This window comes from Microbispora sp. NPDC004025 (assembly GCF_053604425.1).
On the sequence record NZ_JBSGHN010000006.1, the window covers coordinates 55,976 to 103,768 of the forward strand.

Annotated in this window: 37 protein-coding genes (1 of these 37 running past the window's edge); 18 read left to right on the plus strand and 19 right to left on the minus strand. The window is 72.3% G+C overall.

All coding sequences use genetic code 11. The features are described 5' to 3' along the window. The 7 genes from iolD to ACWEQG_RS17705 form a co-directional block, all read right to left on the minus strand. On the minus strand, positions 1-1,264 hold the 5' portion of the coding sequence (iolD, locus tag ACWEQG_RS17675) for a 3D-(3,5/4)-trihydroxycyclohexane-1,2-dione acylhydrolase (decyclizing) (RefSeq protein WP_452285859.1). 599 nt of this gene lie to the left of the window's left edge; only the first 1,264 of its 1,863 coding nucleotides appear in the window; its start codon is at positions 1,262-1,264; its stop codon lies beyond the left edge, outside the window. Continuing rightward, positions 1,261-2,073: a 5-deoxy-glucuronate isomerase gene (gene iolB, locus ACWEQG_RS17680; protein ID WP_452285861.1), complete on the minus strand. Its 813-nt coding sequence runs from the start codon at positions 2,071-2,073 to the stop codon at positions 1,261-1,263. The genes iolD and iolB overlap by 4 nt, the downstream gene beginning before the upstream one ends. Further along, on the minus strand, positions 2,070-2,945 hold the full coding sequence (locus tag ACWEQG_RS17685) for a Cgl0159 family (beta/alpha)8-fold protein (protein WP_346224510.1): 876 nt from the start codon (positions 2,943-2,945) through the stop codon (positions 2,070-2,072). The genes iolB and ACWEQG_RS17685 overlap by 4 nt, the downstream gene beginning before the upstream one ends. Next, positions 2,938-3,945, minus strand: a complete 1,008-nt coding sequence (gene iolC, locus ACWEQG_RS17690; protein WP_452286314.1) for a 5-dehydro-2-deoxygluconokinase — start codon at positions 3,943-3,945, stop codon at positions 2,938-2,940. The genes ACWEQG_RS17685 and iolC overlap by 8 nt, the downstream gene beginning before the upstream one ends. Before the next feature lie 35 nt (positions 3,946-3,980). After that, positions 3,981-4,832 carry a sugar phosphate isomerase/epimerase family protein gene (locus ACWEQG_RS17695; RefSeq protein WP_452285863.1) on the minus strand — a complete coding sequence of 284 codons (852 nt, stop codon included), beginning with the start codon at positions 4,830-4,832 and terminating at the stop codon, positions 3,981-3,983. Further along, positions 4,829-5,800 (minus strand): Gfo/Idh/MocA family protein, encoded by a 972-nt coding sequence (locus ACWEQG_RS17700; RefSeq protein WP_452285866.1) that lies wholly within the window; start codon positions 5,798-5,800, stop codon positions 4,829-4,831. Before ACWEQG_RS17700 ends, ACWEQG_RS17695 begins: the two co-directional genes overlap by 4 nt. A gap of 110 nt (positions 5,801-5,910) precedes the next feature. Next, entirely contained in the window at positions 5,911-6,654 is a 744-nt protein-coding gene (locus tag ACWEQG_RS17705; protein ID WP_346224513.1) for a GntR family transcriptional regulator, read from the minus strand. Between the two features lie 201 nt (positions 6,655-6,855). Here ACWEQG_RS17705 and ACWEQG_RS17710 point away from each other — a divergent pair, with 201 nt between their 5' ends. Further along, positions 6,856-8,028 (plus strand): ABC transporter substrate-binding protein, encoded by a 1,173-nt coding sequence (locus tag ACWEQG_RS17710; protein ID WP_452285868.1) that lies wholly within the window; start codon positions 6,856-6,858, stop codon positions 8,026-8,028. 56 nt (positions 8,029-8,084) lie between these two features. Here ACWEQG_RS17710 and ACWEQG_RS17715 read toward each other — a convergent pair whose 3' ends face one another. Next, positions 8,085-9,359 carry a phytase gene (locus tag ACWEQG_RS17715; protein WP_452285870.1) on the minus strand — a complete coding sequence of 425 codons (1,275 nt, stop codon included), beginning with the start codon at positions 9,357-9,359 and terminating at the stop codon, positions 8,085-8,087. Positions 9,360-9,554: 195 nt separating this feature from the next. Between ACWEQG_RS17715 and ACWEQG_RS17720 the strand changes: the two genes are divergently transcribed. Next, on the plus strand, positions 9,555-10,013 hold the full coding sequence (locus ACWEQG_RS17720; protein WP_452286316.1) for a flavin reductase family protein: 459 nt from the start codon (positions 9,555-9,557) through the stop codon (positions 10,011-10,013). Here the strand turns inward: ACWEQG_RS17720 and sppA are convergent. Continuing rightward, entirely contained in the window at positions 10,006-11,697 is a 1,692-nt protein-coding gene (gene sppA, locus ACWEQG_RS17725) for a signal peptide peptidase SppA (RefSeq protein WP_452285872.1), read from the minus strand. The two genes, ACWEQG_RS17720 and sppA, sit on opposite strands and share 8 nt — an antisense overlap. Positions 11,698-11,800: 103 nt before the next feature. Beyond that, positions 11,801-13,318 carry a glycosyl hydrolase family 18 protein gene (locus tag ACWEQG_RS17730; protein ID WP_452285874.1) on the minus strand — a complete coding sequence of 506 codons (1,518 nt, stop codon included), beginning with the start codon at positions 13,316-13,318 and terminating at the stop codon, positions 11,801-11,803. Between the two features lie 219 nt (positions 13,319-13,537). Here ACWEQG_RS17730 and ACWEQG_RS17735 point away from each other — a divergent pair, with 219 nt between their 5' ends. Both ACWEQG_RS17735 and ACWEQG_RS17740 read left to right on the plus strand, forming a co-directional pair. Continuing rightward, positions 13,538-14,680, plus strand: a complete 1,143-nt coding sequence (locus ACWEQG_RS17735) for a sensor histidine kinase (protein ID WP_452285875.1) — start codon at positions 13,538-13,540, stop codon at positions 14,678-14,680. A gap of 91 nt (positions 14,681-14,771) precedes the next feature. Continuing rightward, the gene (locus ACWEQG_RS17740; RefSeq protein WP_452285877.1) at positions 14,772-15,428 is read left to right on the plus strand and encodes a response regulator; all 657 of its coding nucleotides are present in this window, start codon (positions 14,772-14,774) and stop codon (positions 15,426-15,428) included. Positions 15,429-15,446: 18 nt separating this feature from the next. Here the strand turns inward: ACWEQG_RS17740 and ACWEQG_RS17745 are convergent, their stop codons facing one another. Continuing rightward, positions 15,447-16,382 (minus strand): LysR family transcriptional regulator, encoded by a 936-nt coding sequence (locus ACWEQG_RS17745; RefSeq protein ID WP_452285879.1) that lies wholly within the window; start codon positions 16,380-16,382, stop codon positions 15,447-15,449. Positions 16,383-16,516: 134 nt separating this feature from the next. Between ACWEQG_RS17745 and ACWEQG_RS17750 the strand changes: the two genes are divergently transcribed. Next, entirely contained in the window at positions 16,517-17,800 is a 1,284-nt protein-coding gene (locus tag ACWEQG_RS17750; protein ID WP_452285881.1) for an MFS transporter, read from the plus strand. Between the two features lie 52 nt (positions 17,801-17,852). Further along, positions 17,853-18,482 (plus strand): cysteine hydrolase family protein, encoded by a 630-nt coding sequence (locus ACWEQG_RS17755; RefSeq protein WP_452285883.1) that lies wholly within the window; start codon positions 17,853-17,855, stop codon positions 18,480-18,482. Between the two features lie 14 nt (positions 18,483-18,496). Here the strand turns inward: ACWEQG_RS17755 and ACWEQG_RS17760 are convergent, their stop codons facing one another. Further along, positions 18,497-19,201 carry a DUF2306 domain-containing protein gene (locus ACWEQG_RS17760; RefSeq protein WP_452285885.1) on the minus strand — a complete coding sequence of 235 codons (705 nt, stop codon included), beginning with the start codon at positions 19,199-19,201 and terminating at the stop codon, positions 18,497-18,499. Between the two features lie 163 nt (positions 19,202-19,364). Here ACWEQG_RS17760 and ACWEQG_RS17765 point away from each other — a divergent pair, with 163 nt between their 5' ends. Continuing rightward, positions 19,365-20,348, plus strand: a complete 984-nt coding sequence (locus ACWEQG_RS17765; protein WP_452285887.1) for an NAD(P)-dependent alcohol dehydrogenase — start codon at positions 19,365-19,367, stop codon at positions 20,346-20,348. A 17-nt stretch (positions 20,349-20,365) separates the two neighbouring features. Here ACWEQG_RS17765 and ACWEQG_RS17770 read toward each other — a convergent pair whose 3' ends face one another. Continuing rightward, the gene (locus ACWEQG_RS17770; RefSeq protein WP_452285889.1) at positions 20,366-21,331 is read right to left on the minus strand and encodes a helix-turn-helix transcriptional regulator; all 966 of its coding nucleotides are present in this window, start codon (positions 21,329-21,331) and stop codon (positions 20,366-20,368) included. Positions 21,332-21,393: 62 nt separating this feature from the next. On the opposite strand from ACWEQG_RS17770, the gene ACWEQG_RS17775 reads away from it, so the two are divergent. Beyond that, entirely contained in the window at positions 21,394-22,548 is a 1,155-nt protein-coding gene (locus ACWEQG_RS17775) for an epoxide hydrolase family protein (protein ID WP_452285891.1), read from the plus strand. Between the two features lie 49 nt (positions 22,549-22,597). On the opposite strand, the gene glgB is transcribed toward ACWEQG_RS17775, so the two are convergent. From glgB to ACWEQG_RS17795, 4 genes are read right to left on the minus strand one after another with little or no spacing between them, the layout of a single operon-like run. After that, positions 22,598-24,826 (minus strand): 1,4-alpha-glucan branching protein GlgB, encoded by a 2,229-nt coding sequence (gene glgB / locus ACWEQG_RS17780; RefSeq protein ID WP_452285893.1) that lies wholly within the window; start codon positions 24,824-24,826, stop codon positions 22,598-22,600. 46 nt (positions 24,827-24,872) lie between these two features. Beyond that, positions 24,873-26,222, minus strand: coding sequence for a maltokinase N-terminal cap-like domain-containing protein (locus ACWEQG_RS17785; protein ID WP_452285895.1), 1,350 nt, complete (start codon positions 26,220-26,222; stop codon positions 24,873-24,875). Then, positions 26,219-27,955, minus strand: a complete 1,737-nt coding sequence (treS, locus tag ACWEQG_RS17790; RefSeq protein WP_363463733.1) for a maltose alpha-D-glucosyltransferase — start codon at positions 27,953-27,955, stop codon at positions 26,219-26,221. The genes ACWEQG_RS17785 and treS overlap by 4 nt, the downstream gene beginning before the upstream one ends. Before the next feature lie 31 nt (positions 27,956-27,986). Continuing rightward, complete coding sequence (locus ACWEQG_RS17795; protein ID WP_452285897.1) at positions 27,987-30,035, minus strand: maltotransferase domain-containing protein; 2,049 nt, start codon at positions 30,033-30,035, stop codon at positions 27,987-27,989. A 381-nt stretch (positions 30,036-30,416) separates the two neighbouring features. Between ACWEQG_RS17795 and glgP the strand changes: the two genes are divergently transcribed. From glgP to ACWEQG_RS17810, 3 genes are read left to right on the plus strand one after another with little or no spacing between them, the layout of a single operon-like run. After that, positions 30,417-33,014: an alpha-glucan family phosphorylase gene (gene glgP, locus ACWEQG_RS17800; RefSeq protein ID WP_363463737.1), complete on the plus strand. Its 2,598-nt coding sequence runs from the start codon at positions 30,417-30,419 to the stop codon at positions 33,012-33,014. A gap of 55 nt (positions 33,015-33,069) precedes the next feature. Continuing rightward, positions 33,070-34,128: a glycosyltransferase family 4 protein gene (locus tag ACWEQG_RS17805; RefSeq protein ID WP_452285899.1), complete on the plus strand. Its 1,059-nt coding sequence runs from the start codon at positions 33,070-33,072 to the stop codon at positions 34,126-34,128. A 22-nt stretch (positions 34,129-34,150) separates the two neighbouring features. Beyond that, positions 34,151-34,924, plus strand: coding sequence for an enoyl-CoA hydratase/isomerase family protein (locus ACWEQG_RS17810; protein ID WP_452285901.1), 774 nt, complete (start codon positions 34,151-34,153; stop codon positions 34,922-34,924). A gap of 5 nt (positions 34,925-34,929) precedes the next feature. On the opposite strand, the gene ACWEQG_RS17815 is transcribed toward ACWEQG_RS17810, so the two are convergent. Together ACWEQG_RS17815 and ACWEQG_RS17820 are read right to left on the minus strand one after the other, a co-directional pair. Then, entirely contained in the window at positions 34,930-35,805 is an 876-nt protein-coding gene (locus ACWEQG_RS17815) for an alpha/beta fold hydrolase (protein WP_452285903.1), read from the minus strand. Next, positions 35,786-38,512, minus strand: coding sequence for an AAA family ATPase (locus ACWEQG_RS17820; protein ID WP_452285905.1), 2,727 nt, complete (start codon positions 38,510-38,512; stop codon positions 35,786-35,788). Before ACWEQG_RS17820 ends, ACWEQG_RS17815 begins: the two co-directional genes overlap by 20 nt. A 109-nt stretch (positions 38,513-38,621) precedes the next feature. On the opposite strand from ACWEQG_RS17820, the gene ACWEQG_RS17825 reads away from it, so the two are divergent. The 7 genes from ACWEQG_RS17825 (at position 38,622) to ACWEQG_RS17855 (ending at position 47,555) form a co-directional block, all read left to right on the plus strand. Beyond that, positions 38,622-38,990: a hypothetical protein gene (locus ACWEQG_RS17825; RefSeq protein WP_452285907.1), complete on the plus strand. Its 369-nt coding sequence runs from the start codon at positions 38,622-38,624 to the stop codon at positions 38,988-38,990. Positions 38,991-39,002: 12 nt separating this feature from the next. After that, entirely contained in the window at positions 39,003-40,223 is a 1,221-nt protein-coding gene (locus ACWEQG_RS17830) for a DUF6395 domain-containing protein (RefSeq protein ID WP_452285909.1), read from the plus strand. Then, complete coding sequence (locus tag ACWEQG_RS17835; RefSeq protein ID WP_452285911.1) at positions 40,220-41,062, plus strand: M55 family metallopeptidase; 843 nt, start codon at positions 40,220-40,222, stop codon at positions 41,060-41,062. The genes ACWEQG_RS17830 and ACWEQG_RS17835 overlap by 4 nt, the downstream gene beginning before the upstream one ends. 49 nt (positions 41,063-41,111) lie before the next feature. Beyond that, positions 41,112-42,692, plus strand: coding sequence for a flavin monoamine oxidase family protein (locus ACWEQG_RS17840; RefSeq protein ID WP_452285913.1), 1,581 nt, complete (start codon positions 41,112-41,114; stop codon positions 42,690-42,692). Further along, positions 42,693-43,208: a YbaK/EbsC family protein gene (locus ACWEQG_RS17845; RefSeq protein WP_452285915.1), complete on the plus strand. Its 516-nt coding sequence runs from the start codon at positions 42,693-42,695 to the stop codon at positions 43,206-43,208. It begins immediately after the preceding gene. Between the two features lie 106 nt (positions 43,209-43,314). After that, entirely contained in the window at positions 43,315-45,633 is a 2,319-nt protein-coding gene (locus ACWEQG_RS17850) for a protein kinase domain-containing protein (protein ID WP_452285917.1), read from the plus strand. An 11-nt stretch (positions 45,634-45,644) separates the two neighbouring features. Continuing rightward, on the plus strand, positions 45,645-47,555 hold the full coding sequence (locus tag ACWEQG_RS17855; RefSeq protein ID WP_452285919.1) for a serine/threonine-protein kinase: 1,911 nt from the start codon (positions 45,645-45,647) through the stop codon (positions 47,553-47,555). The last annotated feature ends 238 nt before the right edge of the window (positions 47,556-47,793 follow it).

Sequence of the window (47,793 nt, forward strand, 5' to 3'; positions counted from 1 at the left end):
CCGGCATCGACCCGGCCGCGTTGACCACCACGCCGCCCGCGGCGACCTCGTTGAGGACGCCCAGCACCACCGGCTGGGTCAGCTCGGTCCCGCCGTAGAACCGGTCGGTCTCGGCCTGCCACGCGGCGGCCAGCTCGGTCGCCCGGCTCGTCCAGCCGGGGTCGGCCCGCCAGTCCACGCGGTCAAGAGCCGTGTCGAGCGACTTCAGCGCCTCGCGGGCGTCGGCGACGAGCATCTCGGCGGCGTGCTTGGCCGCGTCGAACGCCGCCACGTTGACGTTCAGGAACCGGGCCTGCGCGAACAGCGTCCGGGAGGCGGTGGTGAAGTCGGTGTACCTGGTCCCGATCCCGATGACCAGGTCGGCCTCGCGGGCCAGCGCGTCGGCGGCCGGGGTCCCGGTGTGCCCGATCGCGCCCACCGCGCACGGATGGTCGTACGGCAACGCGCCCTTGCCTGCCTGGGTCTCGGCCACCGGCACGCCGTGACGTTCGGCGAATCGGGCCAGCGCGGCGCAGGCGCCGCTGTACTTGACCCCGCCCCCGGCGACGATCAGCGGGCGGCGCGAGCCGCGCAGCAGCTCGGCGGCCCTGGCCAGGGCGGCGGGTTCGGGGACCGGCCGGGCCACGTGCCAGACCCTGCGCGCGAACAGTTCCTCGGGCCAGTCGTACGCCTCGGCCTGCACGTCCTGCGGCAGCGCCAGCGTCACCGCGCCGGTCTCGGCGGGGTCGGTGAGCACCCGCATGGCCCCGAGCAGCGCCGCCGGCAGCTGCTCGGGCCGGTTGACCCGGTCCCAGAAACGGCTGACGGGCTTGAGGCAGTCGTTGACGCTGACGTCGTACGACCGGGGGTCCTCCAGCTCCTGCAGCACCGGCGAGGCGACCCGGGTGGCGAACAGGTCGCCGGGCAGCAGCAGCACCGGCAGCCGGTTGATCGTGGCCAGAGCGGCCCCGGTGACCATGTTGGTCGCGCCCGGCCCGATCGAACTGGTGCAGGCGAGCGTGGACAGCCGATCGGACTGCCGGGCGTAGCCGACGGCCGTGTGCACCATGGCCTGCTCGTTGCGGGCCAGGTAGTAGGGCAGCGGGTCGTGGATGCCCGCGCCCTGCTCGGCCAGGGCCTGGCCGACGCCGGCGACGTTGCCGTGCCCGAAGATGCCTGCGCACCCCGCGATCAGCCGGTGCTCCACGCCGTCGCGCTCGGTCCACTGCCGCGAGAGGAACCGCACCAGCGCCTGCGCCACCGTAAGCCTCGTCGTGTTCCTCATGACGCACCTCCGAGCCGGGGATCGACGGGCTGATCGGCCCACGAGTCGCGGATCCACGCATGCCTCGGATCGTCGGAGAAGGCCATGGACCGCTTGTCCGCCGGGCCGGCCAGGACGTTCAGGTAGTAGAGGTCGTAGCCGGGCGCGGCCATCGACGGGCCGTGGTAGCCGTGCGGGACGAGCACCACGTCGCCCGCCGACACCTCGGCCAGCGTCTCGTGGGTGCCGTACACCCGCTGGTAGCCGGGGCCGCCCTCGAAGTAGTAGATCTCCTCCAGCACCGCCTCGTGCTCCGACGGCGTGTCGTGCTTGTGCGGCGGATAGGACGACCAGTTGCCGCCCGGTGTGATCACCTCGACCGCCATCAGCTTGTCGCAGTCGAACGCCTCGGGGGAGCAGAAGTTGTCGACCCGCCGGGTCGCCTGCCCCGCGCCCCTGATCTCCACCGGCACGGCGTCGGCCGGGCCGTATCTGATGGGGAAGCGGCGGGTGGCCCGGGCGGCAGGGAGCGCGATCCTGCCCCTGCCGGTGATCGTGACCCGGGCGTCGATCGGCAGGTACGCGAAGTCGGTCGGCCCGGAGAACACCGAGGGGCGTCCGGTGAGCGACAGCCGCAGGCCGTCGGCGACGACGTCGCACGCGCCCGCCAGCGGCAGGACGAGCATCTCCTCCTCGCCGGTGGACAGCTCCACCGGCCGGTCCGTCAGGTCCACGACCCGCAGCCCGGCGTACGTCCAGCCCGCGGCCTCGGGAGTGATCTCGACGTCCCAGGGGCCGGAGGCGGCCGTGCCGTGGGGAATGTAGGTCATGTGGTCTCCAGCAGGTTGACCGCGGCGTCCACGGCCGCCACGACGTCGTCGTCCGGTGGATAGAGCAGCGCCCGACCGGCGACCAGGCCGCGCACGCCGGGAAGGCGGAGGGCCTTGCTCCAGGAGTCCCAGATCTCGTCGGAACCGGGCTCGCCGCCGAGCAGCAGCACGGGCAGCGTCGTGGCATCCAGGACGCGTTCCATGTCCTCGGTCACCGGGAGCTTGAGCCAGGTGTGGGCGGAGGTCGCCCCCAGCCCCTGGCCGACGCTGATGGCGCGGATCATCGCCTCAGGCGACAGGTCGTGCCGCACCACGCCCCCGACGCGCCGGGACCAGAACGGCTCGATCATCGCCATCAGGCCGTGCCGCGCGAGCTGGGTGACGGCCTGCCCGCAGCTCGCCAGCGTGGCGGCGGTGGCGTGGTCCTCCACCCCGATACGGCAGAGCATCTTGCCGCCGTCGAAGCCCATCGCCGCGAGCGAGTCGGCGTCGTAGGCGGTGAAGCGGTCGTCGAACTCGAACGCCGCGCCCTGGACGCCGCCCCGGTTCATCGAACCGATCACGATCTTGTCGTCGAGGGCGCCGAGCAGCAGCAGGTCCTCCACGATGTCGGGGGTGGCGAGCAGCCCGTCCACGCCGGGCCGGGCCAGGGCGGTCGTCAGCCGGTCGAGCAGGCTGATCCTGCTCTCCATCGCCATCGGGCGTCCGGCCACGCCGAGCGCGCCCCGGGCCGGGTGGTCGGCCGCGATGATCAGCAGTCGGCCGCGCCCGCTCAGCAACGGCCTGCGCCTGCGGACCGCGGCCGCCTGGACCACCCGCTCGGGGTGCCAGGCCCGGTCGTCCAGCAGGCGGTGGTAGTCCTCCTCACGCATGCCTGGCGTCCCCCCTTCCTGCTCGCCCATGAGGGACGTCCTCCTGGATGAGGTTCCCCGGGTCCGGGGAAAGCCCCCGCGCGGAACCCCGTGTCACGACGGTCTCGATCTCGCGGAGGGTCGGCATCGCCGGAGCGCAGGCCAGCCGGCCGGCGACGATCGCGCCCGCGGCGTTGGCGAACCGCAGCGTCCGCTCCAGGGGCCAGCCCGCGAGCAGCGCGTGGCACAGCGCTCCGCCGAAGGCGTCCCCGGCGCCCAGCCCGTTGACGACCTCGACGTCGACGGGCGGCACCACCGCCGTCTCGCCGGCCGTCATGCCCAGCACCCCGGCCGATCCTTGCTTGACGATCGCGAGTTCGGCCCCGGCGTCGAGCAGGGCCCGGCCGGCTGCCTCGGGATCGCGCAGGCCGGTGGCCACCTCGGCCTCGTCGAGGTTGCCGACCGCGACCGTCACGTGTTCGAGCGCATCGCGCACATGCCGCCGGGCCGTACGCGGGTCGGGCCAGAACATCGGCCGGTAGTCGAGGTCGAGCACGGTGTGCGGGGCGCGTCCCCGGGCCTTCAGCGCCGTCAGGTGCGCGCCGCGCGACGGCTCGTCCGAGAGGCCGGTGACGGTCGTCCACAGCAGCGCGGCGCCGGTGACGGCGGCCAGGTCGAGCTCGGCGGGGAGGATCTCCAGGTCGGGCGCCTTGGGCCAGCGGTAGAAGAACAGGGGGAAGTCCTCCGGCGGCCGGATCTCGCAGAACGTCACGGGGGTCGGCAGGCCGGGCACCGCGGTGACGTAGCGGTCGTCCACGCCGTACTCGCGCAGCGCGTCGTGCACGAACCACCCGAACGGGTCCGCGCCGGTGCGGGTGATCACGGCGCTGCGGCGGCCCAGGCGGGCGGCGGCCACGGCCACGTTGGTCGGGCTGCCGCCCAGGTATTTGCCGAAGGCCGTGACCTGCCGCAGGGAGACCCCGACCTCCAGCGGGTAGAGGTCGACCCCGACCCGCCCCATGGTCAGCACCTCAGGCGCCGCCGGATCGGTGCCGGTCACGCGTCCTCCGGGGAGGCCAGGCCCGTGAGGTAGGCCAGGCTCGCGCGCACGTCCTCCACGGGATCGGCGTCGGCCGACGTGAGGATCACGTCCTGCTCCATGACATACCAGCCGCTGTACCCCGCGGCCGTCAGGCCGGAGACGATGCCCGCCACGTCCACGTCGCCGTGGCCGAGCGGACGGTACATCCCGGCCCGCACCGCCTCGGTGTAGGTGAGCTCGCCGGCCCTGACCCGCCGGGCGAGGGCCGCATCGACGTCTTTGAGATGCGCGTGGGCGATGCGCTCGGGGGCCTTCCTGACGATGTCCAGCGGGTCGGCGCCGCCCGCCAGCAGGTGCCCGGTGTCCAGGCAGAGCGAGACGGCCGCGCCCTCGAGGACCCGCTCCACCTCCTCGCCGGTCTCGACCATGGTGCCCACGTGTGGGTGCAGGGTGACCAGGTGGGAGATCTCCCGGTCGATCCGGTCGAGGTTGGACAGCAGCGTCCGCCAGCCCTCGTCGTCCAGGGCGGGGCGTCCGTCGTAGCCGTCCACCCCGGTCGCGGCGGCCAGCACGACCACCGCGTCCGCTTCCAAGGCGGCCACCGTGTCCCGCAGGCCGGGCAGCGGGTCGTGCGCCGGGTCGTGCAGGACGACCGGGACGAAACCGCCGACGGCGCGCAGGCCGTAGCCGTCGAGCAGGGCGGCGCGGCGGTCCGGCTCCGGCGGCAGGAACCCGTCCGGGCCCAGCTCGGTCGCGGTCAGCCCGAGCGCGGCCATCTCGGCCAGCACGCGCTCAGGGGCGAGCTGGTGGCCCCAGCCGGGCACCTCGCAGACACCCCAGGAGATGGGGGCGGCGGCGATCCTCACTTGGCCACCTCCATGACGCGGACGGGACGGTCGGTCCGGCGGGACAGGTCAGCGGCCTCGGCCACGTACAGCGCGGCCAGGGCGTCGCGGACCGAGCAGGGGCTCTCCCGCTCGCCCCGCGCCGCCTCCAGGAAGGCGGTCATCTCCGCGACGTACGCCTGCTCGAACCTGGCCTGGAAGTCCGGCCAGGGGTCGCCGTCCGGCGTGAAGCCCTCGGCCGAGCGCAGCGGGGTGCGCCCGCCGAGCCCCGCGGCCCAGGCGCCGCGGGTGCCGGCGAGTTCCATCCGCACGTCGTAGCCCGCGCCGTTGTAACGCGAGCCCTGCAGTGTGGCCAGCGTGCCGTCGTCCATGGTCAGAATCGCGGCGCTGGTGTCCACGTCGCCCGCCTCGGCGAAGAACTCCTCGCCGCGGTTGGCGCCGGCCGCGTAGACGGTGTCCACCTCGCGCCCCGTGACCCAGCGCAGGATGTCGAAGTCGTGGATGTGACAGTCGCGGAAGATGCCGCCGGACAAGGGGATGTAGCCGGCGGGGGGAGGTGCGGGATCGGCGGTGACCAGGTGGACGCGGTGCAGCACGCCCAGGGCTCCGGAGCGCAGCGCGTCGCGGGCGGCCAGGTAGCCCGCGTCGAAGCGGCGCTGGAAGCCGATGTGCACGACGGCGCCGGTGCGCTCGACGGTCTCGGCGACCCGCAGTGTCTCCTCCACCGTGGGCGCGGCCGGCTTCTCACAGAACGCCGGGACGCCCAGCTCGCAGGCGTTTTCGATTGCCTGCGCGTGGGTGGACGTCGGGGTCGCGATCACGACCGCGTCCGTGTCGAAGGGATCGCCGACCGTCGCGGAAAGCCGTGCCGCCACCTCCTCCGTCCGGCTCCGGTCCACGTCGGAGACCACCAACTCGTCCACGAGACCGGCAAGGGTGGCGGCGTGGAAGACGCCTATGCGGCCAAGGCCCAGTAAACCCACACGCATGTGTCAGCTCCTCGTCCAGGGGCCTCCAGTTCTAGATGAGCGGAAGGTAAATATCAAGACTTTGTCCTGACATACGGATGAACTATCATCCCGAGCAAGGAAAGTGTGACTCAGCGCTCCACGAGGGTGACCTCAAGGGAGTAATGCGAAGCGCGGTACACGTGTGACCCGTGCTCGACCGCCCGGCCCTGGTCGTCGTAGGTCGTGCGGACCATCGTGAGCAGCGGGCAGCCGCGCCGCTCCTCCAGTAGCCGGGCCTCCGCCGGGGTGGCGGCGCGGGCGCCGATCCGCTGGTGGGCCACCCGCATCCGGATGCCGGTCTGGCGCAGCATCTCGTACAGGCCGCGCTCCTGCAGGGACTCGGCGGTGAGCGGGGCCAGCCCGACCGGCAGCCAGTTGTGCAACAGGGCGAGCGGCTCTCCCATGGCGAACCTGATCCGCTCCAGCCGCAGCACCTCCGTTCCCGGTTCGAGCCCCAGGGTCGCGGCGACCTCCTCGTCGGCCGGTACGGTGTCCAGGGACAGTACCCGGGTCTCCGGCTCCTGCCCGGCCCTCCGGAGGTCGTCGTACAGGCTGGTGAGTTCGACCGCGCGCTTCACCTGGCCGTGCACGACCTGGGTGCCGACGCCGCGTTTGCGGACGACCAGGCCCTTGTCCACGAGGAACTGGATCGCCTGGCGGATGGTGGGGCGGGAGAGGCCGAGTTGCTCGGCGAGCTGGATCTCGTTGTCCAGCCGGGAGCCGGGGGGCAGCTTGCCGGCCTGGATGGCCTCCGTGATCCGCTCGGCCACCTGGAAGTAGAGGGGCACGGGGCTCGACCTGTCGAGGTCGATGTCCAATTTGGTGACTGTCACGACTCGACGGTAGCTGACATCAGAATGTCTTGACCAATGCCGCAGTGGCCCGATCGACGGAAGATGTCCAGTTCGCAACGGAGGTCATTATGTCTTGACAAACTATTCACGTGACGTTCATCGTGGAGCACACCGCGGCGCCGGATCGGGGCTCTGGGCGGCGCCCGACGACCCCCGAGAGGCAAGAGGAGTGACGCCACCTTGAGGCGTACCCGGAAGATCGTTCCCCTGGCACTGCTCGCGCTCGCCGTCGCCGCCTGCGCGCCCTCCACCGGCCCGGACGCGCCGTCCTCCGCGACGCGCGCCGAGCAGCCGCTGCCCGGCCCCTCGATCGACGCGTCCCTCGACCTGGACGCGCTGGTCGCCGCCGCGAAGAAGGAGGGCGGCCTGCTCGTCTACGACTCCAGCGGCGACATCGAAGAGGTGGCCAAGGCCTTCACCGCCAAGTACGGCATCCCCATGGAGGGGGTGAAGTCCGACACTCCGCAGACCGCCGAGAAGATGACGCGGGAGCACGCGGCCGGCAACGTCACCATCGACGCGGCCATGTACGAGGACGGCGGGGTGCTGGTCGGCCAGCTCATCCCGCAGGGCGTCGCCCAGACGTGGGTGCCCGCCGACCTGAAGGACCAGATCCCGGCCGAGAACCAGAACCCGCTGCTCGCGCTGTCGAAGGCCACGGTCTTCGCGTACAACACCAAGCTCTCGCCCGGCGGATGCCCGATCAAGAACGTGTGGGACCTGACCGAGCCGCAGTGGGCGGGCAAGCTCGTCATGCAGGACCCGCTCGGCAAGCCTACGGTGCTGTCGTTCTTCACCCAGCTCGACGCGCACGGCAACCAGGCGCTGGAGCAGGCCTACCAGGCGAAGTACGGCAAGCCGCTGCAGACCGAGGAGAAGAGCGCCGCCTACGAGTGGGTCAAGCGCATCTCGGCCAACAAGCCCGTGCTGACCGGCTCCGACGAGGACATCTCGGCCGCGGTGGGCGCGCCGAACGCCACCGACGAGAAGATCGGCTTCATGTCGATCTCGAAGTTCCGCAACAACGAGGACAAGGGATACGCGCAGGCGACCTGCGAGGGGATGACGCCGTTCGTCGGCTTCAGCTACCCCAAGTACGTCGCGATCGCCGCCAAGAGCAAGCACCCCAACGCGGCCAAGCTGTACGTCCACTTCATCATGACCGAGGAGGGCGTGAAGCACGAGATCGGCGAGGGCGGCGTCTCCGGCAACAGCACGGTGAAGCCGCTGGTCACCCCGGAGGGCCTGAGCGACTGGAAGGGACAGCTCTTCCACACCGACCCCGCCGGGCTGCTGGGCGACCTGCGCAACCGGCAGACGGTCTCGGACTTCTGGCGCGTCAACCACGGCTGACCCGGTGAACGGGAAAGGCCCCCGGGTACACCCGGGGGCCTTCTGATGTGCCCGCGTCAGTCGCGCGGGTCCCAGCCGTCGGTGTCCACGTCGAGGTCGAGCTTGTCCGCGATGTCGTCCCACTTCGTGAACTTGAAGTTCGTGATCTCCCGGTCGGGCTCGGCGGGGGTGTTCTCCCCGTCGTGCGCGACGAACAGGCCTTCGTCGAAGTCGCCGAGCGGGACGTTCAGCACGGTCGAGCCGTCGCTGTGCTCGACGCCGTCGCGGCCGTTCTTCTCGCTCACGCGGAATTGGCCGAGGTAGGAGTTGGACCCCTCCCTGCGGTAGACGGCGAAGGTGCTGTCGCCCTGGCTGGAGGCCAGCAGGTAGCCCTTGCCGTCCTCGCGGTAGTAGATCGTCAGGCCCTCGGCGTCCGCCGCCAGATGTCTGCCGCCGTAGCCGGGGTCGGCGCCGGGCGTGCACTCGTCGGTCGCGGCGTCGTACGTGCCGGGCACGCCGAACTCCTTGGTCTTGTCCACCAGCACCGGCGTGCCGGTGAGGTCGGCCCGGATCCGCCAGATGCCGACGTCCTCCTGGGCGGCGTAGAGGACGTCCTTCTCCTGGTCCACGACCATGCCCTCGACCTGCGGCTGCACTCCGGGCTCGTCGCACGGGGCCCAGGTCTGGCCGTTGGGCAGGGCGAACGACGCGGGCAGGTCGAGCGTCCTGACCAACTGGTAGCCGACCTTCCCGCCCGGCTTGGGCAGCAGCCTCACCAGCCCGACCGAGGTCCGGTGCCGCCGGCTGACCAGCGCGTACGTCCCGGTGGAGTCCGTCCACGTGGCCAGGCCGTACGCCGTCTCCTTGTCGTTGACCTGCTCCTGGGTGGAGTTGAAGACGAACGGCGCGGCCGGGTCGGTCACGTCGGTGAGCCGCCCGTGGGAGATGGCGTAGATCCTGAGCTGGTCGCGGCCCCGGTCGGAGACCACAGCGAGGTCCCGGCCGCCGAAACCGTAGGCCACGTCGACGTTGTTGAACCTGCCGACCTCGTCGTCGGGGCCCGGCGCCGCGGGCGCGGGCAGGTGCTGGACCTGCCGTCCGTCGAGATCGTAGACGAAGAGCCCGGCCTCTTTGGCGGTGCCGATGACCACGCTGTCGTCCGAGTCGTGGGGGTCCACCCAGATGGCGGGGTCGTCGCCGTTGGCGTTGCCGCCGGCCTCGTCGTCGTACAGGGCGGGGGTCTCCACCTGCGGGTACACGGTGGCGACGCCCTGGCTCGACGCGGGGACCGCCGCCCCGCCTATCAGGGAGATCGTCAGGGTGGCAAGGAACAGCCCGGACAGGGGACGCATCGCGCCTCCTCGGTTGGGGATGATGTCGCCTTGACCGTAATGACGAATTAACGCTAATGCAATAGGTCATCCTTATGTCAGGACATAAGCACAGATAGGAGATCGGTTGCGTGTCCCCGGACTCGGTGGCACAGTCGCACGCCGGAGGGGAAGGAGCCGCGCGTGGGACCTGCGCAGGGACTGTTCACCGAGGCCATGGGGCAGGTGGCCGCCGGCGTGGCGGTGCTGACGGTCAAGGACGACCGGGACGACCTCGGCACGACGGTCACGACCCTGATGTCGGTGTCGCTCGACCCGCCGCTCGTGCTGGTCAGCCTCGACTCGGCCGGATACCTCGCCGAGGTGCTGCTGCGCCGGGACCGCTGGGCCGCGAGCGTGCTGGCGGACGGCCAGCAGGCGGTCGCCTCCCGGTTCGCCGCCGCCGGACGGCCCAGCGCCCGGCTCCTGCTGGCCGGGGTCGCCCACCATCGCGGCGCGCACAGTGAGGCGCTGGTCGTGGAGCGCGGGGTGGCGGCGATCGAGGCCGAGACGACGCAGGTCGTCCCGGCCGGTGATCACACGCTGTTCGTCGGGGAGGTCCTCGGCGTCGACTACGTCGACGCCTCCAAGTCCCCGCTCGTACGGCTCCGCTCGCGCTACCGCGCGATCACCTGATCGTCCAGTGGCCCGGCAGCACCAGGGGGCCGTACGCCGGAAGGCCGAGCTGCCCGGCCATCCGCGCCAGCGGTCCCCACGCCTCGAGACGCACCCGGGCGAGCGCGGCCGACCTGTCCTCGCTGGACTCCGGCGGGCGCAGCCGCTCCAGGGGGTGCATGCGCGGATAGGTCCGTACGGGGGCGTCGTCGGCGAGCCCGGCCCTGCGGCGGGCCAGGGCGAGGGCGTCCTCGAGACCGCCGAGCTCGTCGGCGAGGCCGGCCGCCTTGGCGTCGGCGCCGGTCCACACGCGGCCCCTGGCCAGCTCGTGGGCACGCTCCCTGGTGAGGCCGCGGCCCTGTGCCACCTTCCCCACGAAGTCGTCGTAGATGCGGTCGAGCCAGGCGTTCACCCGCTCCCACTGGGTCTCGGAGAACGCGGTGGACGGCGAGAACATCCCGGCGTTGGCGCCCTCGGCGATCGTTTCGGTCACCACGCCGAGCTTGCCGAGCAGTTCGCCCACGACGGGCTTGCCGCCGAACACGCCGATCGAACCGGTCAGCGTGCCCGGCTGGGCCACGATCACGTCGGCGGCCATCGACACGAAGTAGCCGCCGGAGGCCGCCAGGTCGCCCATCGACACGATGACCGGCTTGCCCGCCTCGCGCGCCAGCACGACCTCGCGCCAGATCGCGTCGGAGGCGACGTACGACCCGCCGGGGCTGTCCACACGGAACACGATGGCCTTGACCTTCTCGTCCCGCCGGGCAGAGCGCAGGGCGGCGCAGATGGTGTCGGAGCCCATGGCGCCCCCGCCGCCGAGCGGCGAGCGGCCGCTGCGGCCGAGGCGGATCATGCCGTTGCCGTGGACCAGGGCGACCGTGTCGGCCCCGGGGTGGGGAAGCTTGCCGGACAGCGTGCTCTTGGCGTACCGCGACACGTAGAGCAGGTGCGCGCCGTCCTCGACGCTCTCGCCGTAGACCTCGTCGCGATACTTCAGCCCGTCCACCAGCCCGGCCTCGACGGCCTCCGCCCCGATGAACGGGCCCTGGTCGATCAGCTCGCGCACACGCTTCGGATCGAGGCCGCGCGCGTCGGCGATGCCGGCGACCACCTGCTCGGTGATCGACTCGGCGATGCGCCCGGCCGACTCGCGGTGGGCGTCGGTCATGTGGTTCTGGGTGAACGTGTTGGCCGCGGTCTTGTACTCGTGCCGCTGGCCGATCTGATACTCCACCCCGGCCTTGGCGAGCGCGTCGCGCAGGAACCGCTGCTCCAGCGCCACCCCGGTCAGGCCGACGTCGCCGGAGGGCTGGAGGTAGACCCGCTCGAAGGCGCTGGCCAGGTAGTAGGGGACGGTGCCCGCGCCGAACTCGCCGAACGTCTCGGCGAACGCGACGGTCCGCTTGCCCGCGGCGCGCAGCTTGACCACGGCGGTGCGCAGCTCCTGCACCATGCCGAGACCGAGGGGATAGCCGCCGATCTTGACGATCAGCGCGGTGACACGGGGGTCCTTGCGGGCGCGGCGCAGGCCCGACAGCACGTCGGTGAGGCGCGCCTTGCGCATGGACAGCAGGGCGGAGACAGGGTCGGCGGGCGGGCCTTCCGACAGTCCCTCGGTCAGGTCCAGCTCCAACACGAGCGGCGCGGTACGCCGCTGCCGCAGCTTGCCCACCGTCTCAACGATCGTCCTCGTCGCGTCCATAAATGCCACCATAAGCGACGGTTTCGACGGGATGGCCGGATGATATTGCCCATGCGACGGCCCCCGCGCGGTGTGCGCGGGGGCCGCCGCCGGACCAGCCGGACTACTTGAGGCCGTTGGACATCGAGGTGATCAGCTCGCCGTTGGCGGTGTCACCGCTGAACTCCCAGAAGAAGGCCCCGCCGAGACCCTGGTTCTTGGCGTAGGTCATCTTCCCGCCGATGGTGGCGGGGGTGTCGTAGCTCCACCAGTTCGAGCCGCACTTGGCGTAGGCCGTGCCGGCGACGGTGCCGGTGGCCGGGCAGCTGTTCTTGAGGACCTTGTAGTCCTCGATGCCCGCCTCGTACGTGCCGGGCGCCGCACCGGTGGCGGTGCCGCCGGGAGCGGCCTGGGTGACGCCGGTCCAGCCGCGGCCGTAGAAGCCGATGCCCAGCAGGAGCTTGCTCGCCGGCACGCCCTTGCTCTTGAGCTTCTGGATGGCCGCGTCGGAGTAGAACCCGGCGGTGGGGATGCCGGAGTAGGAGGTGAGCGCCGAGTGCGGGGCCGTCGGGCCCTGCGCGGCCCAGGCGCCGAAGTAGTCGTAGGTCATCACGTTGTACCAGTCGACGTACTGGGCCGCGCCGCCGTAGTCGGCGGCGTCGATCTTGCCGCCGTTCGTGCCGTCCGCGGTGATCGCGGCGGTGACGAGGTAGTTGGAGCCGAACTTGGCCCGCAGGGCCGCCATCAGGTTCTTGAACGCCGCCGCACCGCTGGAGTCACAGCTCAGGCCGCAGGCGTTCGGGTACTCCCAGTCGATGTCGATGCCGTCGAACACGTCGGCCCAGCGCGGGTCCTTCAGCAGGTTGTAGCAGGAGTTGGCGAAGGCGGCGGGGTTGGCGGCCGCCTGGCCGAACCCGCCGGACCAGGTCCAGCCGCCGAAGGAGTAGAGCACCTTGATGTGCGGATACTGCGCCTTCAGCTTCCGCAGCTGGTTGAACGCGCCGCGCAGCGCGTTGGGGTTGTCCCAGGTGTCGGCCTTGCCGTCCACGCTGTTGGCCGCCGTGTAGGCCATGTCGTAGTCGGCGTAGGAGTCGCCGATCGCGCACTGGCCGTTGGTGACGTTGCCGAAGGCGTAGTTGATGTGCGTGAGCTTGGCGGCCGATCCGCTGGTCACGATGTTCTTCACGAAGTACTGGCGGCCGTACACGCCCCAGTCGGCGAAGTAGCCGAGCACCTTCTTGCCGCCGGGCGGCGGGGGCGTCGGGCTCTTGGTGGGCGACGGGGACGGGGAGGGGGACGCGGACGGCGAGGCGGTGGGTGACGGGGAGGGCGACGTGGGCGGGCGCGTGCTCGGGCTGGCCGAGGGGGAGCTGCCCGCCAGGAGCCTCCACAGGGCAGGGACGTTCGGCGGCTCCCAGCCGGTCAGGGAGGTGTGCGCCTGGATGGCCTCGTAGTCCTTGCCGGAGTACGTGACCCGGGCGCCTACGGCGTACCAGGTGTTGGGAGCCCAGGCCGGGTACGCCAGGACGGCCGACTGGCTCTGGGGGACGGCGGCGGGGGCCGCGGCGGAGGCGGTCCCGATCGCGAGCGGCGCGAGGAGCGCGGCACCGGCGATAAGGGACCCGAGGAGGATCTTGCGCAACGGAGCTCCTGCTCTTGGGGGGTAAAGGACAGGAAAGTTTCCTATTAATTTGCGAGCGTAAGCATTCCTCGCCGGATGGTCAACGCCCTACCGGCCCCCTAAACGTCGCTTAAGCCTTCGCTAAGGTCACCGGCCGTACGCCGGGCCCTGAGGGGAAGGCGACACAGGAGTCTCCGTCCTGGTCGGTCGCCGAGGGCACGGCTTCCGTACGATGAAGCCGTGCCCGGCCTCATCCGCTCCGTGTGGGGCGAGCCCCGTCCCCCCGACCCGCCCCTGCGCGTGTGGCGCGACTGGGTGCTCGTCGGGGTGCTCGCGCCCCTCGCGGTGCTCGAGGGGGTGCTGCGGCCGGACCTTCCGATGCGGCCGTTCGCGGTGGCCGTCGCCGTCGGGCTGCTGCCCACGCTGCTGTGGCGCCGGACCCGGCCGCTGGCGATGCTGGCGATCTGCTTCGCCGTCACGAGCCTGGTCCCGATCCTCGTGACCGGCGCGACGCTCGACGTGTACACGCTGGGATACGTGCTGATCCTGCCCTACGCGTTGTTCCGCTGGGGGTCGGGCCGCGAGATCATGACGGGCCTGGGCATCCTGCTCACCGCCGTCGGTCTCTCCGTGCTCGTCGACCACGCCGCTCCCGCCGACGCGGTCGGGCCGTTCGCCGTCACGCTCGCGACCACCAGCCTGGGCGGCGCGTTCCGGTACCGCGCCGGGGTGCGGATGCGCGAGCTGGACCAGGTCAAGCTGCTGATGCGCGAGCAGCTCGCCCGCGACCTGCACGACACGGTCGCGCACCACGTCTCCGCGATGGCCATCCGCGCACAGGCGGGGCTCGCCACGTCGGCGTCGCGCCCGGACGCCGCGGCCGAGGCCCTCCGCGTGATCGAGGCCGAGGCGGCGCGGGCCCTGGACGAGATGCGGGCCATCGTCCGCGTCCTGCGCCGCGACCGTCCGGCGGAGCTGACACCCGGCCGGCGCATCACCGACATCGAACTCCTCGCGAGCCGGGGCGGCTCCCACCATCCGGCGGTCGAGGTGGAGATCTCCGGCGACCTGGACGGTCTGCCCCCGTCGGTCGAGTCCGCGGTCTACCGCATCGCCCAGGAGTCGGTGACCAACGCCCTGCGGCACGCGCGGCACGCCACCCGGGTCGAGGTGCGCGTCGACGCCGACGACGCCGCGGTCCGCCTGTGCGTACGCGACGACGGCGACGGCGGCCCCGCGCGTGCGGCCGAGTCGCCGGGATACGGGATCGTCGGCATGAGCGAGCGCGCGAACCTGCTGGGCGGGACGTGCGTGGCCGGCCCGGACCGCGATCGGGGATGGACCGTGACCGCGGTGCTGCCCCGGGACGGGGCCGCGACATGAGCGAGCGATTCAATAGACATTGCGCGATTCGGCTGGTTCACCTGCGCGCCTCCGGCACGACGCGACCCGAGCCGCAAGGCGAGGGGGTGGCATGAGCGTCCGGGTGCTGGTCGCCGACGACCAGGAGATCGTGCGCACCGGGCTCGCGATGATCCTCGACGCCCAGCCGGACATCGAGGTCGTCGCCACGGCCGCCGACGGGCGGCGGGCCGTCGAGCTCGCCCGGCGCCTGCGCCCCGACGTGTGCCTGTTCGACATCCGCATGCCCGGCGTCGACGGGATCGAGGCGACCAGAGCCCTCGCCGGGCCGGACGTCGCCGACCCGCTCGCCGTCGTCGTCATCACCACGTTCGACCTCGACGAGTACGTCTACGCCGCCCTGAAGGCCGGTGCCCGGGGCTTCCTGCTGAAGAACGCCGGCGCCGAGATGCTCTCCCAGGCCGTCCACGCCGCCGCCGAAGGGGACGCGCTCATCGCCCCGAGCGTCACCGCCCGGCTGCTCGGGACCTTCGCCCGCACCGGTCGCGCCTCGTCCCTTCCGCAGCCCGTCGAGGCGCTCACCCATCGGGAGGAGGAGATCCTCGCCGCCGTGGCGCGCGGCCGGACGAACGGCGAGATCTCCGCCGAGCTGCACATCTCACTCAGCACGGTCAAGACCCACGTCGCCAGCCTGATGGCCAAGCTCGGCGCCCGCAACCGCGTGGAGATCGCCATCTGGGCCCACCAGACCGGCCGCGTCGGCAGCTGACCGGGTCCCGCATCGCGCTCAGCGCCGGACCGCCCAGCCCGGCGCCCACGTCCCGGCGGCGTCGAGGCCGGCCGCCCCGGAGGCGAGGTGGGCGCGGAGGGTGGCCAGCGCGGGGTGGGGGTTGTCGCGGTGCCATAGGAGCGAGTGCGGGTAGACGGGCGTGGGGTCGGTCACCGGGATGCGCCGCAGGCCGTGGCCGGCGGGCCACACGAGGCGGGTCTGCCCGCCCATGAAGGTGGCCAGGGCCGGGGTGTCGGCGATGGTGTCGAGGAGCGCGTCGGAGCCGAAGTTGGGGCCGGTCGCCTCGATGGTGAGGCCGAACTCGGCGACGAGGTGGTCGTAGTAGGCGGTCCATTCGGTGCCGGGGACGAGGCCGGGCATCCAGATCCGGTGCCCGGCGAGCTGGGCGACGGTCACCGACCGGGCGCCGGCCAGCGCGTGAGCGGGGCCGACGAGGAGCTGGAGCGGCTCGTCGAGCACCCGGACGGACTCGATCTCCTCGGGCAGGGGCCGGCCGGGCATGGCGACGGCCCGGAAGGACGCGTCGATCGCACCGGACCGGATCGCGGCGACGGCCTTGTCGATGTCGAACAGCATGACCACGTCGAGATCGATGTCGGGGTGCGCGCGGTGGAAGCCGCGCATCAGGCCCGAGGGCGCGCTGCGTGAGGTGAGCATGTCGACGCGCAGCGGCCGGCGACCGGTGCGCACGGACGCGACGGCCCGGTCGGCGGCGCGCAGCAGCTCCCGGGCATGGGGCAGGAACGCCTGCCCGTCGATGGTGAGCTCCGCGCCGCGCGGCGTGCGGGTGAACAGCCGCACGCCGAGGTCGCGCTCCAGCGCGGCGACGCGCTTGGAGACGGCCTGCTGGGTGACCGCCAGCTCGGCGGCGGCCTCCTGGAACTGCCCCGCGTCGGCGGCGGCGACGAAGGTCCGGACGGTGTCGAGGTCCATGCGTACACCCTATGGATACAACCGTTCGTTGTGGCTGAGTGGCCTTCCGGTTGTTTGATCTGCGGTCACGGCGCTCGATTTGATGTCCCCGATCGCGAATCGGTTGTACGGATGAGTGGCGAGGGGCGTCGGACATGCGGAACGGGCACCGGTTGGGGCGGCGGTTCGGGTGGCTCTGGGCAGCGTACGGAACCAGCGCGCTCGGCACCTGGCTCGCCTTCGGCGCGTTCCCGCTGATCGCGGTCCAGGTGCTGCACGCCGGTCCGGCGCAGGTCGCGGCGTTGGCCTCCGTGGGGGCGGCGGCGGGCGCGGCGGTGGCGGTGCCGCTCGGCCCGTGGGTGGAGTTCCGCCGCAAGCGGCCGGTGCTGATCGGGACGGACCTGGTGCGGTTCGCGGCGCTGCTGACGATCCCCGCGGCGTTCGCGCTCGGCGTGCTCTCCTTCGTCCAGCTCCTGCTGGTCTCGGTGGTCGTCGCGGCGGCCGACATCACCTTCCGCGCCGCCTCCGGCGCGTACCTGAAGACGCTGGTGCCGGCCGAGCACCTGCTCGTCGCCAACGCCCGGTTCGAGTCCACGTCCTGGACCACGACGATCATCGGACCGCCGCTGGGCGGCGCCGCGATCGGGCTCCTCGGCCCGGTGGCGACGGTGGTGGCCGACGCGGTCAGCTACCTGCTCTCGGCCCTGGGCATCCGCGCGACGGGCGGCCGGGAGCCGCGCCCCGAGCGAAGGGAGACCGCGCGCATGCGGGCCGGGGATCTGCTCGACGGCTGGCGGTACATCCTCGCCGACGCGACGCTGCGTCCGCTGTTCTTCAACACCGCCGTGTTCAACGGCCTGGTGATGGCCGCGGACGCGCTGCTGGCCGTCCTGATGCTCGGGCGGCTCGGGTTCGAGCCGTGGCAGTACGGCCTCGCCTTCGCCGCGCCCTCCGTCGGCGGGCTGCTCGGCGCGCGGCTGGCCCGGCCGCTCGTCACCCGGTTCGGGCAGCACCGGGTCCTGGTCGTCTCCGGGGCGCTGCGCGCGCTCTGGCTCGTCGGCCTGGCCTTCGTGGGGCCGGGCACCGGAGGGCTGCTGCTGGTGATGGGCGTCGAGCTCGGGCTCATCTTCTGCTGCGGGGTCTTCAACCCCGTCTGCGCCACCTACCGTCTCGAGCGCACCGCGACCGGGCGGATCGCCCGCACGCTGTCCGCCTGGACGGTGACGACCAAGGCCTCGACCGCGCTGCTGACGGCCGTATGGGGCGTGCTGGGCGGCCTGCTCGGTCCGCGCGCGGCCATCGGCCTGGCCGGCGTGCTCCTGCTGGCCACCCCGCTGCTGCTCCCCCGGCGTGCCGCGGCACCCGTCGCCGAGCCCCTCTCCGAGCCCCTCTCCGAGCCCTTCGCCGAGGCGGAGCCCGCACCGGCGAGCCGCGCCTGACGGGCCGCCACGGCCGTCGCTCACCCCGATCCTCGTCACCCAAGGAGAGAAGATGACCGTCACGACCCCGGCGCTGGACCCCCGGACGGCCGCGCTGCTCGTCATGGATTTCCAGCAGGCGATCCTGGCCTCGCTCCCCGACACGGAACCACTGCTGTCACGGGTGGCCGGCGCCATCGCCGACATGCGCGCGCACGGCGCCGCCGTCGCCTACGTGCGAGTCGGATTCACCGAAGCCGACTGGGCGGCGATCCCACCGGCCAACAAGGCGTTCTCCTTCGTCGGCCGGCAGCGTCTCATGCACCACGCGGACCCCGGCGCGGGCATCGACCACCGGCTCGCTCCCGAGCCCGGCGACATCACCGTCCGCAAGACCCGCTACGGCGCGCTCTCCACGACGGACCTGGACCGGCGACTGCGGGACCGCGGGATCACCACCCTGGTCGTCGCCGGCATCACCACCAGCGGCGTCGTGCTGTCCACCCTCACTGACGCCGCCGATCGCGACTACCGGCTCTACGTCCTGTCCGACGGCGTCACCGACCCGGACCCGCACGTCCACCAGGCCCTGATGACCGGCGTCTTCCCGAGACTGGCCCACGTCATCGACACCGCCGGACTGCGTTCGCTCCTGCACGAGAGCCGCCGCGCCGAGGGCGAGGAGGGCGAGCCCGCGGGCTGAGGCCGCACGCACGGCTACCTCACTGTCGAGGACAGGGCCGGGACTGTGGGGCCTCTGCGGATGGCCCATTCGGCGACGGCGAGGTTGATCACCCAGCCGGCGCCCATCAGCAGCGCCCGGGGGAGCGGGCCGGGCTCGCCGGCCAGCGCCATCCAGGGCCCGACGGTCAGCAACTGGGTGCCCGCGCCCATGCCGATCGCGTAGCCCCGGGTCATCCAGGCGCGATGACGGGTGACGTCCCGCCGCCGGATCGCCGCGAAGCCGAGGACGAGGGACACGATCATCAAGGTGCCGAACGCCAGTCGCAGGCCCACGAGGAGGGCGCTGTCGTTCTGCAGCGGGGGATAGAACAGCGTCATCCACAGACCCGAGAACGCGCTGACGAGCCCGGACGGAACCACGAGCCGCCCGGCGGCGCGGTGCCAGGCGGGCCTGCGGCGGCGCAGCCCCGGGGCGAACTGGAGGGCCCCCAGGAGGCTGAAGAGGGTGACGGCGACGATGTGCGCGACGACGGGCGCGGGCGTCGCGAAATACCGGGCGCTGTCGTGCGTGACCGGCCCGCCGCCGGTCAGCTGCCCCAGCCGGGTGGCGCCGGCGATCACGGGGACGGCGCTGAGCGCGATCAGCGCGGCGGGCACCAGCCATCCCGTCCTGCGGTTCCTGCCCGGCGAGCCGCTCCGTGCGGGTGTGGGCCGTTCCGTCGATATTCCTTCGGTCATGACCCCGATGATGATTCGCGAGGCCGGTGCGGATCATCGGCGGAACGGCCGGATTCACACCGCCCGATCGGCTGCCGATCGGGCGTACTTTCGGCTGATACGCCCTGTCGGCGGCGCTTCCTACGCTGAATCTCCCCACCGCCGAAGCGACGAGGAGAAACCGATGAAGGCCTTCGTCTTACGCTCGTACGGCTCGCCCGACGTCCTGGAGCTCACCGACCTCGACACGCCCGTGCCCGGTCCCGGCGAGGTGCTGGTCCGGGTGCGCGCCACCTCCGTCCAGCCGTACGACTGGCACCACATGAGAGGCGAGCCGTACGTCGCGCGCCTGATGGGCGGCACGCTCGGGCCGCGCCGGCCGCGGATCGGTGTCCTGGGCGCCGACGTGGCCGGACAGGTCGAGGCGGTCGGCGCGGGCGTCACCGGGTTCCGCCCCGGCGACGAGGTGTTCGCGCTGCTCACGCAGGGCGGCTTCGCCGAGTACGTGTGCGTGCGGGAGAGCGCGCTGGCCCGCAAACCGGAGAACCTGTCGTTCGAGCGGGCGGCCGCGGTGCCGCTGGCGGCCGTCACCGCACTGATGGCGCTCGACCAGGGAGGAGTCCAGCCGGGCCAGGCCGTTCTCGTGAACGGGGCGTCGGGGGGCGTGGGGACCTTCGCCGTACAGCTCGCCAAGGCGTTCGGCGGCGAGGTCACCGGTGTGTGCAGCGGCCGGAACACGGACCTGGTGCGGTCGATCGGCGCGGACGATGTCGTCGACTACACGAAGGAGGACTTCACCCGGCGCGGGACGCGCCACGACGTGCTGCTCGACATCGCGGGCACCCGCGCCCTGAGGGCCTGCGCGCGGGTGCTGAAGCCCCGGGGGACCCACGTCCTCGTCGGCGGGCCGGCCGGACGGTGGCTGCAGCCCGTCGGCCACACGATCGCGACGCTCGCGGTGTCGCCGTTCGTCTCCCAGCGTGTGGTCATGACCCAGGTGATCGGTGCCCGGAACATCCCGGGCGACCTGGCACGGCTGACCGAGCTCATCGAGGCCGGCAAGGTCACTCCCGTGATCGGGCGCAGCTATCCGTTCGCCGAGATCCCGGCGGCCGTCGGGTACGTGGAACAGGGACACGCCCCCGGAAAGGTCGTCGTCACGCTCTGACCGGTAGGCGGCGGTGGCTAGGCTTCGGCCGCCGCGCGCAGCCGGTCGGCCAGGTCGCGCAGGACCGGGACCAGCTCGGGCGGGTCCAGCACCCGGAACGGGAATCCCTTGGCCGCGACGTGCAGGGCCAGCGTCTCCAGCGAGTCGGAGCCCGTGTGGAACAGGCAGGCGCCGGCGCCGTGCGCCTCCAGCCGGCCGGCGGTGGGGGAGGAGCGCCGGGCCACCGCCTCGATCGGGGCCTCGAACAGGATCCGGGCCCGGTAGCGGTAGGGCGCCGACGAGATCGCCTGGGAGACGTAGGCCGCCACGTCGCCGGAGGGAGGCGTACGCGGGGTGAACCGGGCGCCGGGCGGGTCGACAGGTCCCTGGATCCGGTCGGCCCGGAAGGTCCGCCAGTCGTCGCGGTCCACGTCCCACGCCAGCAGATACCACCGGCGGTGCGTGTGAGCCAGCCGGTGGGGCTCGACGGTACGGACCGACAGGCCGTCCCGTCCCGGGTACCGCAGCCGCAGTCGCCGGTGGTCTCGGCAGGCCGCCGCGAGCGCGGTCAGCAGGCCGGGGTCGACCGCCTCGCCGCCCTGCGCCGGCCCGGTCAGCGGCACGGCCGCCGCCCGGAACGCGGTCACCCGGTGCCGGAGGCGGGCCGGGAGCATCTGCTCGAGCTTGGCCAGCGCCCGCACCGAGCTCTCCTCCAGCCCGGCCACGCTGCCGGTCGCCGCCGCGTGCAGGCCGATCGCGACCGCCACCGCCTCCTCGTCGTCGAGCAGCAGCGGTGGCAGCGCCGTGCCGACGCCGAGCCGGTAACCGCCCGCGACTCCGGGGGTGGCGTCCACCGGATATCCGAGGTCGCGCAATCGGTCGATGTCGCGCCGCACCGTACGCAGGCCCACGCCGAGTCGTGCGGCCAGGTCGGCGCCCCGCCAGTCGCCGCGCGACTGGAGCAGCGAGAGCAGCCGGAGCAGACGTGCCGAGGTTTCGAGCATGACCGCAATTGTGCCCGCCATTGGTGACCGAACCTGACACCGATCGTTCCTATGGTGATCACATGACGAACACCGAGATCCGTCCGTTCCGCATCGAGATCCCCCAGGCCGACGTCGAGGACCTGCGCGATCGGCTGGCCCGCACCCGCTGGGCCCCCGAGCTGCCGGGAACCGGCTGGGAGCGCGGCGTGCCGACCGGCTACCTGCGCGACCTGGCGGTGTACTGGGCGGAGAAGTACGACTGGCGGGCGCACGAGGCGGCGATCAACGCCCATCAGCAGTTCACGACCACGATCGACGGCATCGACCTGCACTTCCTGCACGTCCGCTCGGCCGTGCCGGACGCCACGCCGCTGCTGCTGCTCCATGGCTGGCCCGGTTCGATCGTGGAGTTCCTCGACGTGATCGGCCCGCTCACCGATCCCGTGGCGCACGGCGGCGACCCCGCCGACGCCTTCCACGTGGTGATCCCGTCGCTTCCCGGGTACGGCTTCTCCGGCCCGCTGCCCGCTGCCGGCTGGACCGACGGGCGGGCCGCCGCAGCGCTGGCGGAGCTGATGGACCGGCTCGGCTACGACCGGTACGGCGTGCAGGGCGGCGACGTGAGCGCCTTCGTCGCCCCGCTGATCGGCCGGGCGGCGCCCGACCGGGTCATCGGGGTCCACCTCAACGCGCTGGTCACCTTCCCGACAGGGAACCCGGCCGACATGGCCGCGCTCACCGAGGCCGAACAGGAGCGGCTGCGGCGGATGAAGGACTGGCAGGAACGGTCGAGCGCGTACATGCAGATTCAGGGCACCCGGCCGCAGACGATCGCGCACGCCCTGCACGACTCCCCGGCCGGCCAGCTCGCCTGGATCGTGGAGAAGTTCCAGGAGTGGACCGACCCGGCCGCCGATCTGCCCGAAGACGCCGTGGACCGCGACCGGATCCTCACCGACGTCAGCCTCTACTGGTACACCGGCACCGCGGGCTCGGCCGCGCACACCTACTTCGAGCGGTTCAACGACCCGTCCATGTGGGCGCCGCGCGAGCGATCGGGCATGCCGACGGCCGTGGCGGTCTTCCCCACGGACTTCGCCATCCGTGGGTTCGCCGAAAGGACGCACACCGTCGTGCGCTGGACCGAGTTCGACCGGGGCGGCCACTTCCCCGCCCTGGAGGCGCCCGGCCTGCTCGTGGAGGACCTGCGGGAGTTCTTCCGCGGCCGCGTCTGACCTGCTCCGCCCGACCGGGGTCCGGCCGCGGACCCCGGTCGTTGAGAGCTCAGGATTCGGCGATCAGACCCTCGGGCTCGGCCTCCGCCGCTTCCTCCGGTTCGGCGCGCTCGTCCATCTCCGGGCTCACGGCCGTGGGACTCTCCACCGGCCGCAGCCACACGACGCCGAGCGGCGGCACCCGCAGCCGGGCCGAGCAGGGCAGCCCGTGCCGCGGCACCTCGACCGAATCGACCGCGCCCATGTTGCCGACACCGCTGCCGGCGTACTCGTACGCGTCGGTGTTGAGGATCTCCTCCCACCGGCCGGGGGTCGGCAGGCCGAGGTGATAGTCCTCGTGCGGGGCGCCGGAGAAGTTGGCGACGCAGGCGAGCACCGAGCCGTCCGTGCCGTACCGCAGGAACGACAGCACGTTGCCCGAGGCGTCGTCGGCGTCGATCCAGCGGAAGCCCTCGTGGGTGGTGTCGCGGGAGTACAGCGCCGGCGACTCGCGGTAGACCCGGTTGAGGTCCCGCACCAGGCGGCGTACGCCCTGGTGGAAGTCGAAGTCGAGCACCCACCAGTCGAGGCCGCCCGCCTCCGACCACTCGGCCCCCTGGCCGAACTCGCCGCCCATGAACAGCAGCTGCTTGCCGGGGTGGGCCCACATGAAGCCGTACAACGCCCGCAGGTTGGCGAATCGCTGCCACTCGTCGCCGGGCATCTTGCCCAGCAGCGACCCCTTCAGGTGGACGACCTCGTCGTGCGAGAGCGGCAGCACGAAGTTCTCCGAAAAGGCGTACATCAGGGAGAACGTCATCTGGTGGTGGTGATACTGCCGGTAGACCGGCTCGCGGGACATGTAGCTGAGCGTGTCGTGCATCCAGCCCATGTTCCACTTGAAGCCGAAGCCGAGCCCGCCGAGGTACGCCGGCCGCGACACGCCGGGCCACGCGGTCGACTCCTCCGCGATCGTCACGATCCCCGGCTCCTCGCGGTAGACGACGGCGTTCATCTCCTTGAGGAACTCGATCGCGTCGAGGTTCTCCCTGCCGCCGTACTCGTTGGGCGTCCACTCGCCCTCGCGGCGGGAGTAGTCGAGGTAGAGCATCGAGGCCACCGCGTCCACCCGCAGTCCGTCGACGTGGAACTCCTTGAGCCAGTAGAGCGCGTTGGCGACCAGGAAGTTGCGCACCTCGTTGCGGCCGAAGTCGAAGACGTACGTGCCCCAGTCGGGGTGGGTGCCGCGGGCGGGGTCGGCGTGCTCGTAGAGCGGCGTGCCGTCGAAGCGGGCCAGAGCCCACTCGTCCATCGGGAAGTGCGCCGGAACCCAGTCCACGATCACACCGATGCCGGCCCGGTGGAGCTCGTCCACCAGGTGGCGGAAGTCGTCGGGGGAGCCGAACCGCGACGTCGGGGCGTAGTAGGACGTCACCTGGTAGCCCCACGAGCCGCCGAACGGGTGCTCGGCGACCGGCAGGAACTCCACGTGCGTGAACCCCATGTCCTCGACGTACTCGACCAGCTCGCGGGCGAGGTCGCGGTAGGAAAGGCCGGGCCGCCACGAGCCGAGGTGCACCTCGTAGGTGCTCATCGGCTCGGCGAGGGCGTCACGTGTCGCCCGGTCGGCCATCCACTCCTGGTCACGCCACTCGTACGCGGACCTCTCGACGATGCTGGCGGTCGCCGGAGGGATCTCGGTGCGGCGGGCCATCGGGTCGGCCTTCTCCCGCCAGATGCCGTCGAGGCCGAGGATCTGGAACTTGTACCGCGTGCCCTCGCCGATCTCCGGGAGGAACAGCTCCCACACCCCCGTCCGGCCGAGGGAGCGCATCGGGTGGGCGGCGCCGTTCCAGTGGTTGAAGTCGCCGATCACCCGCACGCCCTGCGCGTTCGGCGCCCACACCGAGAAGGCCGTGCCGTCCACGTCCTCGTGGCGCATCACCCGCGCCCCGAGCACCTCCCACAGCCGTTCGTGCCGTCCCTCACCGATCAGGTGCAGGTCGAGCTCGCCCAGCGTCGGCCAGTGCCGGTACGGATCGTCCGTCTCGTACGGCGGGGCGTCGGGATAGGTGATGCGCAGGCGGTAGTCCGGGATCTTGTCGACGCCGGGCAGCGTCACCTCGAAGACCCCGAACGCGACGTGGCCCATCTCGTGCGCCGAGCCGTCGGCCAGCACCTCGACCTTCTCCGCGAAGGGGCGCAGGGCCCTGATCGTGACGCCGTCGGGCCCGGGATGGGCACCCAATATGGAGTGGGGGTCGTGGTGCGCGCCCCCCGCCAGCCGGTCCAAATCCATGTCGCCAACCTGCCCTAGATGTTTCCCTCCGAACACCCTGATCTTGTCAGCGGAACGCCGCGATTGGGATGGGCAGCCACGAGGGACGGTTACGCGACTCGTAGACGACCTCGTACACCGCCTTGCTCAGCTCCAGGGCGCGCAGCAGCACCGCGTCGTCGCCGCGGATGCGGCCGCCGCCCTCGGAGTAGCCGGCCAGGAACGCGGCGCGGTTGCGCTCCGACCACTCCCGGGCCCGGCTCTCCAGCCCGTCGGCGTTCGGATGCCCGGCCAGCAGGTGCCGTGCGGCGTAGTCGAACGAACGCAGCATGCCCGCCACGTCGCGCAGCGGCGAGTCGAGCGCCCGCCGCTCGGCCAGCGGCTGGCCCGGCTCGCCCTCGAAGTCGAGCACCACCCAGTCGGTCATGGTCCGCATGACCTGCCCGAGGTGGTAGTCGCCGTGCACCCGCTGCACCGGGATCTCATGGCCGAGGTCGGCCAGCCGGTCGAACGCCTCGACGGCGACGCCCGCGTGCTCGCCGAGGCTCGGCACCTCGGCCACCGCCTTCTCCAGGCGGCGGCGGAACCGCTCGGTCATCCGCTTGATCTCGGGCGGCTCGATCGTCCCGGTGGGAAAGGCCCGCGCGAGTTCGCGGTGCACCTGCGCGGTGGCCAGCCCGAGACGCTGCGCCTCGCCGGCGAAGTCGCCTCCGGCGTCCTCCGCGGGCATGCCCTCCGGGCACGCGTAGAGGTCGCGCACGCTGGTCAGGGCCATCGACCAGCCCTCGTTGGCGTTCTGCAGGTACTCCTGCATGATCGCCAGGGTGGTCGGCTCGCCCTGGAGTTCGGTCTCGATCCAGCCGTACGGCCTGGCCACGTGGGCCGAGCCCGCCTCGGCGAGTGCCGTGATGATCTCCAGCTCGGGGTTGACCCCCGGGTTGAGCTGGCGGAACAGCTTGAATATGTACCTGTCGCCGTACACCAGTGAGGTGTTCGACTGCTCGGCGGTCAGCACGAGACTGCGGAGCGAGGTGTCGATCTCCGCCCCATGGGTGCGGTGGAAGCCGAGGCCGTCGAACCGGCGGTCCCCGGCCATCCCCTCCAGCAGGTGTCCCGTCAGGGCGGAGTCGTGCAGCGCGTCGTAGACGCCGACCTCGCGGCCGTCGCGGTGGCAGGTGCCGATCCGCACGTGGCCGAGCCGGTCGGGCAGGTGCTCGCGCAGCCCGACCGGGATCTGGTAGCGCGTGCGGCGCTCCCCCTGCCGCACGCACACGATCAGATGCAGCAGCGCCGGATCACCGGCGGCGACCTCGATCTCGGATTCGATGGACAGGTCGTCGATGGCGCGCCCCTTGCCGGCGAACCACCGTTGTCCGGTGATCCAGCCGGCCAGGAGTCCCTGAAGTGAAGTCGTCACTCCTCCTTCGTGCCGGCCGTCCTGTGCGTGACGGGCAGTGTGAACCAATAGAACCCATGCCCAGGGAGCGTCAAAAGATACGGAAGCTCGCCGATCGGGGGAAAAGGAACTCCGCCCATGCACTCGACCGGCGTGGATCCCTCGAACCTGCGCAGGTCGAGCTCGACCGGCTGGGGGAAGCGCGACAGGTTGTTGACGCACAGCACGCGGTCGTCACCCAGCTCACGGACGAACGCGAGCACGCTCGGGTTGGACGAGTTCAGCTCGGTGAACTCGCCGAGGCCGAACACCGGGTGACGCTTGCGGATCTCGATCATCCGCTTGGTGAAGTGGAGCAGTGAGCTGGCGCTCTTCTGCTGCGCCTCGACGTTGATCGCCTGATACCCGTAGATCGGGTCCATGATCACGGGCAGGTAGAGCCGCCCGGGGTCGCAGTTCGAGAAGCCCGCGTTGCGGTCGGGGGTCCACTGCATCGGCGTGCGGACGCCGTCCCGGTCGCCGAGCCAGATGTTGTCGCCCATGCCGATCTCGTCGCCGTAGTAGAGCACGGGCGAGCCGGGCAGGCTGAGCAGCAGCGCGGTGAACAGCTCGATCTGGTTGCGGTCGTTGTCCAGCAGCGGCGCCAGCCGGCGGCGGATGCCGACGTTCGCCCGCATCCGAGGGTCCTTGGCGTACTCGGAGTACATGTAGTCGCGCTCTTCGTCGGTGACCATCTCGAGCGTGAGCTCGTCGTGGTTGCGCAGGAAGATGCCCCACTGGCAGTTCTCGGGGATCTTCGGCGTCTGGGCCATGATCTCCGAGATCGGGTAGCGCGACTCCCGCCGCACCGCCATGAAGATGCGCGGCATCAGCGGGAAGTGGAAGGCCATGTGGCACTCGTCGCCGCCGGTGACCGGGTCGCCGAAGTACTCCACCACGTCGGCCGGCCACTGGTTGGCCTCGGCCAGCAGCACCCGGTCGGGGTAGATGCGGTCCACCTCGGCCCGCACCCGCTTCAGGTACGCGTGGGTCGCCGGCAGGTTCTCGCAGTTGGTGTCCTCCTGCTCGAACAGGTACGGGATCGCGTCGAGCCGGAACCCGTCGATGCCGAGGTCGAGCCAGAAGCGGATGACCTCCATCATCGCGTCCTGCACCGCCGGGTTCTCGAAGTTGAGGTCCGGCTGGTGGTGGAAGAACCGGTGCCAGTAGTACTGCCCCCGGACCGGGTCGAAGGTCCAGTTGGACGCCTCGGTGTCGATGAAGATGATCCGGGCGTCCTTGTAGCTCTCGTCCGTGTCGCTCCACACGTAGAAGTCGCCGTACGGGCCGTCGGGGTCGTGGCGGGACGCCTGGAACCACGGGTGCTGGTCGCTGGTGTGGTTCATGACCAGGTCGGCGATGACGCGGATGCCGCGCTTGTGCGCCTCGTCCACCAGCCGGATGAAGTCTCCCAGGTCACCGAAGTCCGGGAGGATCTTCATGTAGTCCGAGATGTCGTACCCGCCGTCCTTGAGAGGGGACTCGTACAGCGGGAGCAGCCAGAGGCAGTCGATGCCGAGCCACTGGAGGTAGTCCAGCTTCTCGATGAGGCCGCGGATGTCGCCGGTGCCGTCGCCGTTCGAGTCGGCGAAGCCACGGATCAGCACCTCGTAGAAGACAGCCCGTTTGTACCAGCGCTGATCCCGCGGCTCCTCCTCGTTGAAGGTGTTCGGGATGGGCTGCGTGTGGCTGGGCTGAGGTGTCGTCGAGCTCACCTGTTGACTCCCCGGATGTGCAGAGCTGCGCTCACGGACGGTGCGCTGACCCGTGGCGGAGCGTGAGGATGTGTGCGGGATGGACGTGCGGATCGAGGCGCACGTAGTTCGCCGGCCCCCAGCGGTACGACTCGCCCGACAGTTGGTCGTCCACGACGAACTCGGCATGCCAGTCGAGACCGAGGGCCGGCATGTCGAGCCGGACCGTCGCCTCATGTGTGTTGTGTGGATCCAGATTGACGACGGCCAGCACGACATCGCCTAGTCCGTGCCGTCGTGTGGCCGTGTCGTAGGCGCCGGGCAGCCGCTTGGAGAAGCAGATCACGTCCGGCTGGTCGACGTTGTGAAACCGTAGGTTACGCAATTCCTGGAGCGCCGGGTGTGCTCTTCTCAACAAATTGAGCTGGGTAATGAACGGGGCAAGGCTTCGGCCCTCACGCTCCGCCTCCGCCCAGTCACGCGGCCTGTACTGGTACTTCTCGCTGTCGAGGTACTCCTCGCTGCCAGGACGCACCGGGACGTTCTCGGCCAGCTCATATCCGGAGTACACACCCCACGTGGGAGCCATCAACGCGGCCAGAACGGCCCGGATCTTGAACGCCGGGACGCCTCCGTGCTGGAGGTACTCGTGCAGGATGTCGGGCGTGTTGACGAACAGGTTCGGCCGCAGGTAGTGCGAGGTCTCGCGGGCCAGCTCCCGCAGGTAGTCCTCGACCTCCGGCTTGGAGTTGCGCCAGGTGAAGTAGGTGTACGACTGGTGGAAGCCGACCTTGGCCAGCGTGCGCAGCATCGGTGGCCGGGTGAACGCCTCGGCGAGGAACAGCACGTCGGGGTCGGTCGAGTTGATGTCCGACAGCAGCCGCTCCCAGAACCGGACCGGCTTGGTGTGCGGGTTGTCCACCCGGAAGATCCGCACGCCGTGGTCCATCCAGTGGCGGACCACCCGCTTGATCTCCGCGTAGATCCCCTCCGGGTCCTTGTCGAAGTTCAGGGGGTAGATGTCCTGGTACTTCTTCGGCGGGTTCTCGGCGTACGCGATCGAGCCGTCGGCCCGGATGTTGAACCACTCCGGGTGCTCCTTGACCCAGGGGTGGTCGGGGGAGCACTGCAGCGCGAGGTCGAGGGCGACCTCCATGCCCAGCTCACGGGTTTTCGCGACGAACGCGTCGAAGTCCTCGATCGTGCCCAGGTCGGGGTGGATCGCGTCGTGCCCGCCCTCCTGCGCGCCGATGGCCCAGGGCGACCCGGGGTCGTACTGGTCGGGGGTCAGCGTGTTGTTGCGGCCCTTGCGGAACTGCGTGCCGATCGGGTGGATCGGCGGCAGGTAGACCACGTCGAAGCCCATCTGGGCGATCGCCGGGAGCCGCTTGGCCGCCGTCCTGAACGTCCCCGACTTGGGCGCGACGCCCTCCTGCCCGACCACGGCCCCCTCGGAGCGGGGGAAGAACTCGTACCACGAGCCGAACAGCGCCCGCCGCCGGTCCACCCTGATGCGGTTGCGGCCGGAGCGGGTGAGCAGGTCGCGCAGCGGGTGCGCGGCGATCAACGCGGCCGTCTCGGGCAGCTGGGTCACCGCGAAGCGCGCTCGGGGGTCCACCGCCTCGTCCCGCAGGCGGGCCGCGAGGGCGAGCAGCGCGGCGCGGTGCCCGCAGGTGCCGCCCGCCTCCGCCGCCGCGCAGTCCGCCGCCCGCACGCCCTTGGCCGCCCGCTCGAACAGCCGGGCGCCCTCCTCGCACATGAGGTCGGCGTCGAGGTTGCGGGGGATCTTGATGCCCGCGTCGTGCATCCAGGTGGCGATCGGGTCGCTCCAGGCCTCGACCCGGAACTGCCACAGGCCCTCGGCGGGGAGCGTCACCTCCACGCTCCACCGGTCGGTGCCCGGCGCGATCTCGCGCATGGGCGTCATCCGGCCCGGCGTGCCGCTCGGGTCGATCAGCACGACGCCGGCGGCGACCGCGTCGTGTCCCTCGCGGAACACGGTCGCGCTGATCTCGAAGGTCTCTCCCGCGGCGGCCTTGGCGGGCCACTGGCCGCAGTCGACGACGGGCTGGATGTCCTGGATGGGAATGCGTCCGATCATCGTCACTTCGTATCCGGGGGCGGCACACCGGGTGCCGCCGGGGCTTGCGGGGCAGGAACTGCATGTGGTCAGGCGGGCAGCACGGAAGGCGGGGACCCGCTGGCCGCGGTCCCTTCCTCGTTCATACAGGGGTTGCCCTAATAGTCCACTCTTACCCCTGCCGAACGAAAGACCGCTCGCCGTGTTTGGGACGGTCTCCCCGGGAGATCGATCATTGCGTGCCGCCGGAGATCGTCCGGCGTGCACATCACCAGGTCAAAGGTACTTTAGTGAGGTTTGAACCGGTTTGATGGTGGTGAGAGCGTTCGAGAACTGGCATCGCAGTACGACAAGTTTGATTCGGTCGCGCGTCGTGGCGCTGAGTAACTAGGGTCTGGCCCCGTGAGAGCTATCCGCAGGTTCACTGTCCGAACCGTTCTTCCCTCACAGCTCGCACCTCTGGGCGAGTTGGTCCAAAATCTTCGATGGTCGTGGCACCCCGAGACCATGGACCTGTTCGCCGAGGTGGATCCCGAGGTCTGGGAGCGTGTCGATCACGACCCCGTCGCGCTGCTCGGCGCGGTCGAGGCCGGCAGGCTGCGCGAGCTCGCCCAGGACCGGCGTTTCCTGCGCCGGCTGGCCGACGCCGCCGACGACCTCCGCGAGTACATGACCGCCCCCCGGTGGTACCAGTCGCTGGAGGGCGCGCCGAGGGCGATCGGCTACTTCTCGCCCGAGTACGGCATCTCCGCCGCCCTGCCGCAGTACTCCGGCGGCCTCGGCATCCTCGCCGGTGACCACCTCAAGGCCGCCAGCGACCTGGGCGTGCCGATCCTCGGCGTCGGCCTGCTCTACCGGCACGGCTACTTCACCCAGTCGCTGTCCGCCGAGGGCTGGCAGCTGGAGCACTACCCGTCCCTCGACCCGGGCGGCCTGCCGCTCACGCTGCTCAAGGAGCAGGACGGCGCTCCGGCCCGCATCAAGATCGGCCTGCCGGAGGGGCGCGTCCTGCACGCCCAGATCTGGGTGGCCCAGGTCGGCCGCGTGCCGCTGCTCCTGCTCGACTCCGACGTCGCCGAGAACGACGCGGTCGCCAGGGACGTGACCGACCGCCTGTACGGCGGCGGCGGCGACCACCGGCTGATGCAGGAGCTGCTGCTCGGCGTCGGCGGCGTGCGGGCCATCCGGGCCTACTGCCGGATCACCGGCCACCCGGAGCCCGAGGTGTTCCACACCAACGAGGGCCACGCGGGCTTCCTCGGCCTCGAGCGCATCCGCGAGCTCACCGAGGCCCGCCTGTCGTTCGAGGAGGCCCTGGAGGCCGTACGCGCCGGGACGGTGTTCACCACGCACACGCCGGTCCCCGCGGGCATCGACCGGTTCCCCGCCGAGATGATCGCCCGGCAGTTCGGCGGATCGAACGCCTGGCCGACGGTGTCGGTCGACCGCATCCTGGAGCTCGGCGCGGAACCCGAGGGCCCCGACGCCGACCCGTCGGTGTTCAACATGGCGGTCATGGGCATGCGGCTGGCCCAGCGGGTCAACGGCGTGTCCGAGCTGCACGGCCAGGTCAGCCGGGAGATGTTCCAGGGCCTGTGGCCGGGCTTCGACGTGGACGAGGTGCCGATCGGCTCGATCACCAACGGCGTCCACGCCCCGACCTGGGTCGGCCGGGAGATGATGGAGCTCGCCGGCAAGGAGCTGCCCTCGCTGATCGACAAGGCACAGGGCTGGGAGGGCGTGCACAAGCTCTCCGAGGCCGACATCTGGGGCATCCGAGGCACGCTGCGCGCCCGCCTGGTCGAGGAGGCGCGCCGGCGGCTGCGCAAGTCGTGGCGGCAGCGCGGCGCCAGCGAGGCCGAGCTGGGCTGGGTGGACGAGGCGCTCGACCCGGACGTGCTGACGATCGGCTTCGCTCGGCGTGTGCCGTCCTACAAACGGCTGACCCTCATGCTCAGCCAGCCCGACCGGCTCCGCAGGCTGCTGCTGGATCCGGACAAGCCGGTGCAGATCGTCATCGCCGGCAAGGCGCACCCGGCCGACGAGGGCGGCAAGAAGCTCATCCAGCAGATCGTCCGCTTCGCCGACTCCGAGGACGTGCGGCACCGCATCGTCTTCCTGCCCGACTACGACATGGCGCTCGGGCAGCTCATGGTGACGGGCGCCGACGTGTGGATGAACAACCCGCTGCGCCCGCTCGAGGCGTGCGGCACGTCCGGCATGAAGGCGGCGCTCAACGGCGGCCTCAACCTGTCCATCCGTGACGGATGGTGGGACGAGTGGTACGACGGCAACAACGGCTGGGCGATCCCCAGCGCCGACGGCGTGGACGACCCCGATCGCCGCGACGAGCTGGAGGCCACGGCGCTGTACGACCTCATCGAGCGTGAGGTCGCCGACCGCTTCTACGACCGGGCCGCCGACGGCCTGCCGCGGCGCTGGCTGGAGATGGTCAAGCACACGCTGAGCTCGCTCGGGCCGAAGGTGCTCGCCGGGCGCATGCTGCATGACTACGTCACCGACCTGTACGCCCCGGCGGCGGCCTCCGCCCGCGCGCTCGCGGCCGACGGCTACGGCGACGCCCGGCTGTTCGCGGCCTGGAAGCTGCGTGTGGCCAAGGCATGGCCGGGCGTACGGGTCGAGCACGTCGAGGCGACCGGCGTCGGGGACACCCCCGAGCTGGGGGCCCGGCTGGAGCTGCGGGCCACGATCGCCCTCGGCGAGCTGTCGCCCGAGGACGTGCGGGTCCAGGCCGCCTACGGCCGGGTGGGCGCGCACGACGAGCTGCTGTCACCCGGCTACGTCACGCTCAAGGCCGACTCGGCGGGCGACGACGGCCGGGCGCACTACACCGGCGTCGTGCCGCTGGACCGCACGGGAGCCTTCGGCTACAGCGTGCGGGTGGTCCCGTTCCACCCGCTGATGGCGTCGGTCGCCGAGCTCGGCCTCGTCGCCGTCCCGGAGGAGCCGGTCGGCATGACCAACGGCACCCTGCGCTGATCGGTCACCCCTCTCGCCTCGCTTCCACCGCAGGTGAGAGGGGTAGACCAGCACCATGACACGGGCCCTGCGCGTCGCGATGGTCGCGCCGCCGTGGTACGACGTCCCGCCCCGCGCGTACGGCGGCATCGAGGCGGTGCTCGCCAATCTGATCGGCGGCCTGCGGGCGCGCGGGCACCGGGTCACCGTCGTCGGGGCCGGCCGCGGCGTGGATCTGCGGACCTACGAGGAGCCGCCCTCGGAACGGATCGGCGAGTCGTATCCGGAGGTGGTGCACGCGGCCCGGGCGGCCCGCCTCCTGCGGGGCCTGGTGGTGGACGTCGTGCACGACCACTCGCTGGCCGGGCCTCTCACCGCCGCCGGGCGGCTCGTGCCGACGGTCGTCACCTGCCACAACGACGTGAGCGGGGAGCTCGGCGACTACTACCGGGGCCTCGGCGCGGACGTGTCCCTGGTGGCCGTCTCCTCGGCGCAGCGGGCCCACGCGGCCGACCTGAACTGGGTGGGACGGGTGCACAACGCGGTGGACGTCTCCGCGTGGCCGTTCCGGGAGCGCAAGGACGACTGGGTGCTGTGGCTGGGGCGGCTCAGCCCCGACAAGGGCGCGCACCTCGCGGTGGAGGCGGCGCGGGCGGCCGGGCGCCGCATCGTGCTGGTCGGCAGGCGGGCGGAGCGGGCCGAGCAGGCCTACTTCCGCGAGCGGGTGGAGCCGCTGCTCGGGCCCGACGTCGAATACCTGGGGGAGGCGGACGGCGCGCTCAAGAGCGAGCTGTTCTCCCGGGCCCGGTGCCTGGTGTTCCCGCTGTCGTGGGACGAGCCGTTCGGCATGGTCATGATCGAGGCGATGGCCTGCGGCACGCCGGTGGTGGCGCTGCGGCGGGGCGCGGTGCCCGAGGTCGTGGCGGACGGGGTGACCGGCTACGTCCGCGACACGCCCGCCGAGCTGCCGGCCGCGATCGAGGCGGTCTCCGCGCTGGACCCGCACGCCGTACGGGCCCGCGTGGTCCGGCACTTTGACGTGCCCGTCATGGTCGAGGGATACGAGCGGGTCTACCGCGAGGTGGCGGAAGCCGCGCCGGCCGGCCCCCGGCGGCCCCTCCCGCTCGGCCGCTGATCACCCCTCTATGGTGGGAGCCATGGGTGAATTCGTCAGGGTGGAGATCTCCGAGCACATCGCCACGATCCGGCTCGACCGGCCGAAGATGAACGCGCTGAACCGGCAGGTCCAGGAGGAGATCGCGGAGGCCGCGCGGCTCGTGGACGCCGATCCGGACACGCACGCGGTCATCGTCTACGGCGGCGAGCGCGTCTTCGCGGCCGGAGCCGACATCAAGGAGATGGCGGTCATGTCCTACGCCGACATGGCCGTGCACTCGCGCACCTTGCAGGACTGCTTCACCGCCGTCGCGCGGATCGGCAAGCCGGTGATCGCGGCGATCACCGGGTACGCCCTGGGCGGCGGCTGCGAACTCGCGCTCTGCGCCGACTTCCGGGTGGCCGGGCAGAGCGCCAAGCTCGGCCAGCCGGAGATCACCCTCGGGATCATCCCCGGCGCGGGCGGGACGCAGCGCCTGCCCCGGCTCGTCGGGCCCGCCCGGGCCAAGGACCTGATCTTCACCGGGCGGCACGTGGACGCCGCCGAGGCCCTCGCCATCGGCCTGGTCGACCGCGTGGTGCCCGACGGCGAGGTCTACACGGCGGCGCTCGAACTCGCCGCGACGTTCGCCGAGGGGCCGGTCGCCGCGGTCCGGGCGGCCAAGCTCGCGATCGACCACGGCCTCGAGTCCGACCTCGACACCGGCCTGGAGATCGAGCGGCTCCAGTTCTCCGGCCTGTTCGCCACCCAGGACGCCCGGGAGGGCATGACGGCCTTCGCCGAGAAGCGCCGTCCCAAATTCACCGGGCGCTGAGCGGGTCACCCGGCCGCTGTGTGGGCGAGGACGGCGCCGGCCAGTTCCTCGTGCACCTCGGGCGGCAGGGTGTGGCCCATGCCCTTGACCGTCATCAGCCGGGCGCCGGGGATCCGCTCGGCGATGAGGGCGCTGTGACCCGGCTTGGCGGGCTCGTGCGTGCCCTCGACGACCAGGGTGGGCGCCGTGATCCGGTGCAGGACGCCCACCGGTTCGAAGTCGGGCTTCGCCGCCGCCGCCAGGCGGTGGTTGGCCGCCGCGTCGAGGTCCCGCGCCCGGTCGTACAGGCGTTCTGCCAGTCTGCGCGAGGCGTCCTCGTCGAATGGCAGGCCGGTGCCGTGCAGCACGCGGTCCCCCGCGATCATGCGCTCGATCTGCTCGCGCCGGTCGCGCGGCGGCGGCGCGACGATCAGCTCGCGGTAGAACGCGACGAACTCCGGCGTGGGCTCGGGCAGGCTGCCCTCGGGCTGTGGCTCGCCCATCAGCGCCCGCATGATCACCGCGCCCTCACCGCCGCCGAGCGGCGACGAGCCGATGACGGTGAGCGTCCGCACGCGCTCCGGCCGCTCCACCGCGATCAGCTGCCCGAGCAGCCCGCCCGCCGAATGGCAGACCAGATGCGCGCTGTCCAGCCCGTGCGCGTCCATCACCCGCAGCACGTCGTCCTTGATGTCGTCCCATGTGTACGGATCCTTCTCGAAGTCGATGACGTCGGACATCCCGGTGTCGCGGTGGTCGTAGCGGATCACCCGCCGGCCGCCGGCGACGAGCCGGCCCACGAACTCGTCCGGCCACAGGATCCCCTGCGACATCGAACCCATCACCAGCACGATCGGCTCGTCGGCCGCGGCCCCGAACTCTTCACTCCAGATGTTTGGCATGGGCTAAAGCATGCTGTGCGGGGCCGCCGTGCGCCTTCCGTAGAACTACTAGCCGCGCCAGCTCAGTACGTGAGGTGATGCCGAGCTTCGGATAGATCTTGTACAGGTGGTATTCGACGGTGCGCGGGCTGAGGAACAGCCGGGCGGCGATCTCCTTGCTGGTCGCGCCCTCCGCCACCAGGGTGGCGATGCGCAGTTCCTGCGGGGTGAGCGCCTCCAGCGCCGTGCCCCGCACGTCCGGCACCACCTCGGGAGCCGGCGGCGCGTCCTTGTCCGGCCGGACGCTCTCACCCGCCGCGCGCAGCTCGTCGTGCGCGCGGCGCGCCCACGGGGCCGCTCCCGCCCGCCGGAACGTCTCGAACGCCGCGCGCAGGTGCGCCCTTGCCTCCGCCGGCCGGTGCGTACGGCGCAGCCGCTCGCCCAGCAGCAGTCCCGTCCTGGCCGCCTCGAACGGGTTGGCGTGCAGCCGCGACGCCTCGCCGAGCGCGTCGACGGCCCGGTCGTCCGGCAGCACCAGGCCGCGGCACCGGGCGAGCAGCGCCCGGGACTCGGCCGTCCCCGCATGGGCCGACCAGCGCTCGTACGCCGCCAGGGCCGCCCTGGCGGCGTCCGCGTCGCCCGCGCCGACGGCGGCCTCGATCCGGTCCGGTGTGGTCCGCCAGACCACGGTCGGATGACCGGCGCCGGGGCCCGCGGCGACGATCGCGGTGAACCGGTCGTGCGCCGCGGCGAACCGGCCCAGGCACAGGTCGAGCATGGCCAGGGCGTAGGCCGCGACCCCGGCGCGCAGGCCCACCCGGTGCGGGACGGCGATGGCCAGCGCCTCCCTGGCGTACCGGGCGCAGGCCTCCTCCTCGCCGCGCAGGGCCGCCACGGCCGCGAGGTTGGCCAGGTGCGCGGCCACGGTGTTGGCGTATCCGGCCTCGCGGGCCAGCTCCAGGCCCTCCTCCGAGACGGCGCGGCTCTCCGCGAGGCGCCCGGCCAGCCGTTCGGCGGTGGCGACGAACTCCAGCACCACGGGCAGCTGGCCCGTCATTCCGGAGACCCTGGCGACCCGGCCGGCCCGCTCGGCCAGCTCGGCGGACAGGTCCACCTCGCCCAGATGGCTGGCCGCCGCCGCCGCCCACAGGAACTCGGCCGCCTCGCGCAGCTCGCCCGTACGGCCGAGCGCTCGCCTGAGCAGGCCGTGCCCGTCGCCGCCGCCGGCGAGCGTCGCGCCGATGCCGGTGAGCACGTCGCGCAGGAAGCCCTCGGGGAAGGCCGCCGCCCGCCGCCCGATCTCGACGATGGCCGCCGTGTCGCCGACGTACGACGCCGCCTCCGCCGCGTCGGCCAGCATGTCCAGGGTGTCGCCCGCCGACAGGATGCGCACGGCCTCGGCGGCGTCGCCGGAGTTCAGCTCGAACCGCCCCCGCAGTTGGGCGATCTCCATGGTCAGCGCGGCGTCCGTCCCGGCGAACTCACGGGCCTCGGCCAGCAGGGACTCCGCCTGGCCGGGACGCCCGCCGAGCCAGGCGGCCACGGCGGCGTCCTTGAGCCGCCCGGCGCGCACGAGCGGTTCGGGGGTGAGCTCGGCGGCTCTGGTCAATGCGGTGGCGGCGGCGCCGTACCCGCCCCGGTCCCGGTCATGCTCCGCGGCCTGAGCGAGCGCGGCGGCGACCGGTTCGTCCTGGCCGAGCGCGGCCCCGGCCAGGTGCCAGGCCCGCCGGTCCCCGCCGGACAGCTCGGCGAGCGCCGCGTGCGCCTCGCGGCGTCCGGCGGGGGAGGCCGTCTCGTGCACCGCCGACCGGATCAACGGATGACGGAACCGCACCTGCGTCCCGGACACGGCGACGAGCCCGGCGGACTCGAGTTCGGGCAGCGCGGCCTCGTCCGCGCCCAGCCGGGCGGCGGCCCGCAGCACCAGGTCGACGTCGCTCTCGACCGCCGCCAGCAGGGCGGTCAGGCGCGCGCCCGCCGACAGCGCGGCCACCCGGTCGCCGAAGAGCTGGGCACCGCCGGGCAGGGGATCGGGCAGCGGCTCCCGGCCCGCCCGCTGGGCGGGGGTGAGCAGCCGGGCGGTCTCGCGCAGCGCCAGCGGGTTGCCCCCGGTCAGCGCCACGAGGTCGCGCCGGACCTGCGCCGCGAGCGTGAAACCGGCGTCGAGCAGTTCGGCGGCGGCCGGTCCGGCCAGCCCGCCGATCTCCAAGGAGGGCAGGCCCTTCACCGGCATGTCGCCGCGTACGGCCAGCGGCATCGCGATCGGTTCGGTGCCGAGCCGCCTGGCGGCGAACGACAGGGCGTCGGCCGACGGCCGGTCCACCCACTGGAAGTCGTCGACGACGCAGATCAGCCCGTCCGGCGCGGCGGCCTCGGCCAGCAGCGACAGCACCCCGGCCGCCAGCAGGAACCGATCGCCGGAGCCCGCCGGGGCCAGCCCGAGCGCGCCGCGCACGGCCTCGGCCTGCGGTTCCGGCAGCGCGTCGAGCAGCCCGGTCACCGGCAGCAGCAACTGGTGCAGGGCGGCGAACGCCAGATCGGCCTCCGCCTCCACCCCCGTGGTCCGCAGCACGCGCATGGGGCCGCCATGGGAGGCCGCCTGGTCGAGCAGCGCCGTCTTGCCGGCGCCCGCCTCGCCGCGCAGCACCAGCGCGCCTCCCGAGCCCTTCCGCGCCCGATCGATCAGGTCGTCGATCGCGGCCGTCTCCACCGATCTGCCGTACAGCACAACCGCAGACTGTATTGCGCGACGGAGGACGGCGGTTTCCCAGCCACCTCTGAGCAACTCTGCATGGGGTATCCAGAAACGATCCAAAATGCCGCTATCGTGGCGGCCCATGATGCGGTTGCGAGTGCTGGGCCTGTCGCGGCTGCGGCGGGCGCTGCTGTCCCGGCTCGACTCCCGGTACGTCTCCAAGCCCGACCACCGGCAGGACCTCAAGGACGCCCTGTGGGAGGTCCAGATGCTCCGCCGGGAGGTCGTGGCGCTGCGCGACGAGGTCGACCGGCTGCGGCGGGCCACCGCGACGCCCGCGAAGCCGGCCGCGGCGCCCAGGGCGACCGCCGACCCCAAGGCCGCCGAGGCGCACCGGCTGGCCACCGAGACCGCCGAGGCGGTGGACACGCTGCTGCAGAACGAGATGCGCATCTGGCAGGCGATCGACGACCTGTCGGCGCGGGTGGGCGCTCCCGGACGGGCGGGGTAGCCGGTCGTGCGGGTGCGATGGACACGTGACGCGGAGATCTGGCGCCTGGTCTTCCTGCTCGACGCGGAGGACGAGACCACGGGAGCCTGCACCGACGGTCACCCGATCGAGCTGCGGACCAATTCCTGTCACGTGCGGACCGGGGCCGCCGGCGCGTCCCCGCATCCCGACCTGCTCGCCGTCGCCGCGTGGACCGTCGTAGCGCCGTGGACGAGGCGGCGGGTGACCTTCGACCGGCCGATCTCCCCGGGGCTCGCCGAGGCGCTGCGTACGGGGTGGGGCGTGGACGCCGGGCCGGTCGGGGCGCATCCGCGGACCGGCGGCCGGCTGGCGATCTCCTACAGCGGGGGCGCGGACTCGATGGCGGTGGCCACGATGTTCCCCGACGCGCCGTTCGTGCACTTCCAGCGGGTGAGTCACCCCCGGGTGCCCAACCGGTGGACGCACTACCGCTCCGAGGTGCTGGCGCAGCTCGTCCACAAGACCGGGCGCGAGGCGCACGTCGTCCAGTCGGACCTCGAGTTCGTGCTGAGCCGGCCCCGGCCCGGGTTCCCCGAGCACCAGGCGGTGACGGTGGGCGCGCTGCTGCTGGCCGACGACCTCGACCTCGGCGGCGTCGCCTTCGGCCACGAACTGGGGTCGCGCTGGCTGGGCGGTGAGCGGTACACCCACCGCTACAGCCCGGACAACCCCATGTGGGCGGCCGACGGCCCGTGGGCCCGCCTGTACGCCGCGGCGGGGCTCGCGATGGTCCTCCCGGCCGGCGGCCTGAGCGAGCCCGTGACCATGCGGATGGCGATGGAGTCCGACCTCGCGCACCTGGTCCGCTGGTGCCTGCGCGGGGACATGGACGGCCCCTGCGCCAAGTGCTCCAAGTGCCTGCGCAAGGAGCTGATCCTCGCGGCCGTGGAGCGGCGGCCGCTGAACACGCCGATCACCGCCACGATGCCCGCCGCGCGCAAGTGGCAGGAGCCGCCGCCGTACGGTGGCCAGGAGACCATCGAATACGGGTGCGCGCACGTCCCGGGCATCGAGGACACCCCCTTCGCCAGGGCGGCGGAGTTCCTCGCGGCGACCCCGGAGTCCGTACGGTGGCTGGAGCACTGTTATCCGCCCGCCCTCCGGGAGATCCCGGATCCCTGGCGCGCCCGGGTCGAGGCGTACGTCGGTGAGCACATCGGGCTGATGACGGAGGACGAGGCGCGCCGGGTGGAGACGTGGGGGGAGCGATGAAGATCTACCTGTCGGTGGACATGGAGGGGGTCACCGGGCTGACCGACCCCGAGGAGATGCACCTCGGGGGCCGGGGGTACGAGCGGGGCTGCGAGCTGATGACCGGGGACGCCAACGCGGTCGTCCAGGGCGCCTTCGACGCGGGCGCGGCGTCCGTGCTGGTGAACGACGCGCACGGATCCACCAAGAACCTCAGGATCGACCTGCTGGACGAGCGGGCCACCCTGGTCAGAGGCCCGGGCAAGCCGCACCGCATGGGGCAGGGCCTGGCGCCCGACATGGCCGCCGCCTGCTTCGCGGGTTACCACGCACGCGCGGGCGTGCCGCACGGGGTGCTCAACCACACGTGGATGGGCAAGGAGATCCACAACGTCTACCTGAACGGCGAGATCTGCGGCGAGACCCGGCTCGTGGCGGGCTTCGCGGGCTCGATGGGCGTGCCGGTCGCGGTCGTCACCGGCGACGAGGCGGTGTGCGAGGAGGCAGGGGAACTGCTCGGCGACGTCGAGACGGTGGCCGTGAAGAAGGGCATCGACAAGTTCTCCGCCGAGCTGCTGCCCCCGGCGGTCGCCTGGCGGCGGATCCGCGAGGCCACGGCGCGCGCCCTGGGCCGGCTGCCGGATTTCCGGCCCTACGTCGTCGAGCCGCCGTACACGCTGGGCGTGGAGTGGAACTCCACCGCCATCGCCGCGGCCTGCTCGATCGTGCCCGGCGTGCGGCTCGCGGGGCCCCGGCACACCGAGTTCACCACGGACGACTACCACGAGATCATGGCGTTGTTCGGTATCTTCTCCATGATCGGCGGTCAGGTGGCCTGCGGCAGCGGCCGGTACGGCTGACGCCGGATCCCCCGGATCCGGTTTCCCCCGAGAAGAAAGAGCAGGCAGGGTGGGCAGTGACGGCGCGACCCGTGAACGTACGGGCGCGCTGACGCGCCGCGCCTTCCTGGTGGGGATCGGCGCGGCCGGAGGCGCCGGGGCGATGTACGCGGCCATGGGCGCCCTCGGGCTCGCGCCCGACCATCAGCCGAAGGACTACACGCCGCCGAGCCGCTCCGACTTCGCGCTCAGCGGGAGGGGCGCCGGGTCCGTGGTGATCCTCGGCGCGGGGATCGCCGGCCTGGCCACCGCCTACGAACTCGGCAAGGCGGGGTACGACTGCACGATCCTGGAGGCCAGGGACCGGGCCGGTGGGCGCAGCCTCACGCTGCGCGGCGGCGACCGGCTGCCCGAGCTGTCCGGTGCGACGCAGGAGGCGAGATTCGGGGAGGGCGTCTACTTCAACGCCGGGCCGGCCCGCATCGCCCAGTGGATGGTCACCCTGGACTACTGCCGCGAGCTGGGCGTGCCCATCGAGTTGTTCGTCAACGAGAACTCCGGCGCGTACGTCTACAACCACGGGATGAAGGCCCCGGTGCGGGCCCGTACCGCGCGTGCCGACACCTACGGCTACATCAGCGAGCTGCTGGCCAAGGCCACCAGGACCGGCGCGCTGGACCGGCGGCTGTCGGCGGCGGACAAGGACCGCCTGCTCCACTTCCTGTCGGAGTTCGGCGACATCGGCGAGCGCTACGTCTACACGGGGTCGGAGCGCAGGGGCTTCGCGACCTATCCCGGCGTCGGCGCGGGGGCGCCGCTCGGCGGCCCGGCGGCCCTGTCGGAGGTGCTCGGCTACGGACTGGGCCGGTCGATCGCGTTCCCGTTCGGTTTCGAGCAGGCCATGCCGATGTTCCAGCCGGTCGGCGGCATGGACGCCATCGCGGTCGCGCTGGCCGACGCCGTCGGCCGCGACCGCATCCGCACCTCGGCCGAGGTCAAGAAGATCACCAACCTGCCCGACGGCGTGGAGGTCGAGCACACGGGCGGCCGCACCCGCGCGGACTACTGCGTCACGGCCCTGCCGCCGCACGTGCTCGCCAGGATCCCCGGCAACCTGGACGCCCGCGTCGTCGCGGCCCTGCGCACGCCGACCCCCGTGTCGGCCGGGAAGATCGGGCTGGAGTACCGCCGCCGCTGGTGGGAGACCGACGACCGCATCTACGGCGGCATCACCGAGACCGACCTGGACATCGCCCACATCTGGTATCCCTCGTACGGTTTCCACGGCACGCGCGGGCTGGTGGTCGGCTACTACAACCTGGACGAGGACGCCGACGCGTACGGCCGCCTCACCCACGCGGAGCGGCAGCGGCGGGCGCTCACGCAGGGCGGGAAGATCCACGGCGAGAAGTACCGGTCGGAGCTGCTGTCCAGCGTCTCCATCGCCTGGCGGCGGCAGCCGTACATCGAGGGCGCGTGGGTCGCCTGGCCCTCCTACGAGGGCGCCTTCGCGCTCCTGCAGGAACCGGCCGGCCGGGTGTACTTCGCGGGCGACTGGCTCACCCATCTCGTCGCCTGGCAGGCGGGGGCACTGGAGTCGGCCCGTAAGGTGGTCACCCGACTGCACGAGCGCGCCGTCAAGGAGGGCTGAATGCCGCTCGAATGGGTTCCCGCGTCCGACCGGCCGGACCTGCTCGCCGAGCCGGTCGCCAAGGCCGTCGCCTCTCTCGGCGTGAAGGTGGAGGTCGCCGCGATCGATCCCGCGCTCTCCGACACCGCCGCCTTCTGCGAGCGGTACGGCGTGGCGATGGAGGACTCGGCCAACTGCGTGATCGTCGCCGCGAAGCGGGGCGGGGGGACGCGGTACGCCGCCGTCATGGTGCTCGCCACCGGGCGGGCCGACATCAACGGGATCGTGCGCCGCCACCTGGACGCGCGGAAGGCGTCGTTCGCCCCGCAGGCGGAGGCCGTCGAACTGACCGGGATGGAGTACGGCGGCATCACCCCGATCGGGCTGCCCGAGGGCTGGCCGGTGCTCGTTGACGAAAACGTGACCCGGCGGCCGTTCGTCGTGATCGGCAGCGGCGTCCGCCGCTCCAAGCTGGCGCTTTCCGGCGAGGCGCTGGTCGCGGCGACCCGGGGGGAGGTCCTCGCGCTCACCGTTTGACCGTCCGCCTGGAACCCGTTTGCGCCTTTCCTCCGTTGTGCGGAGCGGAGATGTGGCGCGATGGTTCACTCATGGGCGTTCTTTTAGTCGGTATGGTGCTTAGGCGATGAATCAGGACGACCGACTGGGCCCGTACCGGCTGCTGAGGCGGCTCGGTGAGGGCGGCATGGGCGTGGTTCACCTCGCCCTCGACCCGCAGGGCAGGCAGGTGGCCGTCAAGGTCCTGCGCTCGGAGGTGGCGGGCGACGACGTCGCGCGCAGACGTCTGTCGCGCGAGGTCGAGACCATGCGGCGGGTGCGCGGGCCGAACATCGCGGAGGTCGTCGACGCCGACGTCACCGGCCGCAGGCCGTACATCGTCACCCGCTACGTGCCGGGACGGCCGCTCGACGAGGTCGTCAAGAACGACGGGCCGCTGCCCCTCGGCGCCGTGCTCAAGGTGGCCGTCGGGGTGGCCCAGGCCCTCGCCGCCGTGCACGCCGCGGGGGTCATCCACCGCGACCTGAAGCCGGGCAACGTGCTGATGCTGGACGGCCAGCCGGTGCTGATCGACTTCGGCATCGCCCAGGCGGTCGACGCCACCCGGCTCACCCAGACCGGCATGTTCATCGGCACGCCCGGCTACCTCGCCCCAGAGATCATCGAGGGCCACGAGGCCGGGCCGCAGGTGGACGTGCACGCCTGGGCGGGCACCGTGCTCTACGCCGCCACCGGCCAGCCGCCGTTCGGCAAGGGCACGCTGGAGATGATCTTCTTCAACATCACCTCCGGCCGGGCCAACGTCGAGGCCGCCCCCGCCCCGATCCAGCCGATGCTGCGCGCGGCGTTCAACCGCGACCCGGCCAGGCGGCCGACGGCGGCCGAGCTCGTGCGGCAGCTCGCGCGGCTCATGCCCCAGACTCCGGGCGGCAGGCCCCGGGTGCCCGACGAGATCACCACGGTGCCCAACGTCGACGACACCAGCGGCCAGCAGGTGCCCGGCTTCGGCTCTCCGGGCGGCCCGCCCACCGGTGGCGCATCCGCCGCGGGCCCGCACGGTCCGGGCAGGCCCGTCGCCGGCGCGCCGTCCACCGGGTCGCCGGTGCCGCCGCTCACGCCGCCGGTGGCGCCCGTGGCGACGCCGCCGGTCACCCCGTCCACCGCGGGCGGCCGGGCCGAGGAGTTCGTCTCGCTACTGCGCGAGACGCCCCAGGGCGGCCAGGCCGGCCAGGCCGGCGACCCCTTCCCGACCGTACGGGTGACCGGAGAGGACCTGCGCAGGGCGGGCCTCGGGCCGTCCACCCCACCCGAGAGCCCGGCACAGGGTCCGGCACACGGTTCGGCACAGGGCCCGCTGCAGGGCCTCGCGGAGGGCGACATCCCGACCCGGATGCCCCCGCCCCGCACCACCGGCCCGTCCGCGTTCCCGGGCGCTCCCGGCGCCGGCTCAGCTCCCGGCACCGGCCCGGCTCCCGGCAGCGGCCCGGTCACCGGTGGGCCGCCCGTGCCGCCGCGCGCCCAGCCGGACGAGTGGCAGACGCCGATGCGGCGCCCTGAGGGCGACATCCCCACGCGCCGGGTGACCTCCGAGGAGGTGCGCCAGGCCGTCACCGGCGAGACCATGGGATCGCGCGGCGCGGCGTCCCCTCACCAGGGGGCCGGCGAGCACGGGGACGCGGCGGCGCGTGAGCGGGCCCTGTTCGGGAGCGTGCCGGAGATCTACGAGCGGACTCCGCACATCCACCAGCCGAACCCCGCGCCGTTCATGCCGACGGTGCGGGTGCCGCCGCCGACCGTGCCGCCCATGCCGTTCCCGTCCGGGGGGCTGCTGCAGCGCTCGAAGGCGTACGGCGTGACGAGCGCCCTGCTGCTCGTCGTGATGACGTCCGCCGCGGTCATGGCGCCGCTGCTGGTGTGCCTGGTGGCCGTGCCGGTCGCGGTGCTGCTGCGGGCCGCCGACATGGCCCAGCCGCACCTCAACTCCCGCCGTCCGGCCGGCGCCGCGGCGGCCGACGTGCTGCGCGTGCTGAGCCGCCCCGCGGAGCTCGTCAAGTCGATCGGCGTCACGATCGCGCTCGTGCCGTACGCGCTGGTCCTGGGGCTGCCGGTGACGCTGCTGCTCGCCGTCCTCCTCGGCGACACGCCCGCGCTCCGGATCGCGGCGCTGAGCTGGGGGACCGCGACGGCGCTGTGGACGATCTGCGCGGGGCCCGGGGTGGTGGGCCCGAGCAGGCAGATGCGGCGGACGCTCGCCTCGCTGGTGCCCGGCGAGGGAGCGGCCAAGGGCCTCGCCTGGGGGGTCGGCGCGCTCGCGGCGCTGACGGCGGCGATCGCGATCTCCAGTCTCCTGGGTAAACAGACAGCAGGGCACTTCTGGGGCCCGATCGACGTTCTGTCAATACAGGAACGGCTGGAAGACCTGCGTAACCAGGCGGGGAATGGGTGACGGGGGACGACATGTCGGCTACTGAGGCTCCCGAGAGGATCGGGCCCTACCGGCTGCTGCGGCAGCTCGGCGAGGGCGGCATGGGGGTGGTCCATCTCGGCCTGGACACGGAGGGGCGCGAGGTCGCGGTCAAGGTCCTGCACCCGCACGTCGCGACCGACCTCAAGGCCCGCGACCGGCTCACCCGCGAGGTCGAGACCATGCGGCGGGTGCGCAGCAAGCGCGTCGCCGAGGTGCTCGACGCCGACCTGACCGGCGCCGCGCCGTACATCGTGACGCGGTACGCCCCCGGGCGGACGTTAGAGCAGACGGTGCTGGAGGACGGGCCGCTCTCCGACGACGCCGTGATCCGGCTCGCGGTGGGCCTGTGCGAGGCCCTGGTCGCCATCCACGCGGCCGAGGTCATCCACCGCGACCTCAAGCCCGCCAACGTGATGCTCGTGGACGGCGAGCCGCTGGTGATCGACTTCGGCATCGCCCATCTGGTCAACGCCACGCGGCTGACCCAGACCGGGATGTTCGTCGGCACGCCCGGCTACCTCGCCCCGGAGATCATCCGGGACACCGCGATCACCCAGGCCGCCGACGTGCACGCGCTGGCGGCCACGGTCTTCTTCGCGGCCACCGGCAAGGCGCCGTTCGGCTCGGGCACGTTCGAGTCGGTCTGTTACAACATCCTCGAAGGCAAGGCGCAGGTGGACCTCGCGCCGGCCTGGCTGCGGGGCTGGCTGCGCCTCGCCCTGGCGCCCGACGCCTCGTCGCGTCCCAGCGCCGCGTCGCTGCTGCGGCACAGCCGCTCGCTCGACCCCTCGGTCACGGTGCTCCAGGAGAGCGCCCAGACGCCGCGTGACGGCGGGACGCGCCTCCTCGACGGCACGCGGGTGCTCGACGAGACGGCGCGGACGGATGCGGGCGGCCGGGTGAACGGAGGCGGCGCGAGCCGCACCGGCAAGCTGCCGGCCGGCGACGACAGCTACTCCGACCTGCTGCCGCCGGTGAACTACGTGGAGCCGGAACGGCCCCGCCGGGAGCCTCGGGCGCCCAGGCAGCGCCGCCCGGTGTCCGCGCCGCCGCCTGCGCATCCGCAGGCCCCGCCGTACGGGCAGGGGGGCCCGCCCCCGCCGCAGTACCAGCCCGCGGTGTACCCGCCGCCGCCGTATCCCGACCAGCGAGTGGCCGGCTACCCGGAGCCCCGGGTAGCGCCGCCGCCGGCTCCCGCCGCGCCGTACGAACCCGAGCGGAAGCGGGCCCCCTACCGGGCGCCGCATCCGGTGCTCGCGGCCCTGCTGCTGGCCACGCTCGTGGCGCTGGCCTGCCTGCTGCCGGTCGTGGTGGGCCTGTTCGCCGTCGTGGCGGCGCTGTGCCTGCGGGTGGGGCAGTACCTGCTCGGCGACCTGGCCGACCGCCGGGCCGCGCGGGGCGCGAGCGGGACCGACCCGCTCCTCGCGGTGCTCGGCACGCCGTGGGCGCTGATCAAGGCAGGGCTGGCGACGGTGGTTCAGGTGCCGCTGGCCGCGATGTTCGCGATGTGCGTGTGGGGCGGCTTCCACTACCTCGGCGGAGTCAGGCCCGACCCCGCCGCCGCGTACGCCGCGGGAGCCTTCGTGGCCGGGCTGTTCCTCCTGCCCGGGGGGAAGGCCCCCCGGAAGGCCGTGTCCCGGACGCTGAGCGCGGTGATCCGGAGCCCCGGAGCGGGAATGATCGTGACGATCGCGGTCGGCACGGTCGCGCTTTTCGCGGTCATGACGGCGCTGTCCGCGGACGCCTCCTGGGTCCCCTGGCGGCCGCCGTCCGTGGCGGTGGACCACATCGTCGCGGATCTCAAGCAGAGGGGCCAGGACACGGTCGTCAACCTGATCGGCGGCGTGGTCGGGGACTTCATGGACAGGATCGGCCTGCGCTTCCTGACCTTCTGGACCTGACCTGCCCGGTCCCGTATGGCGTAGCGGGAGGCACCGAGTGAGCCGGAGGGGCGCGCCGGTGTCTGGACTGAGGAGCGAGCGGGGAGCGTAGCGACTCCGAGTGACGAGGGAAGAAACCGGATAAGAGCGTCCCGACGAGCGAAGCGGGAGGCACCGAGTGAGCCGGAGGGGCGCGCCGGTGTCTGGACTGAGGAGCGAGCGGGGAGCGTAGCGACTCCGAGTGACGAGGGAAGAAACC

Bases quoted from the DNA above. Each gene is read 5' to 3' on its own strand.
- iolB (WP_452285861.1), bottom strand. From the start codon at position 2,073: ATGACCTACATTCCCCACGGCACGGCCGCCTCCGGCCCCTGGGACGTC.
- ACWEQG_RS17685 (WP_346224510.1), bottom strand. From the start codon at position 2,945: ATGCGTGAGGAGGACTACCACCGCCTGCTGGACGACCGGGCCTGGCAC.
- iolC (WP_452286314.1), bottom strand. From the start codon at position 3,945: ATGGGGCGGGTCGGGGTCGACCTCTACCCGCTGGAGGTCGGGGTCTCC.
- ACWEQG_RS17700 (WP_452285866.1), bottom strand. From the start codon at position 5,800: ATGCGTGTGGGTTTACTGGGCCTTGGCCGCATAGGCGTCTTCCACGCC.
- ACWEQG_RS17715 (WP_452285870.1), bottom strand. From the start codon at position 9,359: ATGCGTCCCCTGTCCGGGCTGTTCCTTGCCACCCTGACGATCTCCCTG.
- ACWEQG_RS17720 (WP_452286316.1), top strand. From the start codon at position 9,555: ATGGGGCAGGTGGCCGCCGGCGTGGCGGTGCTGACGGTCAAGGACGAC.
- sppA (WP_452285872.1), bottom strand. From the start codon at position 11,697: ATGGACGCGACGAGGACGATCGTTGAGACGGTGGGCAAGCTGCGGCAG.
- ACWEQG_RS17740 (WP_452285877.1), top strand. From the start codon at position 14,772: ATGAGCGTCCGGGTGCTGGTCGCCGACGACCAGGAGATCGTGCGCACC.
- ACWEQG_RS17745 (WP_452285879.1), bottom strand. From the start codon at position 16,382: ATGGACCTCGACACCGTCCGGACCTTCGTCGCCGCCGCCGACGCGGGG.
- ACWEQG_RS17750 (WP_452285881.1), top strand. From the start codon at position 16,517: ATGCGGAACGGGCACCGGTTGGGGCGGCGGTTCGGGTGGCTCTGGGCA.
- ACWEQG_RS17755 (WP_452285883.1), top strand. From the start codon at position 17,853: ATGACCGTCACGACCCCGGCGCTGGACCCCCGGACGGCCGCGCTGCTC.
- ACWEQG_RS17760 (WP_452285885.1), bottom strand. From the start codon at position 19,201: ATGACCGAAGGAATATCGACGGAACGGCCCACACCCGCACGGAGCGGC.
- ACWEQG_RS17765 (WP_452285887.1), top strand. From the start codon at position 19,365: ATGAAGGCCTTCGTCTTACGCTCGTACGGCTCGCCCGACGTCCTGGAG.
- ACWEQG_RS17770 (WP_452285889.1), bottom strand. From the start codon at position 21,331: ATGCTCGAAACCTCGGCACGTCTGCTCCGGCTGCTCTCGCTGCTCCAG.
- ACWEQG_RS17775 (WP_452285891.1), top strand. From the start codon at position 21,394: ATGACGAACACCGAGATCCGTCCGTTCCGCATCGAGATCCCCCAGGCC.
- glgB (WP_452285893.1), bottom strand. From the start codon at position 24,826: ATGGATTTGGACCGGCTGGCGGGGGGCGCGCACCACGACCCCCACTCC.
- ACWEQG_RS17795 (WP_452285897.1), bottom strand. From the start codon at position 30,035: ATGATCGGACGCATTCCCATCCAGGACATCCAGCCCGTCGTCGACTGC.
- ACWEQG_RS17805 (WP_452285899.1), top strand. From the start codon at position 33,070: ATGACACGGGCCCTGCGCGTCGCGATGGTCGCGCCGCCGTGGTACGAC.
- ACWEQG_RS17810 (WP_452285901.1), top strand. From the start codon at position 34,151: ATGGGTGAATTCGTCAGGGTGGAGATCTCCGAGCACATCGCCACGATC.
- ACWEQG_RS17815 (WP_452285903.1), bottom strand. From the start codon at position 35,805: ATGCCAAACATCTGGAGTGAAGAGTTCGGGGCCGCGGCCGACGAGCCG.
- ACWEQG_RS17825 (WP_452285907.1), top strand. From the start codon at position 38,622: ATGATGCGGTTGCGAGTGCTGGGCCTGTCGCGGCTGCGGCGGGCGCTG.
- ACWEQG_RS17835 (WP_452285911.1), top strand. From the start codon at position 40,220: ATGAAGATCTACCTGTCGGTGGACATGGAGGGGGTCACCGGGCTGACC.
- ACWEQG_RS17845 (WP_452285915.1), top strand. From the start codon at position 42,693: ATGCCGCTCGAATGGGTTCCCGCGTCCGACCGGCCGGACCTGCTCGCC.
- ACWEQG_RS17850 (WP_452285917.1), top strand. From the start codon at position 43,315: ATGAATCAGGACGACCGACTGGGCCCGTACCGGCTGCTGAGGCGGCTC.
- ACWEQG_RS17855 (WP_452285919.1), top strand. From the start codon at position 45,645: ATGTCGGCTACTGAGGCTCCCGAGAGGATCGGGCCCTACCGGCTGCTG.